Source organism: Burkholderia sp. Ac-20345 (assembly GCF_017104825.1).
GTDB classification, from domain to species: domain Bacteria; phylum Pseudomonadota; class Gammaproteobacteria; order Burkholderiales; family Burkholderiaceae; genus Burkholderia; species Burkholderia lata_B.
Genome location: NZ_JAAGPO010000085.1, coordinates 1 through 40,798, shown reverse-complemented (window position 1 = coordinate 40,798; position 40,798 = coordinate 1). Strand labels below are relative to the sequence as shown.

At 66.0% G+C, this 40,798-nt stretch carries 57 protein-coding genes and 5 pseudogenes; 25 read left to right on the top strand and 37 right to left on the bottom strand.

Annotated features, from left to right (window positions below):
* From G3O06_RS27180 to G3O06_RS27165, 4 genes and pseudogenes are all read right to left on the bottom strand, one after another.
* Positions 1-724: pseudogene (locus G3O06_RS27180) on the bottom strand (two-component sensor histidine kinase); the annotation flags it as partial.
* The gene (locus G3O06_RS27175) at positions 700-1,365 is read right to left on the bottom strand and encodes a response regulator transcription factor (RefSeq protein WP_205818076.1); all 666 of its coding nucleotides are present in this window, start codon (positions 1,363-1,365) and stop codon (positions 700-702) included. The gene G3O06_RS27175 and the pseudogene G3O06_RS27180, both read right to left, overlap by 25 nt.
* An 80-nt stretch (positions 1,366-1,445) precedes the next feature.
* Positions 1,446-1,886: a hypothetical protein gene (locus G3O06_RS27170; RefSeq protein ID WP_205818075.1), complete on the bottom strand. Its 441-nt coding sequence runs from the start codon at positions 1,884-1,886 to the stop codon at positions 1,446-1,448.
* A gap of 47 nt (positions 1,887-1,933) precedes the next feature.
* Complete coding sequence (locus G3O06_RS27165) at positions 1,934-2,716, bottom strand: hypothetical protein (RefSeq protein WP_205818074.1); 783 nt, start codon at positions 2,714-2,716, stop codon at positions 1,934-1,936.
* A 248-nt stretch (positions 2,717-2,964) separates the two neighbouring features.
* On the opposite strand from G3O06_RS27165, the gene G3O06_RS27160 reads away from it, so the two are divergent.
* Complete coding sequence (locus tag G3O06_RS27160) at positions 2,965-4,065, top strand: saccharopine dehydrogenase C-terminal domain-containing protein (protein ID WP_085039114.1); 1,101 nt, start codon at positions 2,965-2,967, stop codon at positions 4,063-4,065.
* Positions 4,066-4,162: 97 nt separating this feature from the next.
* Here G3O06_RS27160 and G3O06_RS27155 read toward each other — a convergent pair whose 3' ends face one another.
* Together G3O06_RS27155 and cydX are read right to left on the bottom strand one after the other, a co-directional pair.
* Positions 4,163-4,780: an ATP-binding protein gene (locus G3O06_RS27155; protein ID WP_174916892.1), complete on the bottom strand. Its 618-nt coding sequence runs from the start codon at positions 4,778-4,780 to the stop codon at positions 4,163-4,165.
* Complete coding sequence (gene cydX, locus G3O06_RS27150) at positions 4,777-4,923, bottom strand: cytochrome bd-I oxidase subunit CydX (protein WP_174916891.1); 147 nt, start codon at positions 4,921-4,923, stop codon at positions 4,777-4,779. The genes G3O06_RS27155 and cydX overlap by 4 nt, the downstream gene beginning before the upstream one ends.
* Before the next feature lie 178 nt (positions 4,924-5,101).
* Between cydX and corA the strand changes: the two genes are divergently transcribed.
* Positions 5,102-6,079 (top strand): magnesium/cobalt transporter CorA, encoded by a 978-nt coding sequence (gene corA / locus G3O06_RS27145; protein WP_205818073.1) that lies wholly within the window; start codon positions 5,102-5,104, stop codon positions 6,077-6,079.
* Between the two features lie 13 nt (positions 6,080-6,092).
* Here corA and G3O06_RS27140 read toward each other — a convergent pair whose 3' ends face one another.
* Both G3O06_RS27140 and G3O06_RS27135 read right to left on the bottom strand, forming a co-directional pair.
* Positions 6,093-6,380: a YciI-like protein gene (locus G3O06_RS27140; protein ID WP_174916889.1), complete on the bottom strand. Its 288-nt coding sequence runs from the start codon at positions 6,378-6,380 to the stop codon at positions 6,093-6,095.
* 224 nt (positions 6,381-6,604) lie between these two features.
* The gene (locus G3O06_RS27135) at positions 6,605-7,093 is read right to left on the bottom strand and encodes an adenosine-specific kinase (RefSeq protein ID WP_205818072.1); all 489 of its coding nucleotides are present in this window, start codon (positions 7,091-7,093) and stop codon (positions 6,605-6,607) included.
* A gap of 145 nt (positions 7,094-7,238) precedes the next feature.
* On the opposite strand from G3O06_RS27135, the gene G3O06_RS27130 reads away from it, so the two are divergent.
* From G3O06_RS27130 to G3O06_RS27065, 15 genes and pseudogenes are all read left to right on the top strand, one after another.
* Positions 7,239-8,216 carry a cysteine synthase A gene (locus G3O06_RS27130; RefSeq protein ID WP_174974605.1) on the top strand — a complete coding sequence of 326 codons (978 nt, stop codon included), beginning with the start codon at positions 7,239-7,241 and terminating at the stop codon, positions 8,214-8,216.
* A gap of 123 nt (positions 8,217-8,339) precedes the next feature.
* Positions 8,340-8,825: a YbaK/EbsC family protein gene (locus G3O06_RS27125; RefSeq protein ID WP_031401741.1), complete on the top strand. Its 486-nt coding sequence runs from the start codon at positions 8,340-8,342 to the stop codon at positions 8,823-8,825.
* Between the two features lie 374 nt (positions 8,826-9,199).
* Positions 9,200-9,502 (top strand): annotated as a pseudogene (locus G3O06_RS27120) (TonB family protein); the annotation flags it as partial.
* A 33-nt stretch (positions 9,503-9,535) separates the two neighbouring features.
* Positions 9,536-9,808 (top strand): annotated as a pseudogene (locus G3O06_RS27115) (ABC transporter ATP-binding protein); the annotation flags it as partial.
* The gene (locus G3O06_RS27110) at positions 9,801-11,252 is read left to right on the top strand and encodes a TldD/PmbA family protein (RefSeq protein ID WP_205818070.1); all 1,452 of its coding nucleotides are present in this window, start codon (positions 9,801-9,803) and stop codon (positions 11,250-11,252) included. The pseudogene G3O06_RS27115 and the gene G3O06_RS27110, both read left to right, overlap by 8 nt.
* Positions 11,252-12,613 (top strand): metallopeptidase TldD-related protein, encoded by a 1,362-nt coding sequence (locus tag G3O06_RS27105; protein WP_205818069.1) that lies wholly within the window; start codon positions 11,252-11,254, stop codon positions 12,611-12,613. Before G3O06_RS27110 ends, G3O06_RS27105 begins: the two co-directional genes overlap by 1 nt.
* A gap of 21 nt (positions 12,614-12,634) precedes the next feature.
* Positions 12,635-12,793 (top strand): annotated as a pseudogene (locus G3O06_RS27100) (efflux RND transporter permease subunit); the annotation flags it as partial.
* 64 nt (positions 12,794-12,857) lie between these two features.
* Entirely contained in the window at positions 12,858-13,505 is a 648-nt protein-coding gene (locus G3O06_RS27095; protein WP_205818068.1) for a glutathione S-transferase, read from the top strand.
* A gap of 206 nt (positions 13,506-13,711) precedes the next feature.
* Positions 13,712-14,035, top strand: a complete 324-nt coding sequence (locus tag G3O06_RS27090) for a metalloregulator ArsR/SmtB family transcription factor (RefSeq protein ID WP_043182962.1) — start codon at positions 13,712-13,714, stop codon at positions 14,033-14,035.
* Complete coding sequence (locus G3O06_RS27085; RefSeq protein ID WP_205818067.1) at positions 14,032-14,460, top strand: SRPBCC domain-containing protein; 429 nt, start codon at positions 14,032-14,034, stop codon at positions 14,458-14,460. The genes G3O06_RS27090 and G3O06_RS27085 overlap by 4 nt, the downstream gene beginning before the upstream one ends.
* A 124-nt stretch (positions 14,461-14,584) precedes the next feature.
* Positions 14,585-14,728: pseudogene (locus G3O06_RS49235) on the top strand (NADPH-dependent FMN reductase); the annotation flags it as partial.
* 139 nt (positions 14,729-14,867) lie between these two features.
* A complete protein-coding gene (asd, locus tag G3O06_RS27080; RefSeq protein WP_205818079.1) occupies positions 14,868-15,980 on the top strand; it encodes an aspartate-semialdehyde dehydrogenase in 1,113 nt (370 codons plus the stop codon).
* Positions 15,981-16,072: 92 nt separating this feature from the next.
* Positions 16,073-16,567, top strand: coding sequence for a DUF2938 family protein (locus G3O06_RS27075; protein WP_174999401.1), 495 nt, complete (start codon positions 16,073-16,075; stop codon positions 16,565-16,567).
* 406 nt (positions 16,568-16,973) lie between these two features.
* Positions 16,974-17,204 (top strand): hypothetical protein, encoded by a 231-nt coding sequence (locus G3O06_RS27070; RefSeq protein WP_205818066.1) that lies wholly within the window; start codon positions 16,974-16,976, stop codon positions 17,202-17,204.
* 27 nt (positions 17,205-17,231) lie between these two features.
* Positions 17,232-17,648: a hypothetical protein gene (locus tag G3O06_RS27065; protein WP_205818065.1), complete on the top strand. Its 417-nt coding sequence runs from the start codon at positions 17,232-17,234 to the stop codon at positions 17,646-17,648.
* A 124-nt stretch (positions 17,649-17,772) separates the two neighbouring features.
* On the opposite strand, the gene G3O06_RS27060 is transcribed toward G3O06_RS27065, so the two are convergent.
* From G3O06_RS27060 to G3O06_RS26950, 25 genes are all read right to left on the bottom strand, one after another.
* The gene (locus tag G3O06_RS27060; RefSeq protein WP_155623362.1) at positions 17,773-17,910 is read right to left on the bottom strand and encodes a hypothetical protein; all 138 of its coding nucleotides are present in this window, start codon (positions 17,908-17,910) and stop codon (positions 17,773-17,775) included.
* A gap of 10 nt (positions 17,911-17,920) precedes the next feature.
* Positions 17,921-18,121, bottom strand: a complete 201-nt coding sequence (locus tag G3O06_RS27055) for a hypothetical protein (protein ID WP_059728464.1) — start codon at positions 18,119-18,121, stop codon at positions 17,921-17,923.
* A gap of 15 nt (positions 18,122-18,136) precedes the next feature.
* The gene (locus G3O06_RS27050; RefSeq protein WP_205818064.1) at positions 18,137-18,547 is read right to left on the bottom strand and encodes a hypothetical protein; all 411 of its coding nucleotides are present in this window, start codon (positions 18,545-18,547) and stop codon (positions 18,137-18,139) included.
* Positions 18,544-18,876 carry a hypothetical protein gene (locus tag G3O06_RS27045; protein ID WP_205818063.1) on the bottom strand — a complete coding sequence of 111 codons (333 nt, stop codon included), beginning with the start codon at positions 18,874-18,876 and terminating at the stop codon, positions 18,544-18,546. The genes G3O06_RS27050 and G3O06_RS27045 overlap by 4 nt, the downstream gene beginning before the upstream one ends.
* Positions 18,873-19,535, bottom strand: coding sequence for a glycoside hydrolase family 104 protein (locus G3O06_RS27040; RefSeq protein ID WP_205818062.1), 663 nt, complete (start codon positions 19,533-19,535; stop codon positions 18,873-18,875). The genes G3O06_RS27045 and G3O06_RS27040 overlap by 4 nt, the downstream gene beginning before the upstream one ends.
* The gene (locus G3O06_RS27035; protein WP_205818061.1) at positions 19,532-21,265 is read right to left on the bottom strand and encodes a glycosyl hydrolase family 28-related protein; all 1,734 of its coding nucleotides are present in this window, start codon (positions 21,263-21,265) and stop codon (positions 19,532-19,534) included. The genes G3O06_RS27040 and G3O06_RS27035 overlap by 4 nt, the downstream gene beginning before the upstream one ends.
* On the bottom strand, positions 21,265-22,020 hold the full coding sequence (locus tag G3O06_RS27030) for a hypothetical protein (RefSeq protein WP_205818060.1): 756 nt from the start codon (positions 22,018-22,020) through the stop codon (positions 21,265-21,267). The genes G3O06_RS27035 and G3O06_RS27030 overlap by 1 nt, the downstream gene beginning before the upstream one ends.
* Positions 22,020-22,532, bottom strand: coding sequence for a hypothetical protein (locus G3O06_RS27025; protein WP_205818059.1), 513 nt, complete (start codon positions 22,530-22,532; stop codon positions 22,020-22,022). Before G3O06_RS27025 ends, G3O06_RS27030 begins: the two co-directional genes overlap by 1 nt.
* Positions 22,529-22,867, bottom strand: a complete 339-nt coding sequence (locus G3O06_RS27020) for a hypothetical protein (protein WP_205818058.1) — start codon at positions 22,865-22,867, stop codon at positions 22,529-22,531. The genes G3O06_RS27025 and G3O06_RS27020 overlap by 4 nt, the downstream gene beginning before the upstream one ends.
* 35 nt (positions 22,868-22,902) lie before the next feature.
* Entirely contained in the window at positions 22,903-23,169 is a 267-nt protein-coding gene (locus tag G3O06_RS27015) for a hypothetical protein (protein WP_205818057.1), read from the bottom strand.
* A complete protein-coding gene (locus G3O06_RS27010) occupies positions 23,169-23,615 on the bottom strand; it encodes a hypothetical protein (protein WP_205818056.1) in 447 nt (148 codons plus the stop codon). Before G3O06_RS27010 ends, G3O06_RS27015 begins: the two co-directional genes overlap by 1 nt.
* A gap of 16 nt (positions 23,616-23,631) precedes the next feature.
* The gene (locus G3O06_RS27005; RefSeq protein ID WP_205818055.1) at positions 23,632-24,486 is read right to left on the bottom strand and encodes a major capsid protein P2; all 855 of its coding nucleotides are present in this window, start codon (positions 24,484-24,486) and stop codon (positions 23,632-23,634) included.
* Positions 24,487-24,531: 45 nt separating this feature from the next.
* A complete protein-coding gene (locus G3O06_RS49815) occupies positions 24,532-24,660 on the bottom strand; it encodes a hypothetical protein (protein ID WP_277403756.1) in 129 nt (42 codons plus the stop codon).
* A gap of 7 nt (positions 24,661-24,667) precedes the next feature.
* Positions 24,668-24,841, bottom strand: a complete 174-nt coding sequence (locus G3O06_RS27000) for a hypothetical protein (RefSeq protein WP_205818054.1) — start codon at positions 24,839-24,841, stop codon at positions 24,668-24,670.
* Positions 24,842-24,968: 127 nt separating this feature from the next.
* A complete protein-coding gene (locus G3O06_RS26995) occupies positions 24,969-25,619 on the bottom strand; it encodes a hypothetical protein (protein WP_205818053.1) in 651 nt (216 codons plus the stop codon).
* On the bottom strand, positions 25,616-26,179 hold the full coding sequence (locus G3O06_RS26990; protein WP_205818052.1) for a hypothetical protein: 564 nt from the start codon (positions 26,177-26,179) through the stop codon (positions 25,616-25,618). Before G3O06_RS26990 ends, G3O06_RS26995 begins: the two co-directional genes overlap by 4 nt.
* A 2-nt stretch (positions 26,180-26,181) precedes the next feature.
* Positions 26,182-26,511: a hypothetical protein gene (locus G3O06_RS26985; protein WP_205818051.1), complete on the bottom strand. Its 330-nt coding sequence runs from the start codon at positions 26,509-26,511 to the stop codon at positions 26,182-26,184.
* A gap of 15 nt (positions 26,512-26,526) precedes the next feature.
* Positions 26,527-26,904 (bottom strand): hypothetical protein, encoded by a 378-nt coding sequence (locus G3O06_RS26980; protein ID WP_205818050.1) that lies wholly within the window; start codon positions 26,902-26,904, stop codon positions 26,527-26,529.
* A gap of 48 nt (positions 26,905-26,952) precedes the next feature.
* Entirely contained in the window at positions 26,953-27,132 is a 180-nt protein-coding gene (locus G3O06_RS26975) for a hypothetical protein (protein ID WP_205818049.1), read from the bottom strand.
* Positions 27,116-28,438 (bottom strand): protein rep, encoded by a 1,323-nt coding sequence (locus tag G3O06_RS26970; RefSeq protein ID WP_205818048.1) that lies wholly within the window; start codon positions 28,436-28,438, stop codon positions 27,116-27,118. Before G3O06_RS26970 ends, G3O06_RS26975 begins: the two co-directional genes overlap by 17 nt.
* Positions 28,435-28,599, bottom strand: coding sequence for a hypothetical protein (locus G3O06_RS26965; protein WP_205818047.1), 165 nt, complete (start codon positions 28,597-28,599; stop codon positions 28,435-28,437). Before G3O06_RS26965 ends, G3O06_RS26970 begins: the two co-directional genes overlap by 4 nt.
* A gap of 127 nt (positions 28,600-28,726) precedes the next feature.
* On the bottom strand, positions 28,727-29,095 hold the full coding sequence (locus G3O06_RS26960) for a hypothetical protein (RefSeq protein WP_205818046.1): 369 nt from the start codon (positions 29,093-29,095) through the stop codon (positions 28,727-28,729).
* Positions 29,095-29,289 carry a hypothetical protein gene (locus G3O06_RS26955; RefSeq protein WP_205818045.1) on the bottom strand — a complete coding sequence of 65 codons (195 nt, stop codon included), beginning with the start codon at positions 29,287-29,289 and terminating at the stop codon, positions 29,095-29,097. Before G3O06_RS26955 ends, G3O06_RS26960 begins: the two co-directional genes overlap by 1 nt.
* 82 nt (positions 29,290-29,371) lie before the next feature.
* Entirely contained in the window at positions 29,372-29,494 is a 123-nt protein-coding gene (locus G3O06_RS49810) for a hypothetical protein (protein WP_260433117.1), read from the bottom strand.
* A gap of 2 nt (positions 29,495-29,496) precedes the next feature.
* A complete protein-coding gene (locus G3O06_RS26950) occupies positions 29,497-29,661 on the bottom strand; it encodes a hypothetical protein (RefSeq protein ID WP_205818044.1) in 165 nt (54 codons plus the stop codon).
* A 398-nt stretch (positions 29,662-30,059) separates the two neighbouring features.
* Here G3O06_RS26950 and G3O06_RS26945 point away from each other — a divergent pair, with 398 nt between their 5' ends.
* From G3O06_RS26945 to G3O06_RS26915, 8 genes are all read left to right on the top strand, one after another.
* A complete protein-coding gene (locus G3O06_RS26945; protein ID WP_205818043.1) occupies positions 30,060-30,389 on the top strand; it encodes a helix-turn-helix domain-containing protein in 330 nt (109 codons plus the stop codon).
* Positions 30,390-30,685: 296 nt separating this feature from the next.
* Positions 30,686-30,970, top strand: coding sequence for an AAA family ATPase (locus G3O06_RS50045; RefSeq protein ID WP_346779559.1), 285 nt, complete (start codon positions 30,686-30,688; stop codon positions 30,968-30,970).
* A gap of 287 nt (positions 30,971-31,257) precedes the next feature.
* The gene (locus G3O06_RS26940) at positions 31,258-32,397 is read left to right on the top strand and encodes an acyl-CoA dehydrogenase family protein (protein ID WP_205818042.1); all 1,140 of its coding nucleotides are present in this window, start codon (positions 31,258-31,260) and stop codon (positions 32,395-32,397) included.
* A 49-nt stretch (positions 32,398-32,446) separates the two neighbouring features.
* Entirely contained in the window at positions 32,447-33,349 is a 903-nt protein-coding gene (locus G3O06_RS26935) for a CoA ester lyase (RefSeq protein ID WP_205818041.1), read from the top strand.
* Positions 33,350-33,357: 8 nt separating this feature from the next.
* Complete coding sequence (locus tag G3O06_RS26930) at positions 33,358-34,011, top strand: pyridoxal 5'-phosphate synthase (protein WP_205818040.1); 654 nt, start codon at positions 33,358-33,360, stop codon at positions 34,009-34,011.
* A complete protein-coding gene (gene metC, locus G3O06_RS26925) occupies positions 34,002-35,255 on the top strand; it encodes a cystathionine beta-lyase (protein WP_205818039.1) in 1,254 nt (417 codons plus the stop codon). Before G3O06_RS26930 ends, metC begins: the two co-directional genes overlap by 10 nt.
* Complete coding sequence (locus G3O06_RS26920) at positions 35,249-35,893, top strand: glutathione S-transferase (RefSeq protein ID WP_205818038.1); 645 nt, start codon at positions 35,249-35,251, stop codon at positions 35,891-35,893. Before metC ends, G3O06_RS26920 begins: the two co-directional genes overlap by 7 nt.
* A gap of 63 nt (positions 35,894-35,956) precedes the next feature.
* Positions 35,957-36,739 carry a glutamine amidotransferase gene (locus tag G3O06_RS26915; protein ID WP_205818037.1) on the top strand — a complete coding sequence of 261 codons (783 nt, stop codon included), beginning with the start codon at positions 35,957-35,959 and terminating at the stop codon, positions 36,737-36,739.
* On the opposite strand, the gene G3O06_RS26910 is transcribed toward G3O06_RS26915, so the two are convergent.
* From G3O06_RS26910 to G3O06_RS26895, 4 genes are all read right to left on the bottom strand, one after another.
* Positions 36,662-37,396, bottom strand: coding sequence for an autoinducer binding domain-containing protein (locus G3O06_RS26910; RefSeq protein ID WP_080982137.1), 735 nt, complete (start codon positions 37,394-37,396; stop codon positions 36,662-36,664). The two genes, G3O06_RS26915 and G3O06_RS26910, sit on opposite strands and share 78 nt — an antisense overlap.
* An 86-nt stretch (positions 37,397-37,482) precedes the next feature.
* Positions 37,483-37,914 (bottom strand): hypothetical protein, encoded by a 432-nt coding sequence (locus G3O06_RS26905; RefSeq protein WP_241020263.1) that lies wholly within the window; start codon positions 37,912-37,914, stop codon positions 37,483-37,485.
* Between the two features lie 59 nt (positions 37,915-37,973).
* The gene (locus G3O06_RS26900) at positions 37,974-39,512 is read right to left on the bottom strand and encodes a DHA2 family efflux MFS transporter permease subunit (protein ID WP_174974811.1); all 1,539 of its coding nucleotides are present in this window, start codon (positions 39,510-39,512) and stop codon (positions 37,974-37,976) included.
* Complete coding sequence (locus tag G3O06_RS26895) at positions 39,509-40,627, bottom strand: HlyD family efflux transporter periplasmic adaptor subunit (protein WP_346779560.1); 1,119 nt, start codon at positions 40,625-40,627, stop codon at positions 39,509-39,511. The genes G3O06_RS26900 and G3O06_RS26895 overlap by 4 nt, the downstream gene beginning before the upstream one ends.
* Positions 40,628-40,798: the final 171 nt, after the last annotated feature.

Below are 40,798 nucleotides of genomic sequence, written 5' to 3'. Positions count from 1 at the left end.
AGCGCAGTTCGTGCGCGGCGTCGGCGACGAAGCGGCGCTGCGCGGCGACCGACTGCGCGACGCGCGCCAGCATCCGGTTGATCGCGACGACGAACGGCCGCACCTCGACCGGCACGTGCTCGGCCGGCACCGGGCGCAGGTCGTGCTCGTCGCGCGCATCGATGCCGGCGGACAGCGCGGCCACCGGGCGGAACAGCTTGCGCACGAGATCCGCGACGAGCAGCAGCAGGATCGGGACGAGGATCAGCAGCGGCAATGCGGTGCGCCACGCGCTTTCGCGTGCGACATCGTCGCGCATGCCGGCTTCCTGCGCGACCGCGATGCGCTCGCCGTTCGCGAAGGTCCGGACCATCACGCGATACGTGCTGCCGCCGGCATCGACCGTATGCAGCCCGTCGGCGAGCGTCGGCGCCAGTGCGAGCCGCGGTGCGCCGTCGCTGCCCGGTTGCAATGTGCCGCCGAGCGGCTGCACGAACACGCGCGACAGCTCGTCGCTTTCGCGCGCGGGCCCGCCGGCGGCGGCATGGGGCGCCGGCGCTCGCTGGTGGTCGAGCAGGGTCGCGACCTCGCGCAGCACGTCGTCCTGCAGTTCGTGCGCTTCGTCGAATGCCGATGAAAACGCGAACGCGGCCGCGGCCGTTGCGACCACCAGGATCGCGGCCGACAGCGCGACCGACAGGCGAAACCCGATCGATTCGTTCAGCCGTTTCTTGAAACCATCCATCCCGCACCCCTGACGTTCTTGATCACGCTGCTGCCGAGCTTGCGGCGCAGCGAATGGATCAGGAATTCGACCGCATTGCTTTCGACTTCCTCGCCCCAGCCGTACAGGCGATCCTCGAGCTCGCGCCGCGACAGGATCGCGCCCGGGCGTACCAGCAGCGCGCGCAGCAGCGCGAACTCGCGATTCGACAGCGGCACCGGCGCGTGCTCGTCGACGGCGGCCTCGCGCGTCGCCGGATCGAGCGACACGATCCCGTTGCTCAGCAGCGGTGCGGCCGAACCGGCCCGGCGCCGGATCGCGACGCGAATCCGCGCAAGCAGCTCGGCCATCTCGAACGGCTTCACGATGTAGTCGTCGGCGCCGCCGTCGAGGCCGGCCAGGCGATCGTCGAGCCCGTCGCGCGCGGTGACGATCAGCAGTGGTGCGCTGGCGTCCTTCGCGCGGATGGCGGCCAGCACGTCGAGACCGTCGCGGCCGGGCAGGCCGAGGTCGAGCAGGACCAGGTCGTAGGGCTGCGCGGCGAACGCGGTCAACGCGCGCACGCCGTCGGTGACCCAGTCGGTGGCGTAGGACGCGTCCTTCAGCGCGGTATGGACGGCCTCGCCGATCATCGGGTCGTCTTCGACGAGCAGTATTCGCATGCGTGTTCTCCGTGCCGCGCAAACGCCGCCAGCGTATGCGATTCCCGCACGGGCGTCACGTGCCGCGCGCGCGGCGCTCCTTATTTGCCGCTGAACCGGTCGAGGGCCGCGAGCAGGTTCTTCATCGCGGCGGCCGAATCGGCCTGGGTCGGATGGTCGGCGCGCAGCGCGGAGAGCGCGCGGTCGATCTCCTGGTCGACCATGTGCCAGTCGGCGGCGGCGCGCGGCTTGAGGCCGGCTTCGGCCGAGTCCCACGCGATCTCGAGATCCTTGATGCGCGTTTTCGCGCCGGGCAGGTCGCCCTTGGCGACGAGCGTGTTCACGTCGACGGCGATCGTGCGGAACTGCGACAGGTCGCCGAGCTTCGATGCATGGGCCGCAGCAGGCGATGCGGCGGCCGAGGCGGGCACCGAAGTCGACGCGTTCGCATCCTGCTGCTTCGAGCAGCCGGCAGCGGCACTCAACAGGGCAATCGTGGCCGCGGTAACGGCGAGACGGGAAACGGGCTGGGGGATGCGCATGGCGTGTCCTCGATTCGATGAACGGAATGAACGGAAAGAAAAGGGCGTCATTCGGCGGTACCGGCGCGCGTACGCGGGCCGCTGCCGAATTGCGCGACGGCGACGAGCAACACGATCACGGTCAGGAACAGCAGGCTCGTCCATGCGGCGCCGAAGCCGAGCCCGCCATAGGTGCGCGCCTGCGTGAGCAGGTCGCCGAGCGATGCGCCGAACGGGCGCGTCAGGATGTATGCGATCCAGAATGCCAGCACCGCGTTGGCGCCGAGCCGCCACGCCGCGAACACGGTCGCGATCAAGCCGCCGAAGCACAGCGCGCCGAGCGTGAAGCCGAGCCCGAGCGCCTCGGTTGCGAGATCGCCCGCGGCGGTGCCCAGCGCGAACGTGCAGAGGATTGCGGCCCAGTAGAACAGCTCGCGCCGCGGCGTGACGATCGTGTCGATCGACAGCGTGCCTTCGACGCGATGCCACACGAAGAAGATCGCGGCGAGCCCGATGGCAAACGCGGCGGTACTCGCATAGAGGCTGACGTTCAGGCCGTCGGTGAGCAGGTCGGTGATCTGCGTGCCGACGATGCTGACCAACACCACCGTGAGCCAGTAGATCCACGGCACGTAGCGGCGCGTGCGCAACTGCAGCCACAGCGCGATCGCGAGCAGCGACGCCATCGCGACACGCGTGACGGTCTGGCCGAGCCCCGCGTTGACCGCGAGAAAGTCCGCGCCGGTTTCGCCGACCGTGGTCGACATGATCTTGATGATCCAGAACGACAGTGCGACGTCGGGCACCTTGTTCAGCCAGTGCGGCGTGCGATGGACGGGCAGGGATTGCATGCGATGCCTCCTTGGCAATCGGGTGGTCGGCATGCAGTCTGAAACGGAAGACTTAGGCCAGCCATAGCGGCCCGGCAGCGGGTGAAAATGCCTCATTTCGACATTTCGACGAAATGTATCGTCGGAACGTCGAAATTATCGGTCGTTTCGCATCATTCTTCGTCTTGGAACTGATTTTGCGCGTCCTTAAACTGTGTTCATGGCTCAACGCCGTTCACAACACCAACCCATCATCAGGAGATAAGCGCATGAAAATCGCCATCGTCGGCGCAGGTCTGATCGGCCACACCATTGCTCACATGCTGCGTGAAACGGGCGACTACGAAGTCGTCGCGTTCGACCGCGATGCGGATGCGCTCGCGAAGCTGTCGCGCGAAGGCATCGCGACGCAACGGGTCGATTCGGCCGACGCGAACGCGATTCGCGAAGCCGTGAAGGGCTTCGATGCGCTCGTCAATGCGCTGCCTTACTACCTCGCGGTCAACGTTGCCGCCGCCGCGAAGGCTGCCGGCGTCCACTACTTCGACCTGACCGAAGACGTGCGCGCGACCCACGCGATCCGCGAACTGGCCGACGGCTCCGACCGTGCGTTCATGCCGCAGTGCGGCCTCGCACCGGGCTTCATCGGTCTCGCCGCCCATGAGCTGGTGAACGGCTTCAGCGAAGTGCGCGACGTGAAGATGCGCGTCGGCGCGCTGCCCGAGTATCCGACCAACGCGCTGAAGTACAACCTGACGTGGAGCGTCGACGGCCTGATCAACGAATACTGCCAGCCGTGCGAAGCGATCCGCGACGGCCGCAAGCAGTGGGTGCAGCCGCTCGAAGGCCTCGAGCACTTCTCGCTCGACGGTACCGAATACGAAGCGTTCAACACGTCGGGCGGCCTGGGCACGCTGTGCGAGACGCTGTCGGGCAAGGTCGAGACGCTCGACTACAAGTCGGTGCGCTATCCGGGCCATCGCGATCTCGTGCAGTTCCTGCTCGAAGACCTGCGCCTGTCGACCGACCGCGACACGCTGAAGTCGATCATGCGCCGCGCGGTGCCGTCGACGAAGCAGGACGTCGTGCTCGTGTTCATCACGGTGACGGGCGTGAAGGACGGCCAGCTGGTGCAGGACGTGTTCACGCGCAAGATCTTCGCGAAGGACGTGTGCGGGATGCACATGAGCGCGATCCAGATCACGACGGCCGGCGCGATGTGCGCGGTGCTGGATCTGTTCCGCGAAAAGAAGCTACCGCAGAGCGGTTTCATCCCGCAGGAAAAGGTGTCGCTGAAGGCGTTCCTGTCGAACCGCTTCGGCAAGCTGTACGAAGGCGGCACGATGGAGCGCGTGCACGCGGTGGCCTGACCACCCGTCAGCCTCAGGCACGAGGGCCGTACGACGCCGGGAGCGCAACAGCGCTTCCGGCGTTGTTTTTTTGCAGGGGACGAAAAAGAGCGGCCGGTCAGGCCGGCAGCGGCGGGACGATCGTGGCCGCCTGCGGAGGCGGCGCGATGCGGTACAGCAGCGCATCGACGTCGGCGTCGGATGGCGCGGTGTTGTCGAACATCACGATGCCGTCGCATTCGCGGCCGGTCGGCACGAAGCGGCGCTGCCGGTATTCGTCCCAGTGTGTGAGCTTGTAGGCATCGTTCGGGTTGCCGCGCGCGACGATCCGCTGGTGCGCGACGTCTTCCGACGTATGGACCCAGACGACCGTCAGCGTGACGTCGGGCGCGATGCCGAGCCAGGCGCGGTCGAGAATGCGGCGATCGCGCACTTCGCGCGACAGCGGGCCGACCACGAGCGCACCGATGCCGAGCGCGAGATTTTCACGGGCCGTGTCGAGCAGCCCCTGGTATTCGGGATCGCGCAGGTGCTTCAGGTAGAGCGGGCTGTCGCGGTCGTTCGGATCCTCGGTGAGCGCGCCCATCGCGGCCGAGCTGTAGCGGCCGTACAGCGTGTCCTTGTCGAGCAGGCAGAAGGCCTCGCCGGTCGCGCGCATCAGCGGCCCGATGAGCCGCTTCGCGAGCGTGGTCTTGCCGGTGCCGGCGTGACCGCAGAAGAACACCAGGTGCGTCACGAAACCTTGCCTCCCGGCCGCGGGCTCGACGCGCCGTTGAGCTTGTCGCCGCGTGAGAACACTTCAGCCTCCAGCCACATCACGTTGATGATGCCGAAGCCGAGCGCCACGCCGATGCCGAGTATCCACGAGAAATACCACATGGGTCTGTCTCCTTGACGGTTGGGCCGCACGGCCGTGCGGCGTGTGTACCGAGTGTCCTGGTGCGCATGCTGCGGCGCACGCAGCCCGATCATGACCAATATCGCCGCGCCGCGCAAGCCGGGCCGCCGGCGCAGCAAACCGGTAAACTGATGCGCAAACCGCAACGTCTCGAACATCATGCTGATCAACTGTGCTGCATACCAGGACGGCCGCAAGCTGGCCGATATCGATATCGACGCCATCAGCGACTACGTGTCGAAGCCCGAATGCTTCGTGTGGGTCGCGCTGAAGGATCCGACGCCCGAGGAACTCGACCTGATGGGCGAGGAGTTCGCGCTGCACGAACTGGCGCTCGAGGATGCCCGCAAGGGCCATCAGCGCCCGAAGATCGAGGAGTACGGCGATTCGCTGTTCGCGGTGCTGCATACGGTCGAGCTGGACCACGACGGTGAATTCAATGTCGGCGAGCTGAACGTGTTCGTCGGCCCGAACTACGTGCTGTCGATCCGCAACCATTCCGAGCAGGATTTTCGCGACGTGCGCAAGCGCTGCGAGCGCGAGCCGCATCTGCTCCAGGAAGGCTCGGCATTCGTGTTCTACGCGCTGATGGACCAGGTCGTCGACCGCTATTTCCCGATCCTCGAAACGCTCGGCACCGAACTCGAGGAACTCGAGGACCGCATCTTCGCGAAAGCCACGCCCGCATCGTCGCGCGCGATCATCGAGGATCTCTATTCGCTGAAGCGCCGGCTCGTGATGCTGTACCAGCACACGGCACCACTGATCGAGCCGCTCGCGAAGCTCACCGGCGGGCGCATTCCGCAAGTCTGCAGCGGCATGGAACCGTACTTTCGCGACGTGTACGACCATCTGCAGCGGATCGTGAAGACGATCGAAGGGCGGCGCGAGATGGTGGTCACGGCGATCCAGGTCAACCTCGGGATGATCTCGCTGGCCGAGAGCGAAGTGACGAAGCGGCTCGGCTCGTTCGCCGCGCTGTTCGCGATACCGACGATGATCGCCGGCATCTACGGGATGAACTTCGCGAACATGCCCGAACTGCACCTGAAATACGGCTTCTACGGCTGCATCGCCGTGATGGTCGCCGCCGATTTCGGGTTGTGGTGGCGATTCAAGCGGGCAGGGTGGCTGTAGTCCCGCGTCGCGCCTAGCGCGGCGCGTGCTTGCCGATCACGACGCGCCACGGACGCACGCGCCACGATTTCACGAGGCCGTTCTGCACGTACGGGTCGGCGCGCGCGAACGACTCGGCCGCTTCCGGCGAATCCCCTTCGAACACGAGCACGGCCTGGTCGGCCGGGTCCGACAGCGCGCCGGCGAGCACGAGTTCGCCGCGCTCGGTCGCGGCCTGCGCAAGCGCGAGGTGCTGGGCGCGGAACGGTTCGCGACGGGCCAGGTAATCGTCGACGAGTTCGTAGATCAACTGGTAATGCATGGTGGCTCCGGAAAGAATCGCGGCGGCCGGGGTATCGGCGCGGCCGTCAGTCAGTCTGCTGCGGGCAGTATAGGGCAGGCGGACGGTAGCGGCACGACACGAAGGGCGGCGCGCGTGCGGCTATAAATGCAACTAACGGTCTATGCGCCATCCGTCCTGAAATCCCGGCCGCGACGCACCGTCGATGCAGCCGGGTCTACAGGCCGACGCCCGGCAGTCCGTCTCTACGCCTTGTATCCGATCGTGCGCAGCAGGTCCTTGCGCCAGCGGATGTCCTCGTCATTTTCGACGCCGAGCGGCCCAAAGCCGTCTACGACGCCGACGATTCCGCGTCCTTGCGCGGTTTCCGCGACGATCACGTCGGTCGGGTTCGCGGTCGCGCAATAGATCCGGCAGACCTCAGGCACGGCCTTGATCGCATTGAGTACGTTGACCGGATAGAACCCGTCGCCGAGGAACACGATGAACGCGTGACCGGCGCCGATCGCGCTGGCGTTGCGGCAGGCCAGTTCGACGAGTGCCGCATCGGTGCCGGAGTGACGCACCAGCCGCTTGCCCGACGCCTCGCAGAATGCGAGCCCGAAGCGGATGCCGGGCACGGTGCCGACCAGCGCCTCGTGAATGTCCTCGACGGATTTGATGAAATGCGACTGGCCGAGGATGAAGTTCACGGTCTCGGGCTTGTCGACGGCAACGGTTTGCAGTTGCAGCATGGCGGACCTCGTCTCGCGATGCGGCGCGTGCGCCGCAATGGGCCCTTCAAGCTTAATACGCGGCGGCCGGCGACGAAAGCCGCGAGGGCGGCCTATCCTTCGTTGTGTGTGGTGCGTGCGCTGCACGAAGGCAACGGAGGCAGACATGGACGTGCGACAAGGCTTCGTCGACTGCGTGGGGCGCACGCCGTTGATTCGCTTGACGAAGCTCAGCGCCGAGACGGGCTGCGAGATCCTGGGCAAGGCGGAATTCATGAATCCGGGCGGGTCGGTGAAGGACCGCGCGGCACTCTACATCATCCGCGACGCCGAGCGGCGTGGCGTGCTGAAGCCGGGCGGCACCGTCGTCGAGGGTACGGCGGGCAACACCGGCATCGGTCTGGCGCATATCTGCGCGGCGCGCGGCTATCGCTGCGTGATCGTGATTCCCGATACGCAATCGCCGGACAAGATGGCGATCCTGCGCACGCTCGGCGCCGAGGTGCGCCCGGTGCCGGCGGCGCCGTACCGTGACCCGAACAACTATCAGAAGATTGCCGGGCGGCTCGCGGACGAACTCGACAATGCGGTGTGGGCCAATCAGTTCGACAACGTCGTCAATCGCCAGGCGCACTACGAGACGACCGGGCCCGAGATCTGGCGCGATACGGCGGGCACGATCGATGCGTTCGTCTGCGCGACAGGGACGGGCGGCACGCTGGCCGGTGTAAGCCGTTATCTGAAAGAGCAGAATCCGGACGTCCGGATCGTGCTGGCCGACCCGCACGGCAGCGGGCTCTATGGTTACGTGAAAACGGGCGACCTCGGCGCGGAAGGCAGCTCGATCACCGAAGGCATCGGATCGACGCGCGTCACCGTGAACCTCGCGGACACGCCGATCGACGACGCCGTGCGGATCGACGATCAGCAGTGCGTGACGATGGTCTACCGGCTGCTGCGCGAGGAAGGGCTGTACGTCGGCGGATCGAGCGGCATCAACGTCGCGGCGGCAGTCTGGCTGGCCCGCCGGATGGGGCCGGGGCACACGATCGTGACCTTGCTGTGCGACCGTGGCGACATCTATCGCGCGCGGCTTTTCAATCGGGAATGGCTGCGCGAAAAGGGACTGGACCCGGGGGACTGAACCCGGAAACCGCGCCCGTGTGATGTACGGGTGAGGTGAGGATTTCCATCCGCCCGAATGCGACCTATGCTGAACGAATCCGGTGCGAACGCCGTTCGCCCGATCGTTCAGACGAGGTGTGCCATGCCTGTGTCAGCCACCCTGCAGGATTGCCTGCGTCAGAAGTCATCGCGGTACGAAGTGGTGTACCACCCCTATAGCCATACGAGCATGGAGACGGCCGCCGCCGCGCACATTCCCGGCGATCGCCTCGCGAAAACCGTGCTCCTCGAAGACGACGAAGGCTACGTCGCCGCCGTATTGCCGACGACGCACGCAGTGCGTCTGTCGGATCTCTGGGTGAAGACGGGGCGCCATCTCGTACTTGCCCGGGAAGTGGAACTGCGCGAACTGTTCAAGGATTGCGACATGGGCGCGTTGCCGCCGGTGTGCATGGCGTATGGAATGAAGACGTTTCTCGAAGAACGTCTCGCGCAGCAGCCGGAAGTCTATTTCGAAGCCGGCGACCACGAAGCGCTGATCCACATGATGCAGGATGAATTCCTGATGCTGATGGAGACGGCCGAGCGCGCGCATTTCTCGCACAAGATGCAGGGCATGCACTCCTGACGCGCGCGGTGCGTGGGCACTTGTCGGTGCGTGTGTGACAGGGTTGCGTACCTGATCTCCAGTCGGGTGCGGGATAATTAATTCGCTATCCGAAATGTCGTGTCGATTTTCATGAAGAGCTGGTCGACCGGAGATTGGCGTTGTACGCCGGATTCACGTTTCGGATATCCGATGCGCGCCGGACATCTCGAGGAAGCGGTGCCGACCCGTTCGAGCCGGTCGGCCCGCGTATCGGCGAACTGATCCGGGCGTTGACGAGGCGGGGGGACGCATCCAGCCGGTCGTTTCCCGGACGATCCATTTTGGTGCGCGCCGGAAATATGCCGGTATTTATGTTGAAGCAGCGCAATATCCGGTTTTGCATATATCCGTAAGTGGCGCCTGCGGCGCCGGCCAAGCCCGTCAGCCATGCCGTGGGTGTCGTCTACCCGAATTCGGACACACTTCGCGCGTCGATCCACTATCCGAAGGAAGCGCAGGAAAACAACATCACGGGCGACGTGACGATCGCATTCGCCGTGGATGCAGATGGAAACTTCACGAACGAGCGCGTGGCGCAGTTGGTGGATCTGATCTTCGATCGCGTTGCCTGCATCACCGTGAAACGCTTCAAGTGCGTCGCGCAGGGCCAGTCGGTGCAGGTCCAGGTGCCATTCTCGTCAATCCGCAGTGGGTAGCCCGGCGCGAGCCGGGCCGGGGAAAGCCGTTTCGACGTGTCGATCCAGAAGCAGGTGCTGAATCTGCTGACGAATTTCCAAAAGAAGTACAAACTCTGCTACCTGCTCATCACGCACGATCTGGCGGTGATGCGCGCGATGGCCCACCGGGTCATCGTGATGAAGGCGGGGCGCGTGGTCGAGGCGGGCGAGACGCTCGACGTGCTGCACGCGCCATCCCATCCGTATACGCGAGCGTTGCTCGCGTCGTCCATGCCGGCGCCGGCGCGCGGCCCGCAGCAGAGGCAAGAGAGAACCGATGATTGACGAGAACCGGGCGCCGGGCGCCCGAGCGGTGCAGGCCGCGCAGGCGTTGCGCAGCGACGCCGATTTCTGGTCGCTGCGCATCGTCGACGAGACGATCGACGAACATGCGGTGCGCAACGACGTCGCGCAGCCGTTCTCGCGCACGCGCGAGCGCGGCGCGATGCTGACGGCCTGGGCCGGCACCGGCGCGGGTTATGCGGCGACGCCTGACCTGTCACCGGCCGGGCTGCAGGCGGCGCTCGACATCGCGACCGCGCGGGCACGGGCCAGCGCGCCGTGGGCGCTGGTCGATCATCGCCAGGCCGCGCGCCCGCAGGCGAGCGGCACGTATGCGTCGCCCGATGTCGATGCGGCACTGCCGTCGCGCGCGGAATGGATCGAGCGTCTCGCGCACGAATGCGCGGCGGCGAACCTCGGCGCGCGCATCGTCGAGCGCGCGGCGAGCGTGATGATCGTGCACACCGAGCAGTGTTACGTGACGAGCGACGGGGTGCGGATCGACCAGCGCTTCCGTTTCCTGATGCCCGAGCTGCAAGCCGTTGCCCATGGCGACGGCGACACGCAGACGCGCTCGCTCGGTCAATCGGGCACGCTGGCCCAGGGCGGCATCGACGTGCTGGCACGCTACGGCTTCGACGGCGCCGGCGTTCGTGTTGCCGACGAGGCGCTGCAGTTGCTCGCCGCTCCGAACTGCCCGACCGGCCCGCGCGACCTGCTGCTGATGCCGGACCAGATGATGCTGCAGATCCACGAGTCGATTGGCCATCCGCTCGAACTCGACCGGATTCTCGGCGACGAGCGCAACTTCGCCGGATCGAGCTTCGTCAAGCCGGAGATGGTCGGCCACTATCAGTACGGCTCGCCGCTGCTGAACGTCACGTTCGATCCGGAGCCGGCCGCCGAAGCCGCGTCCTACGCGTTCGACGACGACGGCACGCCGGCGCGCAAGCAGTACCTGATTCGCAACGGCGTGCTCGAACGGTTGCTCGGCGGGGCGCTGTCGCAGCAGCGCGCGGGCTTGCCGGGCGTGGCCAACTCGCGCGCGTCGAGCTGGAACCGCGCGCCGATCGACCGGATGGCGAACCTGAACGTCGAACCCGGCGACCAGTCGCTCGACGCGCTGGTCGCGGGCACCGAGCACGGGATCCTGATGCGCACCAACACGTCCTGGTCGATCGACGACCACCGCAACAAATTCCAGTTCGGCTGTGAATTCGGGCAACTGATCGAGAACGGCCAGCTTACGCAGGTCGTCAAGCGCCCGAACTACCGCGGCATCTCCGCCCAGTTCTGGCGCAGCCTGCGCGCGGTCGGCGATGCGAGCACGTTCGGCATCTACGGCACGCCGTACTGCGGGAAGGGCGAGCCCGCGCAGATCATCCGTGTCGGCCACGCCGCGCCGGCCTGCGTGTTCGCCGGCGTCGACGTATTCGGAGGCGCGTGATGACGGGATTCGATCCGATGGCACGCCGCGCCGGCATCGACTGGTACGCGCATTTCACCCGGCTCGCCGACGACGCGCAACGGCTGACGACGCCGGCCGAAACCGTCCTGCTCGGTTTCTCCAGCGAAACGTCCGACTTCATCCGCTTCAATGGCGGCAGGATCCGCCAGACCGGGCGCGTCACGCAGGGGCGGCTGTCCGTGCGGCTCGTCGACGGGGCGCGGCAGGCGCACTCGGCGCTGACCGTCTGCGGCGATCCGGCGGCCGACCTGCGCGAACTGGCGGACGCGCTGGCCGTGCTGCGCGACGGCCTGCGCGACGCGCAGGACGATCCGCACCTGCTGTTCGATACCTCGTCGTGGGTGCAGGAAACGCGCCGCACCGGGCGCCTGCCGGAGGCAGACGGGCTCGCGCGAATCGTGGCCGAATGCGCGCGCGGGCTCGACTTCGTCGGCTTTTACGCGGGCGGCACGCTGGCGCGCGGCTTCGCATCGTCGACCGGCAGCCGCGGCTGGTACGAGGTCGAGAATTTCAACTTCAGCTGGTCGCTGTACGACCCGAGCGGACGCGCGATCAAGACCGTCTATGCGGGCGACGACTGGAGCGATGCGGCGTTCGCGGCCAAGGTCGACGCGGCCGCCGCGCGGCTGCCGGTGCTCGGCCGCACGCCGAAGGCGCTTGCGCCTGGGCGCTACCGCGCGTATTTCGCGCCGGACGCCGTCCACGAGATGACGAGCCTGCTCGGCTGGAGCGGCTTTTCGGCGCGCGCGCTGGCGAGCGCCCGCAGCCCGCTTCACCGCCTGTACACCGGAGAGGTCGCGCTCGATCCGCGCGTGTCGATCACCGAGGATTTCTCGCTGGGCATCGCGCCGGCGTTCAACGCGGACGGCTACCGGCGCGACAGTGTGCCGCTCGTCGTCGAAGGGCGGGGCGCCGGGCAGCTCGTATGTGCACGCACTGCGCGCGAGCAAGGGGGCACGCCGAACGGCGCGGACAACGGCGAATCGCCGCAGTCGCTGACGATCGCGGGCGGTACGCTCGCCGATGCCGACGTGCTGGCCGCGCTCGACACGGGGCTCTACGTCGGCAATCTCTGGTACCTGAACTTCTCGGACCCGATCGCGTGCCGGATGACGGGGATGACGCGGTTCGCGACGTTCTGGGTCGAAGGCGGGCGCATCGTCGCGCCGGTCGACGCGATGCGGTTCGACGACAGCTTCTACCGGCTGTTCGGGTCGGAGCTCGAGCAGCTCGGCGCGGCACCGGCGCTGCTCGCGAGCGACGACACGTACGGCGAGCGGGCCACCGGAGGCGCGCAACTGCCGGGGCTGCTCGCGCGGTCGTTCGAGCTCACGCTGTAGCGCGTTCGCCGACACTGGCCGATGCCGTCATTCTTCATCGACCGTCCGGTATTTGCGTGGATCGTCGTCGCGGGCGTGCTGGCCATTCCGCAACTGCCGATCGCGCAGTATCCGCGTCTGGCGCCGCCGCGGGTCGTGACCACCGCGTCCTATCCGGGCGCGTCGACCGAGACGGTCGATGCCCACTAAATGCGGTTGTCGTGCAGACTACAGACGACTCAACTAAAAGAAACGGACTCAAACCATGTCCTATGTTCTCTATTACTCGCCCGGTGCGGCAAGCATGGCCGTGCACTGGATGCTGATCGAAATCGGCGTGCCGTTCGAAACACGCCTCGTCGATCTCGATTCGGGTGCGCAGCATACGCCCGAGTACCTGCGGTTGAATCCCGCCGGCCGGGTACCGACGCTGGTCGTCGACGGCAAATCTCGGACCGAATCTGCCGCGTTGTTGATGCTGCTCGCCGAACGTCATCCGGAGCCGGGCCTCGCTCCGCATCCGGGCACGCCCGAACGCGCCGAGTGGTTCGAGATGATGATCTATCTCGCCAATTCCGTATTGCCGGCGATGCGAAACTGGTTTTATGCGGAGACGGATGGCGATCCGCGATGCGCTGAAATGGTGAAGGCGTTTTCGCGCGGGCAAATCGAGGAATCGATGGCGCATCTCGACAATCTGCTGTCCGACGGTCGTTCGTACCTGATCAACGATCGGTTGAGTACGGTCGACTTCCTGGCGCTGATGCTCATGCGCTGGACGCGCAACATGCCGCGCCCGGCGACGACGTGGCCGAATCTGGCGCGCTATATCCAGCACCTTCGCGGGATGCCGACGTTTCTGGAATTGAATGCGCGCGAAGGGTTGACCGAGTGGATGAATCCGGTCGCGTGAGCGTGACAGGCGGCCATGCGTGTTCGTGCTATTGCAACCCTTCAATGATCAAGACGACGTTGATCAACGCAGTGAATATCACCTCCGGCTCGTCGACACGCGCGCCGCTGCGTTGAAATCTGCTGCATCGACTCGTCTTGGCTTGCAGGGTTGAAAATCCATAACTCTGTGGTTATCATTCCAATTCATAACTTTTGAGCTATGGATTGGAACCTACTGCCAACGACCTGTTCGCCGCGTTGGGCGAACCGACACGCCGGGCCATTTTTCAACGGCTTTCCCATGAAGGCGAGCAGACCGTCGGACGACTGACCGCGCATGCGGGCGTATCGCAGCCCGCCGTGTCCAAGCATCTGGCCGTTTTGCGACAGGCCGGGCTGGTGGAAGGGCGCCCGGAAGGACGAGAAACCTATTACCGTGCCCGATCGGAGGGGCTCGCGCCCCTGATCGACTGGCTCGGTGTCTACGGCGTCTTCTGGCGGGATCGAATCGACGCGTTGTCTGACCTGCTGGACAGGATGGACACATGACTGCGTCGCGAGAATCGCACAGCTTGGTCGTGGAGCGGAACCTTCGGCATCCGCCCGAAAAAGTATGGCGCGCACTCACGCAATCGTGGTTGATCGACGAGTGGCTGATGGCCAACGACTTTGTGCCTGAGGTTGGTCACCGCTTTACGTTGCGCGCGACGCCGTTGCCCGGGTGGTCGGGCATCACGAATTGCCAGGTCGTCGCGGTGGAGCAGGAACGGCTGCTCAGCTATCGCTGGGGCGATGGCACGGAATCCGCGAGCGGGCTGAAGACGATCGTCACCTGGACCTTGACGCCGCATGAGGGCGGCACCTTGCTGCACATGGAGCAGTCGGGTTTTCCTTCTCCAACCGCGCTCAGCTACGTGCGCCTCGGCGCGGCCTGGCCTCGCTTTCTCGACAAACTGGATCAGCTCATCGGCTAGTTCCGGCGACTGAACATCAACGCTTTCTTCTTCCCGATGGGGCCCGCTGGACGGCCGGCCCCAGGGGTAATACTTGCCCGGCGCAAGCCATCGGCTTCGGCCGCACGTTCAAGGAATGGCCCTGGGATTCTGGCTCGGAGCCGGGGCTCAATCCAATGTCGATCAGGCGGCCGACATCGTGCCGCCGGAATCGGACCTGGCGACGGCTAGCCATCTGGGTCAACGCGTGGCGGAGGTTGCCACGCAGCTTGTGCGCGGGCGGGCTTGAAGGTTGTCACGTGACGGCGGGATCGTCGCTTTGAACGTTGCTGCATCCCGAACCGACCAGGCTCGCTTCATCGTTGCGGTCGGCGTGCAATAGCAGATGGCAGCGATTGAAATAACTTCGATAGGGCAGTGAAACAATGATGAAGGTCGGACTGGTGGGTTGGCGCGGCATGGTTGGTTCCACGCTGCTGAAGCGGATGCGCGAAGAGGGCGATTTTTCGAGAATATCGCCGACGTATTTCAGCACGTCGGCGGCAGGGCGCACGTATCGCGACCCGCTTGGCGTCGAGCATTGTCTGCTCGATGCGAACTCGACCGAAAGACTCGGCGAGATGGACATCATCATCACCTGCCAGGGTGGTGATTACACGAAGGCGGTGTATCCGGTGCTGCGCGCTTCGGGCTGGTATGGTTTCTGGATCGATGCGGCGTCCGCGAAGCGGATGGATGACGATTCGATCATCGTGCTCGATCCGGTCAACCATGAACAGATTGAGGCCGGTATCGCTGCGGGCGTGCGTAACTACATCGGCGGCAACTGCTCGATCACGCTCTCGCTCATCGGCCTGACCGGGCTGTTTCGCGCCGGGCTCGTCGAATGGGTGAGCATGATGACCTACCAGGCGGCGTCGGGCGCCGGCGCACAGCATGTGAAGGAGCTGCTCGGCCAAATGTTGGCGGTTGCGAAGTGTGTCGACGGTCATCTTGCCGATCCGGATAGGCCGGTGCTCGACTTGCTGGCGAAAGCGCACGCAGCCTCGCGCGCGAGCGACTACCCGATCGAGGCGTTTGGCGTACCCCTCGCGGGCAGCATCATTCCGTGGATCGATAGCGACCTCGGCAACGGCGTGAGCCGCGAGGAATGGAAGGGCGAAGTCGAGACGAACAAGATCCTCGGGCTGCCGCCGGGCTCGATCCGGGTTGACGGACTCTGCGTTCGCGTTGCTGCTCTGCAGAGTCACTCGGCTGCGATCACGCTGAAGCTGAAGGAGAATGTCGAACTCGATCGTCTCGAAACGCTGATTCGCGATGCGCACGAGTGGGTCGATTTTGTGCCGAACACCCGGCAGGAAACGGTCCACCGGCTGTCGCCAGCCGCCGTCAGCGGGTCGCTGAAGATCGGCGTGGGGCGGCTGCGCCGCCTCAATGTCGAGCCACAGATGTACAGCGTGTTGACCACGGGAGATCAGTTGTTATGGGGGGCGGCTGAGCCGCTGCGGCGTGTGCTCAACATGATTCTGAACGCGCGGTAGGTTTCAAGCGCGCTGGATGCCGGCGCGTATGCGATCCATCGGCGACGGTCCCTGGAGTCAGAAGGCAATTCTGGAAAACTGAGAGAAAAACAATGAGTGACATCATCATCGCAGGCGTTCTTGTCGGTCTGATTGCAACGGCACTGTCGGATGTGTGGGCCGTGTTTCTCGAAAAGGCGTTCAAGGTGCCCAATTACGGCTTCGATGTCGTCGGCCGCTGGATTGGGCACATGGCACACGGACGATTCTTCCACAAGCCGATTTTCGCGACGCCGCCGATCCCGGGCGAAAAAGCGATCGGCTGGATCGCACATTACGCATTGGGTGCCGCGTTTGGCTTCTTGCCGATCCTGCTCGGTGGCGGCATGGACTGGATTGCGCAACCGACCTGGGCAGCTGCGATCGCAGCCGGTTTTCTCACGCTCGCGGTACCGTTCTTCGTCGTGGTTCCTGCGTTCGGTATGGGTGTCCTGTGCTCGCGCGCGCCGGATCCTTGGGCGGCACGTCGTCAGGGCGTTATCTCGCACCTGTACTACGGCATCGCGCTGTACATCGCCGCCATTCTCGTTGCGATGCTGATGCGCTAAGGAAGGTCGATGGCGAACTTCAACCGTATGCGATCCGTCGACGACGGTCGTCCGAGTTGGACTGGGCGGCGAAGGGGCTAAGTGATAAGACATGGTCGGCGAAGTTAGCGGGGTCGTCCAGGGCAACCGCGCATCGCGGTTGCCGATGCGGACGTCCTGCAGCCAATAGCGCTATCGGGGATGCCAATAACTTGATTTGACATAATCATAGTTATCGACGTTAAATCGCGGAACCAAATCAGACCCCAAAACTGAAACAATTGATCCGATTATCTGATTAAAGTGGCCGAAAGGTCCAAGTCGCAAACTACCGAAGCCGGGATTTCCCCGGCTTTTTTTTCGGACAAAAAGAACGATGCGATACCCAAACCTACGATACGGGAAGCCTGACGAATTCCGCTACTACATGAACGGCCGCACGGTCGCCGACGTGGCCCGCGAGCTGCGCCGCAGCGAGCGTAGCGTGACCGACTGGTTATCCGGCCAGCAACGCGTGCCCTGGTGGGCACCGGAAATTCTCCGATTACGTTCGGTGGAGCGAGACGCTACTCGGCTGCGCTTTGCATTCAATGCCTGGAAGCCGTCCAGTCTCGAGACTCCGAAGCGCGAGCGGCCACACCTACGGATCGTTGCATAATGGCGCGCGATCACAACAGGGGACCTCATGAAAAAAACTGTTCTTGCCTTGCTGCTTGCCGCTGCCGCGCCTTGCCATGCGTTTGAACTCGGCAACGCGCTTTACTGCAACTCCAGCGTTCGCAACTTTTTCGCCCCGCTTGTACAGCGGCACCTCATTTCAACGCGTCCGGTCACAGTCTACGATTCGATCAACAGCTTCAGACCCGCGCCATTCGCTCACCTTACGGCGTTCCGCATGAATGTAACGGCGGTCTATGGATACACGAGCGATCCACTGCTTTTCGAGCGTAGCCCCGGAACTCCGCCCCCTGATGAATACGGTGTTGTCGTGCGCGAAGACATTGCTAACGTCCAGGCTGTTCTAACTTCTGCCGGCGCTACATCAGCCCGGACGCTCTTTCTCGGTCGAGGTTTGACTGAAATATCCTGCTCAGGCCAATGAAAAAAGCCCCGGTTTCCCGGGGCTTTTTCACTTCCATGCCTGGCGTTTCACTTCCGGCGACGGAAGCGGCCTTTGCTGTCGCGCGGCGGCGTACGGCGGTGGTGCTTCGACATAGATCCTCCGATCAGTCTGCGATTCCGAGTTTGGCTTCGATCCGCGTGAGGCGTTTCTCGACCCCCAAGATATAGCGGAAGCAGCCCACCGGCACGACCAGGATCTGCACGATGCTCACGCCGATGGTCAGCCATTGAGCTGCGTCCATAGGCCCTCCGTTACTGGCCGGCCGGCGGCGTCGACGCGCTTTCCGGCGCGAAGACTGCGAACAGGCCGACGAGCGCCTGCAGGATCGCGGCGATCGCGCCGACCTTGGTCGGGTTCGCGCCGAGCTGGATCGCGGCTGTCGACGCCGCGGTTGCGATCACGCCGATGCCGGCGTGCGTGCTCGGTTCGCCGAGCCGATCGAGGAAGGACATGGTTTTCTCCTGGTGTCACAACGAAAGGAAGTTGCCGAAATCGGTCGGCGCCGCACCGTTGCCCGGTGATACCTCAGGGGTGCCGCCACCCCAACCTGCACTGTTGCCGGTGTCAAAGGTCGGGTCTGGCGACGTGCCGGCGGTCGTGAACCAGTTCTTCACGTTGGTCCACTGCTCGCCGAGCCATTCGCGCGTGGCCTGGCCGCTCGCGTAGCCGGCCGCTTCCGGGTTGAAATCACCCGTCGCGGGATCGGTCAACGCGGACGCCCCCGGGATCTGCAGCACGGCCCCCGTGAGCGTGCCGTCGACGTTGCTCACGAGCTGGCCGGCGGATGCCGCAATCGAGCCACGCTTCACGTAGGCCAGGCCGATCAGGATCACGCCCGCGCCGATCGCGAGCCCTGCGGCGTTCGCTTTCAGGCTCATGGCAACGTGAACCCGTAGGAATTGATGCCGCTTTCTCCTGCCTTCGCGAGCGCGGCGGTCAGGTCTTGCGACATCGCGCCGCTCAACGCGTCCGGGTTCCAGGAAAACGACGAATACGGGTTGTCGACGGCAAGCGGCGTCGTACCGTCCGTCGACCCACCGAAGTTCAGCAGCGACCAGGTCGCGCCTCCATTCGGCGACGTCGGTGCATTCGTGACTGTCGAGGTCGGCGCGGCCGTGCTGCCCTGCCCCTTGAAGTAACGGTAGAGCGCGAAGCCGAGCACGGCGACGCCGAGCCCGAGCGCGAGGTTGTTTGCGGTGTCTTTCATGCGAGTGCGCCCCCTGCCGCCTGATACCACGCCTGCAGCTGCGAGGGGCTACGGTTGTGCCCCTGTGCGTTCGGCAGGCTCTCGAAGATGACGCCGGTCGCGTTGATCTGCGCATACGCGCCGTTCAGATCGCCGGCTTCGATGTACGGCAATGCGCCCAGGTCAGAGAGGTATTGCACCGCGCCGGCGTCCTGGCTGGCCGGCGTGAAGTCGTACAGCCCCGCTTCCGCCGCGACCTGGTTCCAGGTCCCGAAGATGAACTGGTACGCGCCGGCCGCCGTGCTGACCTTGCCAGGCCGCCACGGGATCGGCACGCCGATATCCGGGTGCCGGCTGTAATCGCTGAACGTTCGGCCGCCATTGATGACGTTGTAGCGGTTGTTCGACTCGGCCATGCGCAGCATGTACAGGAACGCGGACAGGTTCGCGTCGTAGCCGTTGTAGTTCGGATTGTCAGCCGTGCCAAGCATCGTATTCACCGTTCCGTTTAAGTCGCTCCAAGCGCCGGACGCGCTGTCGAGCAGGTCAGAAAATCCCAGGTCGGTCGAGCTGCTCGTATCGGTCGGCGCGACGTTCGCGCTACTCGACTGCGAGTACAGCAGCGCGGCCGCGCCGGCCGCGAGCACCAACACCGCAAGGCCCGCGTTATCGCCACTCATTGCGGCCACCAGATCCAGCCAGGCGTGCCCGTGTAGGTGATGTTCAGCACACCGTCAGGCTCGACCGTGATCGGCGCGTTGACCGTCGTGTTGAACATCTGCTGCCCGTTCAATTTGATCGACGTGACCGTGCCGCCGAAGATCAGCACCTGTGCCTTCGATCCATACGGATTCACGATGTCGACCCCCGTGGCCGGCCAGGCTGGCGTGACCACCGGTCGATTACCTGAGAAGCCCGGGCAGTTTTCGATGCGGTTGTGGCTGGTGCCGGCGTTCGTCACGCCGTTGGTGGGCGACTGGTTGCCGCGCAGGTCAGCATTCAGCACCGAGACGTACCGCGATGCACCGTCGATCGAGATGCCGTAGGTCTGGTTGCCGGTGCCGTCGCCGTAGGTGCCCCCGCCGTATTGGCCCGTGACCTGTGCACCCGTCACCGAGGGGCCGATCACCAGCCCCGATCCTTGGTTTGGCGTCAGGACCGAATTGCCCCAGACCTTCGCATTGAACGACAGGTTGACGCCGCCAGCCGCGACGATGCCATCCTTCGCGAAGCCGCTGACGTTCGCGCCGATCTTCACGTTCCGCACGGCCTGCGGGAAGCTGCCGCCTCGACTGGTGCCGTCGATCGTGATGCCCGTCTGTCCGTCGCCGCCCTGCCCCTTCACGTCCGCATCGATCGTCATCGAGCCGATGTATTGCGAGCCGTTGCCGTTCGGGCCACCGACGTAGATTGCCGCCTGGCCGGCCGCGTCGATGTAGCCGCCGCGCTCGAGCTTCGTTTCGAGGATCAGCTTGTTGTTGGCGTCCTGTTCGATATGGACGTTGTTGATCGTCGACTGGCCGATGTAGTAGTCGCCCGAGAATGTCAGGTGCTCGCCCGCGAAGATCGCGACACCATACTGCCAGCCCTTCATGCGCGGGCCGTTCAGGTAGATGTCGTGGAAATTCACCTCGGTCGGCAGGTCGACGGCGCCGGTGCCCATCGTGTAGCCGCCGAGCGTCGACGCGGCGGCCAGCGTGATGCCCTGCCCGGAATTGAGCAGCGCACTGGTGCCCGGGTCGTAGTTGCCTGGCGCGTAGATTTGGTCAAGCGTGATGCCCTGGCCGCCGTACAACACGATGCCGTTCTTGCCGTTCTGTACCGCGACGCGCACGGTCGACTGCAGCGGCGAAATCATCGTCAATGAGCTGGTTGTCTTGGGGCTCGCGCCGGCGTAGTAAAAGCCGAGATCGATCACGTCGTTGCCCTGCAGCCCGGTAATCGGGTTGGTGCCGACGACGATATCGTTAAAGTCGGTGGTCGCGACCAGCAGCGTCGCGAAGCGGCCCGCGCCCTGCAATCGGACATACGGCTTGGTGATGTTCAGCGTCGACGAGATCAGGTATTCACCAGGCGGCAAGTAGCAGGTGCCGCCCCGGGTCAGCGCGCCGACCGCGTTGATGCATGCCTGAAGTGCGGCCGTCACGTCGATCGTTGCTGCGCCCGACTTCACGTTCGCAGCCTGCGCGCCCGTCATGAAGTCGAACGCGCTCACGGTGTCTTGCAATCGGCTGTTCACGCCGCGCGAAACCGCGCCCGTTGCACCGCTGTTGTACGTGACGTAGCTGGCCCCGCTCGCGCCCGCGAGCCGACCGGCGAGCCCGGAAATCAGGTCAGACGTGGACTGCGCTTGTACCGCGCCGGCCAGTAGTGCGAGCGCTACGCCCGCCCATCGAAAGAATCGCTTCATCAGCTCACCGTCTGAATGTTGGCCGTCGTGCCCGTGTCGCTGATCGCGTACCACGCCGCTTGCGGCGCGTCGCGCTCGATATACGTGTCGCCAGGTTGGATCACCACCGCCGCATTCGCGAACGTGGTGCCGGCCGCCGCCGTGATCGCGAGCTGGCCCGCGCCCACGTTGCGGACGCGCAGCCCCTTGCGCGCGGCGCTCGCCGTGATCAGCGGGACACCGCCCGTCGTGACAGCGACCGGCGCAACGTCGGCCGGCGTGCTACCCGGCGGCTGCGCCTGGGTCGGCACCGGGTTCGCGGTCGTGTTGTTGATGCCGACGTTCGTCGCTGTGAGCGTTGCGCCCGACACGTTGACCGTGCCTTGCACCGCGACGTTGACCGGTGCGGCCGGCGGGGCCGACACCTGGATCGGCGCGCCCGGTTCGCTGACGATCGACACGGGCACGGGGTTCGTGCCCGTGTTGTTCACGGTCACGCCCAGACCCGGCAGCTGAAAGTCAACGTCGCCGTCCGCGATGATGAAGGTCACGTTGGTATCGACCGGCGCCAGCATGTCGATACCGTCGAACGCTGTCGGCGGCTTCGCCTTGAACGACGCGCCGACCTGGTCGACCTCGCCGCTTTGCGCGTTGCCCGTGAAGAACCGCACGACCAGGTTCTGCCCCTGGTCTGCAGCCTGGATGAACAGGACCGAGCCCGCGATCTTGAACGGGATGCGCTGGCCGCCTGGCAGTTTCGTAGTGAGCGTCTGCATTACGCGGCCTCCCGCAGCACCGGCGCGAGCACGACCAGGCCGACGACGACGAGCGCGCCGATCACGATCACGCGCTGGTTGCCGGTCTTCGAATCCTGGTATGCGGACGCAACCTGCTGCGACGAATCCTGATAGGCCGATTGCACGGCCTGCGTGGCCTGCTGGAACGCGGCCTGTGCGCCCGCGACGCTGTCGAGGGCGCCGTTGATCGCCAGCTCGGCCGTGTGCGAGCTTGCGCTCACCGACGACGTGCCGATCGCCGTCACGTCGGACAGCGCGTCGTGCGCCAGGCCGAACGACTGCTGAATCGAGCCCTGGTCGGTCGGCGTCACGTTGATGTTGACCGAGCCGCCGCTCGACGCGGTCGCGCCGACGCCACCGCCGCCGACGTCAAGCCGCTGGTCGACGTTCTGGTTGCTGGTAGCGTCCGAGCTGCTCGAACTGCCGCCGTTGCACGGCGTCGCCGGCAGACCGAGGCGGACCAGGTGAATCTGTTGAGGGCGAAGAATCATTTCAGGTCCTTTCGCATCAGCACGACGTCGCCCTTGCGCCAGGCAGGGTAGAAGCCGTTGTCGATGGCTTTTTTCATGAGGCCGCGCCGACGCGTGCGGAAGGCGATCGACCGGAAGCCCACCGCCTGGCGCTCGACGAGCGCGAGCCCGAACTCGGTCAGGTCGAAACCAGCGCGGCCGGCGGCCGCCTGGATGAACAGCTCGTCGCCGTCGACCTTCAACGACCAGGCGAGCACGGGCGTGCCGTCTTCTTCCAGCACGAAACAATCGCCCTTCGCAGCGCAGTCGGCCGCCCCCTCGCCCGTCGTCATCCATCGATCGACGGGCGAGAACATGCGTGCGACCTCTTCGCGCGTCGCCGGCCGCATGGTCACGCTTTGCGGTGCTTCAGCACGTACCATGCGACCGCCCCGAGTAAGAGGTAAGGAAGGTATTGCTGCAGGATTCCGCTGCCGACCGCCGCGGTGCCGGCCAGCGCGGTATCGAGCGAGCCGCCGCCGTTCGAGACGACGAACGAGCCGTCGTTGAACGTGCTGTTCGTCGTCGAATACGCGGACGACGGGCCGCCGCCCAGGGCCGCTTGCAGCGAAGGCATACCGGCCCACGACGGCGCGCCGGACGTGATCGGGGAAGTCATCAGCCCTCCCCGCGATCGAGCAGCAGCACGGCCAGGCCGATCAGCAGCAACATGCCCATGCCGTTGCCGCGCGTCAGGCTCGGTCCCGAGCCGACCGGATACGTGACGCCGTTCGGCGCACGGTAGACCGGCACGGTGCCCTGCGCAGTCAGGCCATTCGCGATCGCGTCGCCGGCCACCGCCGCGCCGAGCAGCGACTGGAAGCCCGACAGCCACAGCGCGCCGTTCGATCCACTCGAATCGGTGCTGCCGTTCGTCTGCAGCTGGCCGAGCGTCGACGGCAGGCTCGTGTTGTTCGACGTGTCCTGGCTCGTCGCGTACGTGTAGTTGGAATTCGTCGAGTCGGGACCGTAGATCCCGTACAGCGTCGACGCATCCGCCCCGCTCGCATCGTACGAACCGGAACCGACGTCGGTCCCGTCGAGGGAGAAGTCATAGAGCGACATGCCGCCTCCCGGTCGGTTAGCGGTTGATCGGGTCGACGATCTTCGCGTAGCCCGTCAGGAACACCGGCCCGGTCTGCGTGATGACGCGGATGAACACGTTCTTCGACAGCGTCGTGTTGAGCCACTTTTCGCGCATGCCCTGCAGGTCGAAGTCGACGACGAACAGGCCCGCTTGCGGCACCTTCTGGTAGTCGGTCTGGTCGTCCTGGTACACCGCCGGGGTGCCTTCGGAAATGATCACCTGGTTGTTGCGGATCTGGATCGACTGGATCGAGCCAGCGCCGCCCTGGCCGAAGTTCGACTGGTGCAGGTAGATCTTCGTGATGACCGAGCCGGCTTGTTGCACCGGCAGTGCGATGTCGTTCTGGCCGACCGTCATCAGCGCGTAGGTCGCCGACTGTTCCTTGAACACCCAGGGGTTCTTCGACGGGTCGCTTTCCTGCGCCCAGGCCGTCATGCCGATGCCGCCCGGGGCGCTCGCGTTGATCTTGATTTCCATCGTGCATTGCTGCAGGCCGGCCGTGGCCAGGCACGTGAACAGCTCTTCCTGCACCTGGGTCGACTGGATCGTGACGCCGGCACTGTTCTTCGTCGCCGAGCTTTTCGCGCCGCGCCGCGTGAAGTCGATCAGCGCGACGTTGGTCGGGTTCGGCTTGCCCTCGTACAGGTTCTGTGCGAGCAGGTCCGAGCCGGCCACGGCCCACACGGGCTTGCCGTTTTGCTTGATCGTGATCAGGTCGATCATCGAGATCAGCAGGCCACCCGTGAAGTACAGCTTCAGGCGCTCGTACGTCGGGCCGCACGGGATCGACAGCAGCGCGGTCTGCCCCGGGTTGACGTTCTGCAGATTGACGAGTTGTTCTTTGCGCATCGCGCGCTCCTATGTTCGTGAAGGTGGACCGGTGCCGCGCGGCGCTTAGGCGTTCGTGCCGCCCGGGAGGTACGGGCCGATCACGGGAATCGGGAACACCGACTTCTGGACGAAGGCGCAAAGGGCGAAGGTGCCGAGAACGACGATGGCGGTCTTGACGTGCTGGTTTTTCATGTGGACCTCAGGCAGTGGGAAAGTCAGATTGCGACGTGGACCAAATCGTGTTTCCGTCGACCAGCTTTTTCGCGGCAGGCCACTTGGAGATGATCCAGGCGGCCACCAGGACGCCCACCGTAGTGGCGATGATTTCCTGGGCGAGCCGGTGTTTCGATGGCAGGTAGGCGGAGGCGGACACGTAGCGCTCTATGGGGTGAAAGAGCCCTCATCGTGCGGACGGGCGCCGGAAATGACAAAAGCCGGGAATCCCTTGTCAGATCAGGGATTCCCGGCTTTCCGGGCCTGCAAAAAACGTTGCTTCGACGCTACTCGTACGACACGACGCCCGTCGTGACCTCCCCCTTCTCCGCGTCGCGATGGATGTAGTGGAACTTCTGCAGGCCGAGGATATCGGCCTTGTCGACGAACAGCACGTCGGCCATCACCTTCGCATCGGCCACGTTCGACACCGCGTAACAGTGGATCTCGGTGCAGTTGCCGAGGAAGTCTTTGTCGACCTGGGCGGGCCGCTGCGATACGCCGATGAGCGTCATCTCTCGAGAGTGCGCGCCGGCCGTCGTCATGCTCTTCCAGGCGGTGGGGGCCTTGTGCGGTTTCGTGACCAGCATCAGCTCTTCGACGATGACGGTCCACCGCTTGAACCCGGGATTCTCCAGGATTCTGCAGAAGCGATCGAACTGCGCTTCGCGCTCGTCGTCGTCCTGGGACGGCACGAACACCAGGCGCGTCTTGCCGGCGGCCAGCGCCTTCACCAGCTCCTGGATCGTGTAGACGCGTTCTCCGCCGATCTCGCCCGCATAGTCATCCGGCCGGGAGATTTCGAGCGGCGACCACACCAGGATCGGGCCGCGCACCTTCGGGAGGAAATAGCGCTTGATCCACACGCCTTTCCCCGAACGCGAGCGGCCGATCACGCCGATGATGCCGCCGTGCCGCGTGCCCGTGCGCCGCGTCATGCCGCCACCATCTGGTCAGCCATCAGCGCGCCCGGGTCGACGCCAACGAAGGCGGGTTCGCCGGACGACGCGGCCGGTGCCGGTTCTGCAGCTGCAGCCGGCATCGGTTCGACGTTCTGCCCGGGCTTCGCCGGTGCCGGCGCGACGGCTCGCACGACGTGATGCTTGCCGGCGGCCGCCGCTTCCATCTGCGCGCGGATACGCCGGTTGCGAAGCGCGAAGCCGAGGCTCCAGGCGAGCGGCACGGCGGCGACGACCAGCTTGAGCAGCGGATGCTTGAGTGCGTTCGTGACGCCGCCCCAGCCGTAATAAGCATCGCACTCAGCCAGCGCGTCGGCGATCTCGCGCGTGACATCGTCGGTCCAGTCGTCCGTGCACTCCGGCAGCATCTTGAGCACGACGCCGCGCGCCTTGTTCAGCCCGAAGAAATACTGGTCCGACAGCGACGCGGTTTCCTGCGCCGCTTCGGCCTGTTCGGCCTTCACCTCTTCTTCGGCGAGCGCCACGCGCTCCGCCGCCTCTTCCTGCCCGATCTGGTCGAGCGCCTGTACGTCCATCATGGTCAGAGTCCTGCGAACGGAGTGCCGTCGAGCAGCCCGCGCCGCTTCGGTTTCTCCTGGGTTTTCGGGGGATCAGCGGCCGGGTCCTGGCCGCCGGGTGCCTTGGGTTCCCCGGGATTCCCGGGGTTGTCGTCGTACGGGTCGGCCTGGAGGGTCACTTCCTCGCGCACGAAGCGCTGAGAGTGCGCAACGCCGTCGTATTCAAAGCGGCAGGTGCAGCGATCGCACTTGCCGTAGGCGCGTCCGCCCCGGTTCAACTTGACCCTGACGGTCTCCGAGCAGCCCTTCGTCTTGCAGGGCACCGTGCCGATGTACTTGCCGGGTGCGGACATGGGTGCGCCCTCCCCTTAGACGCCGTTGCCGTGCGCCTGTGCTGCCCGCAGCTCTGCGACGGCGGCCGCCGTGCTGTCGGCCAGCGTGACGGCCTGCTGCACCTGGGACATGTGGCTTTGCAGCGTCGACGTGACGCCCTGGGCGAACGTGTCGATCTTGCCGTTGACGAACGCGGTCAGCTTCTCCGTCAGCGCGTCTTCGATCGCCGACAGGTCAGCTTTCGCGGCCGTTTCGATCGCGGCGACGCGACCGTCGATATCGGCCAGGGCGTCATGCAGTGCGCCGGCCAGCTCGGTGAGCGTCTGGTTGTGCGGCAGGTTGCCGGCGACGAGCACGACGAGCTGTTCGGCCTTCTCTTTCACGGCCGCGATGATGGATTGCAGTTCGGACATGGTCTACCTCTCGGTGGTGTGCGGCCGTGGGCGGCCGGCCGCGTGCCGTTACAGCTTGTCGACGGCGTCGACGAGACGCTTGATCGGTGCGATCTGCTTGGATGCCAGGCCGCGCTCGAACGGCGTAAGCGCGTCGTACATCGCGCGCAGCTCGCGCGCGGCGTCGCGCGCTTCGTCCAGCGTCTTGCGCTGGACGCTCACGAATACGACTTCACTGGTGCTGCTCATGGGTTTCCTTCTCCGGGTCGTAGAACTTGCGGGTGCGGGCGCTCCAGTACGGCGCGCTGATTGCGCCGCTCGCCCTGCGTTCGTGTTCGCGCGCGAACGCCATGAAGTCGTCGATGTCGGCCTGGGCCGTCGCCGGGTCGTAGCAGTACTCCGACACGAACGCGAGGAACCGGCCGAGCATGCTGCGCGCGGTGAGCACGGACAGGTCTTCGGCCGAGATCGCGCCGACCACCTCCTCTTCCGGTAGCTGCGCGGCGGCCGCTTCTTCGTCGGATTGCTCCAGCTCGTCCAGGCCGAGCGCCGCTTTCAGGCCAGGCGTCCAGGTCAGCATGCGGCGGCCGGTGAAGGCCATGACGTACTCACGGAATTGCGCGGCCGCCTGGCCGTCGCCGGCCGCCGCCCACTCGAGCAACTGGAACGGGTGTGCGCCCTTCTGTCCGCCGCCGGTCTTGGCCGCGTTCATCGTCAGCTCGCGCGACAGGCCCCACTTCGTATCGCGGCCGAACTTCGCGACGTATTCCGCCGCGTACTGGCCGCCGCGCACGTCGAGCCCGTGGTCGAGCACGTCGGACAGCTGCGACGGCTCGCAGAGTCCGACCTTCAGCAGCGCTTCGTACCAGGCGCGCTTCAGCTCGTCGATGAGGCGCGACGCCATGCGACCGGTGTCGCCCTCTTTCACGTCGCCGAACGCGTCGGGCGTGGCGAAGACCAGGGAATGCGTGTGCGGGTGCCAGCCATGCGCGCCGAGCGTGATTTCGAGCGCCTTGATCGAGCCGGCGCGCACGCCCTTGCCGAGGATGCGTTTGTAGGTGCGGCAGTTCTGGAATTTCTGCATGGCCTTCGCCTGCAGCGCGAGCATGTCGGCCAGCGGCCGCTCGCCCGCTTCGTGCGGGAACGTGTTGGTCATGAGCCATACGTAGCCGCCGTTGCCGACGTGCGCCTTCATGCCGTCAGCCACTTCGGCCTGGCGCTGCATGCAGACCTTCAGCGAGCAGACCGGGCAGGCCCAGACCGAGCCGCACGTCGACACGCCGGCCAGGCTGGCGCCCGAACCGTCGACGTTGCGCCGCACGCCGAGCGTTTCGCCCGGGGACGTGAGCGCGCGCTGGCACCAGCACGTGCGGTGCTGCCCTTCCTTCGCCGCGGCCGGATCGTAGATGACCGACTGGGAGACGCGCAGCAGATCGTGCAGACGGCCCTTTGCCTTCGCCCGGGAAACCGCGTCGGTATTGGGCGTGCGGGGAGCGTGTATCGATTTCGCGTTTATACCAAGAAAACCAGACGGCAATTTTTCGGGGTGGGTCATGCACGACCTCCCACAGCGGCGACGCGCAGCTCGTCCGCGAGCGCGCGGGCGCCGGCCCATGCCGCATAGGCGAGGAACGGCGTCAGTGCTTGGCCGGAAAATCTGCGACACGCGCAGATCCAGAGCACTCCCCGGTGGTCTTTCCAGATGTGCGGTTTCATCGCGCGCGCCTCCCCATCCGGAACGCGCGATCCATCGCGCCCACTCGCGTGACCAGGCCGCAGTGCGGGCAGCGGCGCACGTTCTGCCAATGCCGGCCGCAGCGCCGGCAGATACCGCCGTATGAGGTCATCGGTCGGCCCCCGGCACTTCCACGTCGCCGATGAAGGCACGCGCGCCTGGCACGTCCAGGTCGGCCGCGAACGTGTTGTAGACCGCCAGGGCCGAGCGCAGCCGCTCGTACGCGAGCGTGAGCTGCGTGCGGGCGAACGGATCGTCGCCGGCACGCACGCCCTGGTCGGACGGCAGAAAGCCGTTCTTCGCGTCGAGCTGCGAGCGCATCGCGCGCAGCGCGGCCGCAGCGGCCGAGCGATCGCCCGGGGCGGTTTCGTGATGGACGGGAACGGGGACGGGAGAAGCGCGGCGTGCGCGCTGGGGGCGGGGCTCGCTGGGCTCGGTATAGCCCAGGTCGAGGAATGCACTTGAGGGACCTGTCATCAGAACTGTTCCCCCAGGTTGAACGTCTCTTCGGCGCTGCACCAGCCGGCGCGCCAGGCGTGCCAGTCGTCGGAGAGCCATTCGAACGGGTTGTCGTCGAGAACGAGGCCGTTGTAGAAGCCGTCATGGCCGCGCGCGACGGCCGTGTGGCCGGTCGAGCGCGGTTGATCTTCGGGAGGTGGGAAGCCGGCCATCAGACACCCCACACGAAAAGACGAAGGCACCGCGTGCAGGCGGTGCCAGGGCGGCGCATCGAGCCGCAGTGCTTGCAGCGGATCAGGCGCATGGTCCGCCCTCCCCGTCATCCATGTGGCAGAGCGCGAGCCCGATCACCGCGCCGACGACCGCGACGGCGGCCGTCGCGCCCAGGGCAAAGCCGATTCCGAAGGCGAAGAGCATGGTCAAAATTCCTCTTCGTCGTCGGCATCGTCGCCGTTCGCGGCGTCGCACCAGCCCGCGTCCCAGTCGTGCCAGTCGTAGGAAAGCATCGGATACGGGTTGTCGATGTGCTCGACGTCGGCCTCGAAGTCGGCGCGGCCGCGCAGGTATGCCGGGGAGCGCTCCATGTCACACCCCCGAGCGGAAGAGCCGCGCGACCAGGCGGCGGAACGCAAAAAAGCGGGGCGGCTTCGCTACTAGCCCGCCCCGCTCGCCCGCTCTCGCCTGAACTCTGTACGGCCCGTCGATGGTGTAGCCACCGAGCGCGGCCTGGTGAATTTGTAACGGCTCTTTACGCATGTTCTGCCCCTACCCTGACCCATCCATGTGAGGAATCGCCCGGGTTGAGCCCCCGTCAGGGCTCTCCGGTGGGGTCAGGACACCGGTCCGGGCGATGGTCGGAAGAATAGGTTCAAACTGGAAAACGTGTCAACAACTAGTAACGTTCGGTCATAGGAACCGTTGCGAAGAGCGTACCGTTTCCCTACGCTTAACGTCGGGTCAGCAAATTTGTAAGGGGTCTGTCATGAAAACCACTGTTGAGTGGCTGGATGCGGTGAAAGCCCGTCTGAGCCTTCCTTCCGACTACGCGCTCGCAAAGGAACTCGGCGTAACGCGTCACGCCGTCAGCGGCTGGCGCAACGGGCATAAGACGTTCAACGAGGAAATGTGCCTGCAGATCGCAGAGATCCTGGACGTGAGCCCTTTCGAAGTGCTCGCGACAGTCAAGATCGAATGGATTAAGGACGCGGATCGACGCGCCGTATGGACGCGTGCTTTGGAGAAATTTTCCGAGGGTTTTCGCACGCTGGTGCTTCGCGCTAACGCCCGTCAGGCAACGTTCTGCCGGGTGTAGCACCAGCTTTAGTTAGCGATTTGACGTCTTCATAGTTATCGATAGTTTGTGTGTAGGTCCCAAGTTCAGATGTCGCGTTTCCGCTAAATAAAAATGTCGTGTTTTGGCCTGTAGGTTGATCGTCTGCACCCTTGGGAGCGCCGGCGATGAACGCGACTGGGACGATCACCATGACGATGCGCGAAATGGACCGATTCAAGGTCATTCAGGACGTGGCGGACGGCAAGCTCAAGCCATGACGTACAGCGGAACGCATTAGCCACCCATCGCGGGAAAATTCTTCGCGGTTTCCAGTCGTGTGCGGCGTACAAGGAGCCGGGAAATCGTACTGGATCGACCGGCATGCGTATGCGTACGCACCGTGCATCCGCGTCGACGCCGCGTTGCCCGGCGCAATACACAGCAAGCCGATCATCGATATCGCCCGTCGACACAATGCGGAAGCTCATGCGATCTGGATTGACGTTCCGATGGATATCGCAAAGGAACGGAACGCGCAGAGGCCGGCGGATCAGCGCGTCCCCCATGCGAGTATTGAAAGCGCCGCCTCGCTCTTTGAACCGCCGGCCGTTGAACGTTGAAAAAGGATTTGCGTTGATTACCCGCATCCAGGGCGACTGACTTCAAGCCGCAGATTCGTCACGAACGCCGTCCACGGCTTGCATGACGGCCGGACCACGAGTGCCCGCGATGCGTGCAACCGAATGCACCCGACGTGGATCTGCAACCAGCTCAGTCCCCCCGCTACACGACCCCACCCGGCAACTACCACTACTGCCAGTACCTCCCCCGTCCTTGCCCCCGTACTCTTGTCGGCATCGCTGGCGCGCCGTCCGAGGCTGCGCCGCTTCGACCGGAGACACGACAGATGCCATTTGACTGGACGCAGGAACAGCATGCGACGCTCGCGCGCTTTCGCGACATCGGCACGGAGATCGCCGCCGCGGAGCGCGACACCCGCGCACCTGCCGGATTCGATGCAGCCGGCTGGACCCGGCTTGGCCAGGAAGGACTGTGGGACATGATCGTGCCGGAGACGTACGGCGGCGACGGTCACGGCTGGTGGCACTTTTCCGCGGCGCTCGAAGGGCTCGCATCGTCGATTCGCCGCCCGGCGCTGCTGCTGTCGGTAATCGCGCAGGCCGGGATGGTGCGCGCGCTCGAACGCTACGGTACGGCAACCCAGCAGGACCGCTATTTCGGCGCGATCCTGCGCGGCGAACTGAGCGCGACGGCGATCGCCGAACCGGGCACCGGCACCGACGTGCGCAGCATTGCGACGAAGCTGGTCGAGCACGGCGACGGCTACCGGCTGACCGGCAGCAAATTCAACATCGCGCACGCGCCGCTCGCGCGCTTCATCCTCGTCGTCACGCGCGTCGAGACGCTTGGCCGGCGCAATACCGCGCTCGTGATCGTCGATCGCGATCAGCCGGGCATGACCGTCGCCGAACCCGACCGCAAGCTCGGCCTCGACGACCTGCCCACCGGCGCGCTGCACTTCGACGACTGCCCGATCACGCGCGGCCAGTTGCTGGGTGAACCGGGCGCCGGGCTCGGCAACCTGATCGACATCATTTCGCTCGGCCGCCTCTACTACGGTCTCGTCGCCGCGCAGGTGACGGCGCCGTATCTGCGCGACGCGATCGGCTATTGCCGCGAGCGCCGCAGCTTCGACAGCACGATCGACGCGCACCAGTACGTGCAGGGCCGTCTCGTCGACCTGCAGATCGGCATCGAGCGCGGCACGTGGCTCGCGCGCGGCGCGCTCGCGCAGTTGCTGACGGACCACCCGCAAGCGCTGATGACGTGCTCGATCGCGAAGCTGGTCGGCGCGCAGGATCTCGTCGACGGCGCGCTCGGCCTCGTGCGGCTGTACGGCAGCCTCGGCTACCAGGCCGGGCCGGTGGCCGCATTCGCGTCGGACGCATTGGGCTTCATGAGCGTCGGCGGTACCGAGGAAATGCATCGCAAGAACATCTTCAACCAGATGATGCGCGCCGGCTGAACACCCGAGCCATCGATACGCGTACCACGCGCTCTACAGGAATCCACGCATGACAACGACCCACCGACGCCCTTCCCGCCTGCGCCGCTCCTGGCTGTTCCTCGCCGGCGCCGATCACGATGCGCTCGTCGCCGGCGCCGCGAGCGGCGCGGACGTATTGATCCAGGAACTCGAAACCTTTACGCCGCCGGATCGTCGTCCGGCCGCGCGCGAACTCAGCGAGCGCGTGCTCGCGGGCTGGCGCGATGCCGGCATCCTCGCATCCGTGCGCGTGAACCCGCTCGATGCGGGCGGCATCGACGACCTGCGCGCCGCGATGCGCGGCCGGCCGGACATCGTGATGATGTCGTACGTCGCGACGCCCGAGCAGGTCGTCGCGCTCGACGAAGCCGTCACGCGTTTTGAGCGCGAATACGATATCGCGCCCGGCTCGACCGAACTGGTGCCGAACATCGAGACGACGCTCGGGCTCGTGAACACGATGGCGATCGCGCGTTCGAGCCCGCGCGTGTCGGCCGTACTGGTCGCGACCGAGGACATGGTCGCCGACATGGGTGCCGAGCGCACCCGCGCGGGCCGCGAACTCGACTATGTGCGCTCGCGCTTTCGCGTGGAATGCGCGGCGGTCGGCGTCACCGCGATCGACTGCCCGTACAGCTATGCCGACAACGAAGGCGCGGAGCACGACATGCGCGTGTCCCGCGGTCTGGGATACCAGGCCAAGGCGATCGTCAACGCGCAGTTCGTGCCGGTCGTCAATCGCGTGCTGACGCCGACGGCCGACGAAGTCGCCCTCGCCCGCCGCGTGATCGACGCGTTCGACACCGCACGGCGCGAATCCGGCGGCCGCCGCGTGGCCGCGGCCGTCGTCGACGGTTTCCTCGCGGAAGTCCCCGACTATCTCGCCGCGCATCGGCTGATCGCCCGCGCGACGCAATTCGGCATCGCCTGAGGCCCGCCATGGATACGATCGCAACGCGCCTGAAGGCGCTGAAAACCCTCGCGCATGCGGCGCCGCACGTTCCGGCCGAGAATTGGCCCGACACGCCGCAAGCACAATTCGAACGCTGGCTCGACGAGGCCGTTACCGCAGGCGCCGTCGAACCGCAGGTGATGACGCTGTCGACGGTCCGCCCTGACGGCCGGCCCGATGCGCGCTCCGTCGTACTGCTGAACGTCGACGCGCGCGGCTGGCATTTCGCGGCGAGCACGCGCAGCCCCAAGGGGCGCCAGATCGAAAACCGGCCGTTCGCCGCGCTGACGTTCTATTGGCCGGCGATCGCGAGCCAGATCCGCCTGAGCGGCCCGGTCGAGCGGCTGCCGGCCGCCGAAGGCCGCGCGGATTTCGCGGGCCGCCCGGAGCGTTCGCGCGCAAGCATCCTCGCCGGCCGGCAAAGCGAACGGCTCGACGATCCCGCCGACCTGACGCGCGCGATCGACGTGCAGCTCGAGCGGCTGGCTGCCGATCCGGCGCTCGTATCGGACGACTGGCACTTGTATACGCTCGCGCCGGACGAAGCCGAATTCTGGCGCGCCGACAGCGCGCGCCGCTTCGCGCGGCAAGCGTACCGTCGTGACGGTCAGCGCTGGGAACGGTGCGCGCTATGGCCTTGAAGTCCGCCGCACACCCGTCGCAGTCGGACGGCACCCTGCATGAGCGAATCAACGGCCGGCTGCACGACGACACGCGGCTCATGCATGCGGGCCGCGACAGCGCGGCCTGGCACGGCTTCGTCAATCCGCCCGTCTATCACGCGTCGACCGTGCTGAGCCCGACGGTGTCCGATCTGCTGAACCGCACGCAGCCGTATATCTATGGCCGCCGCGGCACACCGACGACCGACGCGCTCGAGCGCGCGGTGACGAGCCTCGAAGGCGGCGCCGGTGCGGTGCTGTGCCCGTCGGGTTTGTCCGCGTGCACGCTTGCGCTGCTGTCGTGCCTGAAGCCCGGCGATCACCTGCTGATGACCGCATCGGTCTACGGCCCGGTTCGTCATGCGTGCGAAGGCGTGCTCGCGCGGCTCGGCGTCGAGACGACCTGGTACGACGGCAGCACGCCCGTCGCGGCCGCATTCCGTGCGAACACGCGCGCGCTGTACATCGAAGTGCCGGGTTCCTACACGTTCGACATGCACGAAATCCCGGCGCTCGTCCGGCTCGCGCAGGCGCACGGCGCGCTGGTCATCGCGGACAACAGCTGGGCCACGCCGCTCTTCTTCCAGCCGCATGCATTCGGCATCGACCTGTCGATCCAGGCCGGCACCAAGTATCTGGTCGGGCATTCCGATGCGATGCTCGGCACCGTATCGGCCAGTGAACGCGCGTGGCCCGCGTTGAAGCAACTGCATGGCGATCTCGGACTGTGCGCAGGCCCCGACGACGTCTATCTCGCGCTGCGCGGGTTACGCACGCTCGGCGTACGGCTGCGACAGCACCAGCGCAATGCGCTTGCGGTCGCGACCTGGCTTGAAGCGCGCCCCGAAGTGCAGCGTGTGCTGTATCCAGCGCTGCCCGGCGACGACGGACATGCACTGTGGCGCCGCGATTTCCGTGGCGCGTCGGGGTTGTTCTCGGTCGTGCTGCAACCTGCACCGCCGCAAGCGGTTGAAGCATTTCTCGACCACCTCGGGCTGTTCGGGCTCGGCTATTCGTGGGGCGGCTACGAGAGCCTCGCGTTGCCGTTCGAACTGGACGCACACGGCCTCGCGGCACGCTGGCCGGCCGACAGTCGAGGCGTACGCCTGCATATCGGCCTAGAGGACCCGGACGACCTGATCGCCGATCTTGCGGCCGGTCTCGATCGCTATGCGGCGTGCGCGCGGCAGGCCACCGCTTGCGAGGATGCCGCGCGATGCTGACCGTCTGGGGCCGCCGCACGTCGTTCAACGTGCAGAAGGTGTTGTGGCTGATCGGCGAGCTGGGCGTGCCGTATCGGCACATCGCGGCCGGCGGCGAACACGGTTCGCTGCAGACGCCCGCGTTCGCGGCGCTGAATCCGACGTGCCGGATTCCGGTGATCGACTGGGATGGCGACGTCGTGTGGGAATCGCACACGATCCTGCGCTATCTCGCCGCGCGCGTGCCGAACAATCCGTTCTGGTGCCGCGACGTGTTCGCCCGTTCGCGCGCGGAGCGCTGGATGGACTGGTCGCAGACCTCGCTCGAACCCGACGTGATGACCGGGCTGTTCTGGGCGCTCGTGCGAACGCCGCCGGAGCGGCGCGACGACGCGCTCGTGCGCGACAAGGCCGCACGCAGCGCGACGCATTTCCAGTTGCTCGACCGGCTGCTGTCGGCCCAGCCTTTCCTTGGCGGTGCGACGCCCGGCCTGGCCGACATTCCGGCCGGCGCGACGCTGTTCCGCTATTTCTCGCTCGACGTCGAGCGGCCGCCGTTGCCGCACGTCGAGGCCTGGTACGCCCGCCTGTGCCGACGGCCCGCCTATCGCGAACAGGTGATGGTGTCGTTCGACGCATTGCGCGGCCAGCCGGGCTGACTGCCTGCGTGACGACTGTCACGGCCTCACGAACTCACGAACTCACGACCCTTTCGACACGACATGACGCACTCCGCCCTTCGTCCTATCCTGCTCGTCCTGCATCGCGAGCAGTCGAGCCCTGGCCGGATCGGCCGGCTGCTGGCTGCCCGCGGCCATCCGCTCGACATTCGCCGTCCGCCGCTCGGCGATCCGCTGCCGGCGACGCTGGCCGACCATGCGGGCGCCGTGGTGTTCGGCGGTCCGATGAGCGCGAACGACGGCGATCGCTGGATTCAGGACGAGATCGACTGGATCGGCGTGCCGCTGCGCGAAGCCGCGCCCTTTCTCGGCGTCTGCCTCGGCGCGCAGATGATGATCCGCCACCTGGGCGGCCGCGTGAGCGCGCATTGTGACGGGCGCGCGGAAATCGGCTATTGGCCGATCGCCGCGACACCCGCCGGCCGGCGGCTCGGATCATGGCCGTCGCACGTCTACCAGTGGCATCGCGAGGGTTTCGAGCGCGTCGCCGGGCTCGAGATCCTCGCGACCGGCGAGCATTTCGAGAACCAGGCCGTCCGCTACGGGCCGCGCGCATATGGCGTCCAGTTCCATCCGGAAGTGAGCTATCCGATGATGCGGCGCTGGAGTACGGCCGCCGCGCACAAGCTGTCGGCGCCCGGTGCGCAGGATCTCGCGACGCAGGCATGTGAAGGCCGGCGGCACGACCGCGCGACGGCCGCGTGGCTCAGCGCGTTTCTCGACCGCTGGCTCGACGATGCACCCGCATCAGGTCGGCACCGTCACGTCGGAGATGCTGATCAGCCCCCACTCGACCGCACGCAGCACGGCTTCATGCCGACGTGACACGTTGAACTTGCGGCGGATGTTCATGAAGTGGAAATTGATGCACGACTCGGTCACGTTCAGGATGTGGCCGATTTCCCACGAGGTCTTGCCGGCCGCGTGCCAGCGCAGGCATTCGACTTCCCGCCGGCTGAGCCGCGGCACGCTGTCGGGCGGTGCATGGCAGCGCGTGCCGGCGATCGCTTCGCACGCGACGTCGCGCAGCAGCGTCAGCGCAGCGAGGTGGCGGTCGCAGTGCTCGCGCGTGGCGGCAAGCTCGTCCGTGCTCGCACACAACAGCATGCCGACTTCCCCCTTCGCGCCGCGCACGGGCAGCACGACGCCGCTGCGCATGCCGTACGCGGCCGCCGCTTCGTAACACGGGCGCTGCTCCGGCAGCGCGAACAGTGCGTCGTCCCAGACGAGCGGCAGTGCCGAACGGAAGCAATGCCGCAGCATCGGGTCGACGCGGTCGAACTGGCGCTGCCGGTACAGCGCCGTCCAGCCGGGCACGCCGCTGCTCCACTTGCGTGCGAGATCGAACGACGCGCCGGTAAACGGCAACACGATCAGCACGACCTTGTCGAACCCCATTCCGGCGGCTGCGTCGGTCATTCTCTGCCATGACGCGTCCGTGTCGCCGGGTACCAACCATTTCAGACAATCCAGTCCATTCATACAAGCCACCCCGTTCGTTTAGTTGGAATCTGCATTCAGGCGGACTTGCGCAATCGGTTCGAGACGTTGCGCGCGAACGGGCCGCGCTAGACCGCCTCAGCCAGACGTCGCCGGCCTGCCTGCTTCGCGTCGTCGAGCGAAGCCGTCACGTCGAACGGAATGCCGAACGCCTTTTCGATGCCGGACGCGTTCGCGATGGCCGCTTCACGTTCGGCCGGGTCCGGTTCGATCGTGATCAGCGCACGGCAGACCGCGGCGAGCGCGGCGCGGTTCTGCTTGAGCCACATGCCGCGTTCCTTGCGGTCGTCGTGCGCTTCGTTGGGGCGGGCCGGCGGAAAGATCATGACAAACGGCTCGCCGTGCCGCATCAGCACATGCATGTCGTCGAGCCAGCGCTCCGCGTAGCCGGTGGATGCAATCGCGTCGTTGCGCACGACGACGAACGGAAATTCCGTGACGTCGAACACGGCGAGCGTCGTCAGGTCAGACGGCATGGCATCAGCGTGGTGGGTAGGCATCGGGTCAACCTCCATCGAATTGAACAGCATGGGTCGGAACGGGGCGTGCAGCGCCCGCTTCATCGTTTCGCGGCGGCACCGGGGCCGAACGGCGGACGGGCGAGCCAGACCACCGCGATCACGGCGAGATACACGCAGCCGAGCGCGAACGAAATGTCGTTGAACGAGATCTGGTACGCCTGCGCGTCGACCAGGTTGCCCAGCAGCGTCGCCGCGCGTTGCGGATCGCCGCCGCCGAGCTGCGCGACTTCGGCCCGCACGGCCGGATCGAATGCGCTCACGTGCTCGCTGAGCTGCGCGTGGTGCACGATTGCGCGCCGGTCCCACAGGAACGACGTGATCGACACCGCGAAGCTCGCGCCGAGCGTGCGCAGGAACGTCGACAGGCCGGAGCCGGCAGCGATCTCGTCCGGCTTCAGGTCGGACAGCAGGATGCTGTTGATCGGCATGATGAACAGCGCGAGGCCGAGACCCTGCAGCAACTGGATCAGCGCGATGTGCGTGAAGTCGATGTCGGGCACGAAACCCGCGCGCAGGAACGACGACGTGCCGAGGATCGCGAATGCGCAGCACACGAGTACGCGCATGTTGAAGCGCGGCGCGTACTTGCCCATGAACGGCGTCATCAGCACCGGGATCACGCCCATCGGCGCGACGGCGAGCCCGGCCCAGAACGCCGTGTAGCCGAGCGTGCGCTGCAGCCATTGCGGCACGATCACGTTGACCGCGAAGAACGCCGAATACGCGAGCACGAGCGTCAGCGTGCCGGCCGCGAAATTGCGATGCGCGAAGAGCCGCAGGTTCACGATCGGGTTCGGCTCGTTGAGCTCCCAGATCAGGAACAGCGCGATGCCGAACGCGGCGACCACGGACATCACGACGATGAACGTCGAATTGAACCAGTCGGCTTCATTGCCCTTATCGAGCACGATCTGCAGCGCACCGACGCCGACGATCAGCGCGGCGAGGCCGACATAGTCGACGCGCGCGGCAACCGTCGTCTCGACGCGTGCACGCATCTGGGCGAACACGCACATCGCGGCGAACACGCCGATCGGCAGGTTGATCAGGAACGCCCAGCGCCACGAATAATGCTCGGTGACCCAGCCGCCGAACACGGGCCCCGCGATCGGTGCGACGACGGTGACCATCGCGATCATCGATAGCGCGAAGCCGCGCCGCTGCGGCGGATAGATCGACAGCATCAACGCCTGCGTGGTCGGGATCATCGGCCCCGCCACCAGGCCCTGCAGCGCGCGGAATGCGATGAGCTGCGGCAGGTTCTGCGCGAGGCCGCACAGAAGCGATGCGAACGTGAACGCGAGCGTCGCCCACACGAACAGCCGCACCTGCCCGACGCGCTTGACGAGAAACCCGGTCAGCGGCAGCGCGATCGCGTTGCTGACCGAGAACGTCGTGACGACCCACGCGCTCTGCGTCGTGCTCACGCCGAAGTTGCCGGCGATCGTCGGCAGCGACACGTTCGCGACGGTGCCGTCCAGCACCTGCATGAAGACCGCGAGCGCGAGGCCGAAGGTCGTGAGCCCGACGCTCGACGGACGAAAGCCGCTGTCGGCGGCTGCCATCGGGCCGCTCATCGCACCGCCTCCGCGCGCACGGCCGCCGGCTGGTTCGCATGGATGACATCGGCGATCAGGCTGTCGGCGCGCGCGAGTTCGTCACGGTACACGTCGGTGCGGAATACCGGTGCGCGCTGTTCGCGATGCGACAGCATGGCGCCGCTGCGGTCGTGCTGGTCGACGCGTGCATGCATCGACAGGCCGATGCGCAACGGATGCGCGTCGAGCTGCGCCGGATCCGTCAGTTCGATGCGGACCGGTAGCCGCTGCACGATCTTGATCCAGTTGCCCGTTGCGTTCTGCGCGGGCAGCAGCGAGAACGCGCTGCCGGTGCCGACGCCGAGGCTCTGCACGCGGCCGGTATAGCGCACCGCGTCGCCGTACAGGTCGGCGGTCAGTTCGACCGGCTGTCCGATACGCATGTGTTCGAGCTGTTTCTCGGTGAAGTTCGCGTCGACCCACAGCTCGCGCAGCGGCACGACCGCAAGCAGCGGCACGCCGGGCGACACGCGCTGCCCGACCTGCACCGTACGCTTCGCGACATAGCCGGTGACGGGCGCGACGACGTTGGTGCGTGCATGCGCGAGGTAGGCGGCCCTCAGCCGTTCGGCCGCGGCCTGCACGTCCGGGTGCGACGCGACCGCGGTGTCGTCGATCAGCGCCTTGCTCGTCTGATGCTGCTCGTTCAGCGTCGCGAGCGCGCTTTGCGCGGCCGCGTATGCGCTTTGCGCCGACGTCAGCGTGTCGCGTGCATGCGCGAGTTCCTCGCGTGAAATCGCGCCGGAGCGGCCGAGATCCTCGCGGCGGCTGTAGTCGGCCTTCGCCTTGTCGAGTGCGGTGCGGCGCGTATCGAGTTCGGCGCGTGCGCCGTCGATGCTGTTCGCCAGCCCGCGCTCGTTGCTGTACAGGCCGCGCACCTTGCGCACCGTTGCCGCGAGATCGGCCTGCGCGGTCGCGAGCGCGATCTGCGCGTCGCTCGGGTCGAGACGGACGAGCGGCGTGCCGGCGCGTACGAGGTTGCCGTCGTCCGCGTCGATCGACACGACGGTGCCCGTCACCTGCGGCGTCAGCTCGACGACGTTGCCTTGCGCGTACGCATTGTCGGTGGATTCGTACCAGCGGCCGACAATCACGTACCAGATGCCCCAGCCGATGATGCCGAGCGCGAACACGGCGACGAGCGCGCGCACCAGGTGCTTGCGCCGCGCCGGCGGTGGCGGCGTCGCGGGCGCGGCACCGCCCGGTGCCGGTTGTGTGCGGGCATCAGGCCCACCTGGGCCGCCCGGTGCGCGCGGCGCAGCGGT

Excerpts from the sequence above, each read along its gene's own strand:
- G3O06_RS27175 (WP_205818076.1), bottom strand. The coding sequence starts at position 1,365 with ATGCGAATACTGCTCGTCGAAGACGACCCGATGATCGGCGAGGCCGTC.
- G3O06_RS27170 (WP_205818075.1), bottom strand. The coding sequence starts at position 1,886 with ATGCGCATCCCCCAGCCCGTTTCCCGTCTCGCCGTTACCGCGGCCACG.
- G3O06_RS27165 (WP_205818074.1), bottom strand. The coding sequence starts at position 2,716 with ATGCAATCCCTGCCCGTCCATCGCACGCCGCACTGGCTGAACAAGGTG.
- G3O06_RS27160 (WP_085039114.1), top strand. The coding sequence starts at position 2,965 with ATGAAAATCGCCATCGTCGGCGCAGGTCTGATCGGCCACACCATTGCT.
- cydX (WP_174916891.1), bottom strand. The coding sequence starts at position 4,923 with ATGTGGTATTTCTCGTGGATACTCGGCATCGGCGTGGCGCTCGGCTTC.
- corA (WP_205818073.1), top strand. The coding sequence starts at position 5,102 with ATGCTGATCAACTGTGCTGCATACCAGGACGGCCGCAAGCTGGCCGAT.
- G3O06_RS27140 (WP_174916889.1), bottom strand. The coding sequence starts at position 6,380 with ATGCATTACCAGTTGATCTACGAACTCGTCGACGATTACCTGGCCCGT.
- G3O06_RS27135 (WP_205818072.1), bottom strand. The coding sequence starts at position 7,093 with ATGCTGCAACTGCAAACCGTTGCCGTCGACAAGCCCGAGACCGTGAAC.
- G3O06_RS27130 (WP_174974605.1), top strand. The coding sequence starts at position 7,239 with ATGGACGTGCGACAAGGCTTCGTCGACTGCGTGGGGCGCACGCCGTTG.
- G3O06_RS27125 (WP_031401741.1), top strand. The coding sequence starts at position 8,340 with ATGCCTGTGTCAGCCACCCTGCAGGATTGCCTGCGTCAGAAGTCATCG.
- G3O06_RS27110 (WP_205818070.1), top strand. The coding sequence starts at position 9,801 with ATGATTGACGAGAACCGGGCGCCGGGCGCCCGAGCGGTGCAGGCCGCG.
- G3O06_RS27105 (WP_205818069.1), top strand. The coding sequence starts at position 11,252 with ATGACGGGATTCGATCCGATGGCACGCCGCGCCGGCATCGACTGGTAC.
- G3O06_RS27095 (WP_205818068.1), top strand. The coding sequence starts at position 12,858 with ATGTCCTATGTTCTCTATTACTCGCCCGGTGCGGCAAGCATGGCCGTG.
- G3O06_RS27085 (WP_205818067.1), top strand. The coding sequence starts at position 14,032 with ATGACTGCGTCGCGAGAATCGCACAGCTTGGTCGTGGAGCGGAACCTT.
- asd (WP_205818079.1), top strand. The coding sequence starts at position 14,868 with ATGAAGGTCGGACTGGTGGGTTGGCGCGGCATGGTTGGTTCCACGCTG.
- G3O06_RS27075 (WP_174999401.1), top strand. The coding sequence starts at position 16,073 with ATGAGTGACATCATCATCGCAGGCGTTCTTGTCGGTCTGATTGCAACG.
- G3O06_RS27070 (WP_205818066.1), top strand. The coding sequence starts at position 16,974 with ATGAACGGCCGCACGGTCGCCGACGTGGCCCGCGAGCTGCGCCGCAGC.
- G3O06_RS27065 (WP_205818065.1), top strand. The coding sequence starts at position 17,232 with ATGAAAAAAACTGTTCTTGCCTTGCTGCTTGCCGCTGCCGCGCCTTGC.
- G3O06_RS27060 (WP_155623362.1), bottom strand. The coding sequence starts at position 17,910 with ATGGACGCAGCTCAATGGCTGACCATCGGCGTGAGCATCGTGCAGATC.
- G3O06_RS27055 (WP_059728464.1), bottom strand. The coding sequence starts at position 18,121 with ATGTCCTTCCTCGATCGGCTCGGCGAACCGAGCACGCACGCCGGCATC.
- G3O06_RS27050 (WP_205818064.1), bottom strand. The coding sequence starts at position 18,547 with ATGAGCCTGAAAGCGAACGCCGCAGGGCTCGCGATCGGCGCGGGCGTG.
- G3O06_RS27045 (WP_205818063.1), bottom strand. The coding sequence starts at position 18,876 with ATGAAAGACACCGCAAACAACCTCGCGCTCGGGCTCGGCGTCGCCGTG.
- G3O06_RS27040 (WP_205818062.1), bottom strand. The coding sequence starts at position 19,535 with ATGAGTGGCGATAACGCGGGCCTTGCGGTGTTGGTGCTCGCGGCCGGC.
- G3O06_RS27035 (WP_205818061.1), bottom strand. The coding sequence starts at position 21,265 with ATGAAGCGATTCTTTCGATGGGCGGGCGTAGCGCTCGCACTACTGGCC.
- G3O06_RS27030 (WP_205818060.1), bottom strand. The coding sequence starts at position 22,020 with ATGCAGACGCTCACTACGAAACTGCCAGGCGGCCAGCGCATCCCGTTC.
- G3O06_RS27025 (WP_205818059.1), bottom strand. The coding sequence starts at position 22,532 with ATGATTCTTCGCCCTCAACAGATTCACCTGGTCCGCCTCGGTCTGCCG.
- G3O06_RS27020 (WP_205818058.1), bottom strand. The coding sequence starts at position 22,867 with ATGTTCTCGCCCGTCGATCGATGGATGACGACGGGCGAGGGGGCGGCC.
- G3O06_RS27015 (WP_205818057.1), bottom strand. The coding sequence starts at position 23,169 with ATGACTTCCCCGATCACGTCCGGCGCGCCGTCGTGGGCCGGTATGCCT.
- G3O06_RS27010 (WP_205818056.1), bottom strand. The coding sequence starts at position 23,615 with ATGTCGCTCTATGACTTCTCCCTCGACGGGACCGACGTCGGTTCCGGT.
- G3O06_RS27005 (WP_205818055.1), bottom strand. The coding sequence starts at position 24,486 with ATGCGCAAAGAACAACTCGTCAATCTGCAGAACGTCAACCCGGGGCAG.
- G3O06_RS49815 (WP_277403756.1), bottom strand. The coding sequence starts at position 24,660 with ATGAAAAACCAGCACGTCAAGACCGCCATCGTCGTTCTCGGCACCTTC.
- G3O06_RS26995 (WP_205818053.1), bottom strand. The coding sequence starts at position 25,619 with ATGACGCGGCGCACGGGCACGCGGCACGGCGGCATCATCGGCGTGATC.
- G3O06_RS26990 (WP_205818052.1), bottom strand. The coding sequence starts at position 26,179 with ATGATGGACGTACAGGCGCTCGACCAGATCGGGCAGGAAGAGGCGGCG.
- G3O06_RS26985 (WP_205818051.1), bottom strand. The coding sequence starts at position 26,511 with ATGTCCGCACCCGGCAAGTACATCGGCACGGTGCCCTGCAAGACGAAG.
- G3O06_RS26980 (WP_205818050.1), bottom strand. The coding sequence starts at position 26,904 with ATGTCCGAACTGCAATCCATCATCGCGGCCGTGAAAGAGAAGGCCGAA.
- G3O06_RS26975 (WP_205818049.1), bottom strand. The coding sequence starts at position 27,132 with ATGAGCAGCACCAGTGAAGTCGTATTCGTGAGCGTCCAGCGCAAGACG.
- G3O06_RS26970 (WP_205818048.1), bottom strand. The coding sequence starts at position 28,438 with ATGACCCACCCCGAAAAATTGCCGTCTGGTTTTCTTGGTATAAACGCG.
- G3O06_RS26965 (WP_205818047.1), bottom strand. The coding sequence starts at position 28,599 with ATGAAACCGCACATCTGGAAAGACCACCGGGGAGTGCTCTGGATCTGC.
- G3O06_RS26960 (WP_205818046.1), bottom strand. The coding sequence starts at position 29,095 with ATGACAGGTCCCTCAAGTGCATTCCTCGACCTGGGCTATACCGAGCCC.
- G3O06_RS26955 (WP_205818045.1), bottom strand. The coding sequence starts at position 29,289 with ATGGCCGGCTTCCCACCTCCCGAAGATCAACCGCGCTCGACCGGCCAC.
- G3O06_RS49810 (WP_260433117.1), bottom strand. The coding sequence starts at position 29,494 with ATGCTCTTCGCCTTCGGAATCGGCTTTGCCCTGGGCGCGACGGCCGCC.
- G3O06_RS26950 (WP_205818044.1), bottom strand. The coding sequence starts at position 29,661 with ATGGAGCGCTCCCCGGCATACCTGCGCGGCCGCGCCGACTTCGAGGCC.
- G3O06_RS26945 (WP_205818043.1), top strand. The coding sequence starts at position 30,060 with ATGAAAACCACTGTTGAGTGGCTGGATGCGGTGAAAGCCCGTCTGAGC.
- G3O06_RS26940 (WP_205818042.1), top strand. The coding sequence starts at position 31,258 with ATGCCATTTGACTGGACGCAGGAACAGCATGCGACGCTCGCGCGCTTT.
- G3O06_RS26935 (WP_205818041.1), top strand. The coding sequence starts at position 32,447 with ATGACAACGACCCACCGACGCCCTTCCCGCCTGCGCCGCTCCTGGCTG.
- G3O06_RS26930 (WP_205818040.1), top strand. The coding sequence starts at position 33,358 with ATGGATACGATCGCAACGCGCCTGAAGGCGCTGAAAACCCTCGCGCAT.
- metC (WP_205818039.1), top strand. The coding sequence starts at position 34,002 with ATGGCCTTGAAGTCCGCCGCACACCCGTCGCAGTCGGACGGCACCCTG.
- G3O06_RS26920 (WP_205818038.1), top strand. The coding sequence starts at position 35,249 with ATGCTGACCGTCTGGGGCCGCCGCACGTCGTTCAACGTGCAGAAGGTG.
- G3O06_RS26915 (WP_205818037.1), top strand. The coding sequence starts at position 35,957 with ATGACGCACTCCGCCCTTCGTCCTATCCTGCTCGTCCTGCATCGCGAG.
- G3O06_RS26910 (WP_080982137.1), bottom strand. The coding sequence starts at position 37,396 with ATGAATGGACTGGATTGTCTGAAATGGTTGGTACCCGGCGACACGGAC.
- G3O06_RS26905 (WP_241020263.1), bottom strand. The coding sequence starts at position 37,914 with ATGCCTACCCACCACGCTGATGCCATGCCGTCTGACCTGACGACGCTC.
- G3O06_RS26900 (WP_174974811.1), bottom strand. The coding sequence starts at position 39,512 with ATGAGCGGCCCGATGGCAGCCGCCGACAGCGGCTTTCGTCCGTCGAGC.